General features: G+C 68.0%; 54 protein-coding genes, 1 tRNA gene and 1 pseudogene (1 of these 56 cut by a window edge). 20 read left to right on the top strand and 36 right to left on the bottom strand.

What is annotated here, in order from left to right; translation table 11 throughout:
• A protein-coding gene (locus ACK4IU_RS12265; RefSeq protein WP_409735523.1) for a formimidoylglutamate deiminase crosses the window boundary here: on the bottom strand, positions 1-1,345 show its 5' portion. The gene continues 8 nt to the left of window position 1, outside the view; 1,345 of the gene's 1,353 nt are visible here — the first part of the coding sequence; its start codon is at positions 1,343-1,345; its stop codon lies off the left edge, out of view.
• A gap of 66 nt (positions 1,346-1,411) precedes the next feature.
• Here ACK4IU_RS12265 and hutI point away from each other — a divergent pair, with 66 nt between their 5' ends.
• The 3 genes from hutI to hutU all read left to right on the top strand — a co-directional run bounded on the left by hutI (position 1,412) and on the right by hutU (position 5,889).
• Complete coding sequence (gene hutI, locus ACK4IU_RS12260) at positions 1,412-2,605, top strand: imidazolonepropionase (protein ID WP_409735520.1); 1,194 nt, start codon at positions 1,412-1,414, stop codon at positions 2,603-2,605.
• Positions 2,595-4,136: a histidine ammonia-lyase gene (gene hutH / locus ACK4IU_RS12255; RefSeq protein ID WP_409735517.1), complete on the top strand. Its 1,542-nt coding sequence runs from the start codon at positions 2,595-2,597 to the stop codon at positions 4,134-4,136. The genes hutI and hutH overlap by 11 nt, the downstream gene beginning before the upstream one ends.
• A 67-nt stretch (positions 4,137-4,203) precedes the next feature.
• Positions 4,204-5,889, top strand: a complete 1,686-nt coding sequence (hutU, locus tag ACK4IU_RS12250) for a urocanate hydratase (RefSeq protein ID WP_409735514.1) — start codon at positions 4,204-4,206, stop codon at positions 5,887-5,889.
• A gap of 15 nt (positions 5,890-5,904) precedes the next feature.
• On the opposite strand, the gene ACK4IU_RS12245 is transcribed toward hutU, so the two are convergent.
• Together ACK4IU_RS12245 and ACK4IU_RS12240 are read right to left on the bottom strand one after the other, a co-directional pair.
• The gene (locus ACK4IU_RS12245) at positions 5,905-6,525 is read right to left on the bottom strand and encodes a YdeI/OmpD-associated family protein (RefSeq protein WP_409735511.1); all 621 of its coding nucleotides are present in this window, start codon (positions 6,523-6,525) and stop codon (positions 5,905-5,907) included.
• A 55-nt stretch (positions 6,526-6,580) separates the two neighbouring features.
• A complete protein-coding gene (locus tag ACK4IU_RS12240; RefSeq protein ID WP_409735508.1) occupies positions 6,581-7,507 on the bottom strand; it encodes a PHP domain-containing protein in 927 nt (308 codons plus the stop codon).
• Between the two features lie 200 nt (positions 7,508-7,707).
• Here ACK4IU_RS12240 and ACK4IU_RS12235 point away from each other — a divergent pair, with 200 nt between their 5' ends.
• Positions 7,708-8,085, top strand: a complete 378-nt coding sequence (locus tag ACK4IU_RS12235) for an ArsR/SmtB family transcription factor (protein WP_409735505.1) — start codon at positions 7,708-7,710, stop codon at positions 8,083-8,085.
• Between the two features lie 12 nt (positions 8,086-8,097).
• Here ACK4IU_RS12235 and ACK4IU_RS12230 read toward each other — a convergent pair whose 3' ends face one another.
• From ACK4IU_RS12230 to ACK4IU_RS12190, 9 genes are all read right to left on the bottom strand, one after another.
• Positions 8,098-8,838, bottom strand: coding sequence for an SDR family oxidoreductase (locus ACK4IU_RS12230; protein ID WP_409735502.1), 741 nt, complete (start codon positions 8,836-8,838; stop codon positions 8,098-8,100).
• Positions 8,835-10,532 carry a glycosyltransferase family 4 protein gene (locus tag ACK4IU_RS12225; RefSeq protein WP_409735499.1) on the bottom strand — a complete coding sequence of 566 codons (1,698 nt, stop codon included), beginning with the start codon at positions 10,530-10,532 and terminating at the stop codon, positions 8,835-8,837. The genes ACK4IU_RS12230 and ACK4IU_RS12225 overlap by 4 nt, the downstream gene beginning before the upstream one ends.
• Complete coding sequence (locus ACK4IU_RS12220) at positions 10,532-11,332, bottom strand: hypothetical protein (RefSeq protein ID WP_409735496.1); 801 nt, start codon at positions 11,330-11,332, stop codon at positions 10,532-10,534. Before ACK4IU_RS12220 ends, ACK4IU_RS12225 begins: the two co-directional genes overlap by 1 nt.
• A 42-nt stretch (positions 11,333-11,374) precedes the next feature.
• Positions 11,375-12,196, bottom strand: a complete 822-nt coding sequence (locus tag ACK4IU_RS12215; RefSeq protein WP_409735493.1) for a metal ABC transporter permease — start codon at positions 12,194-12,196, stop codon at positions 11,375-11,377.
• A complete protein-coding gene (locus tag ACK4IU_RS12210) occupies positions 12,193-13,059 on the bottom strand; it encodes a metal ABC transporter permease (protein ID WP_409735490.1) in 867 nt (288 codons plus the stop codon). The genes ACK4IU_RS12215 and ACK4IU_RS12210 overlap by 4 nt, the downstream gene beginning before the upstream one ends.
• 108 nt (positions 13,060-13,167) lie before the next feature.
• Entirely contained in the window at positions 13,168-14,019 is an 852-nt protein-coding gene (locus ACK4IU_RS12205) for a manganese/iron ABC transporter ATP-binding protein (protein ID WP_409735487.1), read from the bottom strand.
• A 7-nt stretch (positions 14,020-14,026) separates the two neighbouring features.
• The gene (locus tag ACK4IU_RS12200; protein WP_409735484.1) at positions 14,027-14,917 is read right to left on the bottom strand and encodes a metal ABC transporter substrate-binding protein; all 891 of its coding nucleotides are present in this window, start codon (positions 14,915-14,917) and stop codon (positions 14,027-14,029) included.
• A 97-nt stretch (positions 14,918-15,014) separates the two neighbouring features.
• Positions 15,015-15,140, bottom strand: coding sequence for an AbrB family transcriptional regulator (locus tag ACK4IU_RS12195; RefSeq protein WP_409735481.1), 126 nt, complete (start codon positions 15,138-15,140; stop codon positions 15,015-15,017).
• 100 nt (positions 15,141-15,240) lie between these two features.
• On the bottom strand, positions 15,241-15,930 hold the full coding sequence (locus ACK4IU_RS12190) for an AbrB family transcriptional regulator (RefSeq protein WP_409735479.1): 690 nt from the start codon (positions 15,928-15,930) through the stop codon (positions 15,241-15,243).
• A 236-nt stretch (positions 15,931-16,166) separates the two neighbouring features.
• Between ACK4IU_RS12190 and ACK4IU_RS12185 the strand changes: the two genes are divergently transcribed.
• Positions 16,167-17,837 (top strand): hypothetical protein, encoded by a 1,671-nt coding sequence (locus tag ACK4IU_RS12185; RefSeq protein ID WP_409735476.1) that lies wholly within the window; start codon positions 16,167-16,169, stop codon positions 17,835-17,837.
• Positions 17,838-17,845: 8 nt separating this feature from the next.
• Here ACK4IU_RS12185 and ACK4IU_RS12180 read toward each other — a convergent pair.
• From ACK4IU_RS12180 to ACK4IU_RS12135, 10 genes are all read right to left on the bottom strand, one after another.
• A tRNA-Arg gene (locus ACK4IU_RS12180) sits at positions 17,846-17,922 on the bottom strand.
• A 50-nt stretch (positions 17,923-17,972) separates the two neighbouring features.
• Complete coding sequence (locus ACK4IU_RS12175) at positions 17,973-19,193, bottom strand: cysteine desulfurase (protein WP_409735473.1); 1,221 nt, start codon at positions 19,191-19,193, stop codon at positions 17,973-17,975.
• Positions 19,186-19,782, bottom strand: coding sequence for a YIP1 family protein (locus tag ACK4IU_RS12170; RefSeq protein ID WP_409735470.1), 597 nt, complete (start codon positions 19,780-19,782; stop codon positions 19,186-19,188). The genes ACK4IU_RS12175 and ACK4IU_RS12170 overlap by 8 nt, the downstream gene beginning before the upstream one ends.
• Positions 19,779-20,258 carry a YIP1 family protein gene (locus tag ACK4IU_RS12165; RefSeq protein WP_409735467.1) on the bottom strand — a complete coding sequence of 160 codons (480 nt, stop codon included), beginning with the start codon at positions 20,256-20,258 and terminating at the stop codon, positions 19,779-19,781. The genes ACK4IU_RS12170 and ACK4IU_RS12165 overlap by 4 nt, the downstream gene beginning before the upstream one ends.
• 8 nt (positions 20,259-20,266) lie before the next feature.
• Positions 20,267-21,562: a Fe-S cluster assembly protein SufD gene (gene sufD / locus ACK4IU_RS12160; protein WP_409735464.1), complete on the bottom strand. Its 1,296-nt coding sequence runs from the start codon at positions 21,560-21,562 to the stop codon at positions 20,267-20,269.
• Positions 21,562-22,317, bottom strand: coding sequence for a Fe-S cluster assembly ATPase SufC (gene sufC, locus ACK4IU_RS12155; protein WP_409735460.1), 756 nt, complete (start codon positions 22,315-22,317; stop codon positions 21,562-21,564). Before sufC ends, sufD begins: the two co-directional genes overlap by 1 nt.
• Before the next feature lie 17 nt (positions 22,318-22,334).
• Positions 22,335-22,934 carry a hypothetical protein gene (locus ACK4IU_RS12150; RefSeq protein ID WP_409735457.1) on the bottom strand — a complete coding sequence of 200 codons (600 nt, stop codon included), beginning with the start codon at positions 22,932-22,934 and terminating at the stop codon, positions 22,335-22,337.
• Between the two features lie 103 nt (positions 22,935-23,037).
• Positions 23,038-24,561, bottom strand: a complete 1,524-nt coding sequence (gene sufB, locus ACK4IU_RS12145) for a Fe-S cluster assembly protein SufB (protein WP_409735454.1) — start codon at positions 24,559-24,561, stop codon at positions 23,038-23,040.
• A 13-nt stretch (positions 24,562-24,574) separates the two neighbouring features.
• Positions 24,575-25,618, bottom strand: a complete 1,044-nt coding sequence (locus ACK4IU_RS12140; RefSeq protein WP_409735451.1) for a cysteine desulfurase family protein — start codon at positions 25,616-25,618, stop codon at positions 24,575-24,577.
• On the bottom strand, positions 25,615-26,076 hold the full coding sequence (locus ACK4IU_RS12135; protein ID WP_409735448.1) for an Rrf2 family transcriptional regulator: 462 nt from the start codon (positions 26,074-26,076) through the stop codon (positions 25,615-25,617). The genes ACK4IU_RS12140 and ACK4IU_RS12135 overlap by 4 nt, the downstream gene beginning before the upstream one ends.
• Before the next feature lie 163 nt (positions 26,077-26,239).
• Between ACK4IU_RS12135 and ACK4IU_RS12130 the strand changes: the two genes are divergently transcribed.
• The 4 genes from ACK4IU_RS12130 (at position 26,240) to ACK4IU_RS12115 (ending at position 29,131) form a co-directional block, all read left to right on the top strand.
• Complete coding sequence (locus ACK4IU_RS12130) at positions 26,240-26,899, top strand: alpha/beta hydrolase (RefSeq protein WP_409735445.1); 660 nt, start codon at positions 26,240-26,242, stop codon at positions 26,897-26,899.
• On the top strand, positions 26,899-27,168 hold the full coding sequence (locus tag ACK4IU_RS12125; protein WP_409735442.1) for a hypothetical protein: 270 nt from the start codon (positions 26,899-26,901) through the stop codon (positions 27,166-27,168). Before ACK4IU_RS12130 ends, ACK4IU_RS12125 begins: the two co-directional genes overlap by 1 nt.
• A complete protein-coding gene (locus ACK4IU_RS12120) occupies positions 27,165-27,749 on the top strand; it encodes an HD domain-containing protein (RefSeq protein ID WP_409735439.1) in 585 nt (194 codons plus the stop codon). Before ACK4IU_RS12125 ends, ACK4IU_RS12120 begins: the two co-directional genes overlap by 4 nt.
• Before the next feature lie 167 nt (positions 27,750-27,916).
• A complete protein-coding gene (locus tag ACK4IU_RS12115) occupies positions 27,917-29,131 on the top strand; it encodes an NADP-dependent isocitrate dehydrogenase (protein ID WP_409735436.1) in 1,215 nt (404 codons plus the stop codon).
• On the opposite strand, the gene ACK4IU_RS12110 is transcribed toward ACK4IU_RS12115, so the two are convergent.
• Positions 29,128-29,796 carry an NYN domain-containing protein gene (locus ACK4IU_RS12110; protein ID WP_409735433.1) on the bottom strand — a complete coding sequence of 223 codons (669 nt, stop codon included), beginning with the start codon at positions 29,794-29,796 and terminating at the stop codon, positions 29,128-29,130. The genes ACK4IU_RS12115 and ACK4IU_RS12110 overlap by 4 nt on opposite strands.
• A gap of 157 nt (positions 29,797-29,953) precedes the next feature.
• Here ACK4IU_RS12110 and ACK4IU_RS12105 point away from each other — a divergent pair, with 157 nt between their 5' ends.
• Positions 29,954-30,577 (top strand): YitT family protein, encoded by a 624-nt coding sequence (locus ACK4IU_RS12105; RefSeq protein WP_409735430.1) that lies wholly within the window; start codon positions 29,954-29,956, stop codon positions 30,575-30,577.
• 62 nt (positions 30,578-30,639) lie between these two features.
• Positions 30,640-32,457: a translational GTPase TypA gene (typA, locus tag ACK4IU_RS12100; protein ID WP_409735427.1), complete on the top strand. Its 1,818-nt coding sequence runs from the start codon at positions 30,640-30,642 to the stop codon at positions 32,455-32,457.
• 61 nt (positions 32,458-32,518) lie between these two features.
• On the opposite strand, the gene ACK4IU_RS12095 is transcribed toward typA, so the two are convergent.
• From ACK4IU_RS12095 to ACK4IU_RS12075, 5 genes are all read right to left on the bottom strand, one after another.
• Entirely contained in the window at positions 32,519-33,952 is a 1,434-nt protein-coding gene (locus ACK4IU_RS12095; RefSeq protein ID WP_409735425.1) for an NAD(P)(+) transhydrogenase (Re/Si-specific) subunit beta, read from the bottom strand.
• Between the two features lie 10 nt (positions 33,953-33,962).
• Entirely contained in the window at positions 33,963-35,534 is a 1,572-nt protein-coding gene (locus tag ACK4IU_RS12090) for a Re/Si-specific NAD(P)(+) transhydrogenase subunit alpha (protein WP_409735422.1), read from the bottom strand.
• Positions 35,535-35,603: 69 nt separating this feature from the next.
• Complete coding sequence (locus ACK4IU_RS12085) at positions 35,604-36,074, bottom strand: methyltransferase family protein (protein ID WP_409735419.1); 471 nt, start codon at positions 36,072-36,074, stop codon at positions 35,604-35,606.
• Positions 36,075-36,126: 52 nt separating this feature from the next.
• On the bottom strand, positions 36,127-36,660 hold the full coding sequence (locus tag ACK4IU_RS12080; protein ID WP_409735416.1) for a YbhB/YbcL family Raf kinase inhibitor-like protein: 534 nt from the start codon (positions 36,658-36,660) through the stop codon (positions 36,127-36,129).
• 13 nt (positions 36,661-36,673) lie between these two features.
• Positions 36,674-37,531: a helix-turn-helix transcriptional regulator gene (locus ACK4IU_RS12075; RefSeq protein ID WP_409735413.1), complete on the bottom strand. Its 858-nt coding sequence runs from the start codon at positions 37,529-37,531 to the stop codon at positions 36,674-36,676.
• 108 nt (positions 37,532-37,639) lie between these two features.
• On the opposite strand from ACK4IU_RS12075, the gene kynU reads away from it, so the two are divergent.
• The 4 genes from kynU to ACK4IU_RS12055 all read left to right on the top strand — a co-directional run bounded on the left by kynU (position 37,640) and on the right by ACK4IU_RS12055 (position 42,152).
• On the top strand, positions 37,640-38,836 hold the full coding sequence (gene kynU, locus ACK4IU_RS12070) for a kynureninase (RefSeq protein WP_409735410.1): 1,197 nt from the start codon (positions 37,640-37,642) through the stop codon (positions 38,834-38,836).
• 11 nt (positions 38,837-38,847) lie between these two features.
• Positions 38,848-40,059, top strand: a complete 1,212-nt coding sequence (locus ACK4IU_RS12065) for a cellulase family glycosylhydrolase (protein ID WP_409735407.1) — start codon at positions 38,848-38,850, stop codon at positions 40,057-40,059.
• A 124-nt stretch (positions 40,060-40,183) separates the two neighbouring features.
• Entirely contained in the window at positions 40,184-41,023 is an 840-nt protein-coding gene (kynA, locus tag ACK4IU_RS12060; RefSeq protein ID WP_409735404.1) for a tryptophan 2,3-dioxygenase, read from the top strand.
• Positions 41,024-41,225: 202 nt separating this feature from the next.
• Positions 41,226-42,152, top strand: a complete 927-nt coding sequence (locus ACK4IU_RS12055; protein ID WP_409735401.1) for a L,D-transpeptidase — start codon at positions 41,226-41,228, stop codon at positions 42,150-42,152.
• A gap of 50 nt (positions 42,153-42,202) precedes the next feature.
• Here the strand turns inward: ACK4IU_RS12055 and ACK4IU_RS12050 are convergent, their stop codons facing one another.
• Positions 42,203-42,886: a D-lyxose/D-mannose family sugar isomerase gene (locus tag ACK4IU_RS12050; protein WP_409735398.1), complete on the bottom strand. Its 684-nt coding sequence runs from the start codon at positions 42,884-42,886 to the stop codon at positions 42,203-42,205.
• Positions 42,887-42,948: 62 nt separating this feature from the next.
• The gene (locus ACK4IU_RS12045; protein WP_409735395.1) at positions 42,949-44,484 is read right to left on the bottom strand and encodes a helicase HerA-like domain-containing protein; all 1,536 of its coding nucleotides are present in this window, start codon (positions 44,482-44,484) and stop codon (positions 42,949-42,951) included.
• Positions 44,485-44,940: 456 nt separating this feature from the next.
• Between ACK4IU_RS12045 and ACK4IU_RS12040 the strand changes: the two genes are divergently transcribed.
• Positions 44,941-45,612, top strand: a complete 672-nt coding sequence (locus tag ACK4IU_RS12040) for an invasion associated locus B family protein (protein ID WP_409735392.1) — start codon at positions 44,941-44,943, stop codon at positions 45,610-45,612.
• 50 nt (positions 45,613-45,662) lie between these two features.
• Here the strand turns inward: ACK4IU_RS12040 and ACK4IU_RS12035 are convergent, their stop codons facing one another.
• From ACK4IU_RS12035 to ACK4IU_RS12020, 4 genes are read right to left on the bottom strand one after another with little or no spacing between them, the layout of a single operon-like run.
• Positions 45,663-46,862, bottom strand: coding sequence for a beta-ketoacyl-[acyl-carrier-protein] synthase family protein (locus ACK4IU_RS12035; protein ID WP_409735389.1), 1,200 nt, complete (start codon positions 46,860-46,862; stop codon positions 45,663-45,665).
• Positions 46,859-47,128 carry an acyl carrier protein gene (locus tag ACK4IU_RS12030; RefSeq protein WP_409735385.1) on the bottom strand — a complete coding sequence of 90 codons (270 nt, stop codon included), beginning with the start codon at positions 47,126-47,128 and terminating at the stop codon, positions 46,859-46,861. The genes ACK4IU_RS12035 and ACK4IU_RS12030 overlap by 4 nt, the downstream gene beginning before the upstream one ends.
• The gene (gene lpxD / locus ACK4IU_RS12025) at positions 47,125-48,222 is read right to left on the bottom strand and encodes a UDP-3-O-(3-hydroxymyristoyl)glucosamine N-acyltransferase (RefSeq protein WP_409735382.1); all 1,098 of its coding nucleotides are present in this window, start codon (positions 48,220-48,222) and stop codon (positions 47,125-47,127) included. Before lpxD ends, ACK4IU_RS12030 begins: the two co-directional genes overlap by 4 nt.
• A 27-nt stretch (positions 48,223-48,249) precedes the next feature.
• Positions 48,250-49,857 (bottom strand): murein L,D-transpeptidase, encoded by a 1,608-nt coding sequence (locus tag ACK4IU_RS12020; RefSeq protein WP_409735379.1) that lies wholly within the window; start codon positions 49,855-49,857, stop codon positions 48,250-48,252.
• Positions 49,858-50,192: 335 nt separating this feature from the next.
• Between ACK4IU_RS12020 and ACK4IU_RS12015 the strand changes: the two genes are divergently transcribed.
• The gene (locus ACK4IU_RS12015; protein WP_409735376.1) at positions 50,193-50,762 is read left to right on the top strand and encodes a YcbK family protein; all 570 of its coding nucleotides are present in this window, start codon (positions 50,193-50,195) and stop codon (positions 50,760-50,762) included.
• 144 nt (positions 50,763-50,906) lie between these two features.
• Here the strand turns inward: ACK4IU_RS12015 and ACK4IU_RS12010 are convergent, their stop codons facing one another.
• Positions 50,907-51,665, bottom strand: coding sequence for an RlmE family RNA methyltransferase (locus tag ACK4IU_RS12010; protein WP_409735374.1), 759 nt, complete (start codon positions 51,663-51,665; stop codon positions 50,907-50,909).
• Positions 51,662-52,804: a Ppx/GppA phosphatase family protein gene (locus tag ACK4IU_RS12005; RefSeq protein WP_409735371.1), complete on the bottom strand. Its 1,143-nt coding sequence runs from the start codon at positions 52,802-52,804 to the stop codon at positions 51,662-51,664. Before ACK4IU_RS12005 ends, ACK4IU_RS12010 begins: the two co-directional genes overlap by 4 nt.
• A 185-nt stretch (positions 52,805-52,989) precedes the next feature.
• Between ACK4IU_RS12005 and ACK4IU_RS12000 the strand changes: the two genes are divergently transcribed.
• The 3 genes and pseudogenes from ACK4IU_RS12000 to ACK4IU_RS11990 all read left to right on the top strand — a co-directional run.
• Positions 52,990-53,667, top strand: a complete 678-nt coding sequence (locus ACK4IU_RS12000; protein WP_409735368.1) for an outer membrane protein — start codon at positions 52,990-52,992, stop codon at positions 53,665-53,667.
• Between the two features lie 241 nt (positions 53,668-53,908).
• Positions 53,909-54,211, top strand: coding sequence for a virulence factor (locus tag ACK4IU_RS11995; RefSeq protein WP_409735364.1), 303 nt, complete (start codon positions 53,909-53,911; stop codon positions 54,209-54,211).
• Between the two features lie 7 nt (positions 54,212-54,218).
• Positions 54,219-54,583: pseudogene (locus ACK4IU_RS11990) on the top strand (methylenetetrahydrofolate reductase); the annotation flags it as partial.

Raw genomic sequence — 54,583 nt, 5'->3', positions numbered from 1 at the left:
CGTCCCGTAGGCGGCGCATGGTGGCGCGGAAGCGATGGGCGACGGCCTCGCGGGCGATGTGGTGCCCGCCCCGCACGATGTGGCGGCCCGCCGACCAGAGCTCGGAAACCAGCCCGTCACGCCCCGCGAAGATCAGCGCATCCAGCAGCCGGTCGCCCGTCAGCCCCTCGAGCCGCAGATCGTCGGTGTCGAGCGCCAGCAGATCGGCCCATTCGCCCACCGCGATCACGCCGCGCCCCCGCCCCGCCGCTTGGGCGCCGCCCCGCGCGGCCTGGTCCCACAGAAGCCGCCCGGTGGAGCGGTCATCCGCCATCACCGCCCGCGCCCTGTGGCCAAGCCTCTGGGAATATTCCAGAAGCCGCAATTCCTCGGCCAGCGAGATGCGGACGTTGCTGTCGGTGCCCACCCCGAAGGCCCCGCCCGCCGCAAGCCAGCCCGGCCCGTCGAAGATGCCGTCGCCCAGGTTCGCCTCGGTGATCGGGCAGAGGCCCGCGACCGCCCCGGTCCGGGCCAGCGCGGCGGTCTCGGCGGGCGTCATCTGGGTGGCATGGATCATGCACCAGCGCGCATCGAGCGCCAGGTTCGCGCAGGCCCATTCCACCGGCCGCGCGCCCCAGGCGGCCCGCACCTCCTCGACTTCGGCCACCTGTTCGGCGATGTGGATGTGGATGGGGCCGGTGGTCATCCCCGGCACGCGGGCCAGCGTGTTCCGACTGACCGCGCGCAGCGAATGGGGCGCGACGCCCAGGACCGCGTCGGGCAGGCCGGAGAGCGCCCGCCCCGCACCCTCCAGCACCGCCGCAAAGACCTCGGGCGAGGAGCCGAAGCGCAGCTGCCCTCCGGCCAGGGCCCGGCCATCCACCCCGCCCTGTTCGTAGATCACCGGCAGATGCGTCAGGCCCAGCCCGGTTTCCCGCGCCGCCTCGGCGATGCGGGCGGACATCTCGGCCGGGTCGGCATGCGTGCCGCCGCCGACCGGATGGTGCAGGTAGTGGAATTCGCAGACCGCCGAGAACCCGGCCTCGGCCATCTCGACCATCGCCTGTGCCGCGATGGCCTGCACGTCCTCTGGGGAGAGCCGTTCGAGGAATCGATACATCAGCGCGCGCCAGGTCCAGAAACTGTCCTGCCCGGCGGTGCGGCGTTCGGTCAGCCCGGCCATCGCGCGCTGGAAGGTGTGGGAATGGAGGTTGACCGGCGCGGGCAGGATCAGCCCATGCCCCTGCCCCGTCCCGTTGCCCGGCACGCCCGCCGTCACCTCGGCGATGCGGCCGCCTTCCACGCGGATGCGGACATCGCGCGCCCAACCGTCGGGCAACAGGGCAGAGGCGGCGTGCAGGATCATGGCGACTCACTTGACTTGCATTATGTCTAGACATATTAGCCAATCCATCCCGCACAAGGCAAGCCGATGCTTCTGACCCATGCCACCCTAGCGACGATGAATGACGGCTACGGCCTGATCCCCGACGCCGCCGTGGCGCTGGAGGGCGACCGCATCGCCTGGGCCGGACCGATGTCCATGCTGCCCGCCGCCTTTCGCGCCCTGCCCGCGCAGGAGTGCGGCGGACGTCTGGTCACGCCGGGCCTGATCGACTGCCACACCCATGCGGTTTTCGCCGGCCACCGCGCGGTGGAGTTCGAGCTGCGGCTGAAGGGTGCAAGCTACGAGGAAATCGCGCGCGCCGGCGGCGGGATCCTGTCCACCGTCACCGCCACCCGCGCGGCCTCGGAGGACGACCTTCTGGCACTGGCCCTGCCCCGGATCGACCAGCTGATCGCCAGCGGAGCCACGACGGTCGAGGTGAAATCGGGCTACGGGCTGACCGTCGAGGACGAGCTGAAGATGCTGCGCGTGGCCCGCCGCATCGGCCAGCATCGTCCGGTCGCGGTGCGGGTGACGCATCTGGCCGCCCATGCCGTTCCGCCGGAATTCAAAGGCAATGCAACGGGTTATATCGAAACCATCGCCCTGCCCTCGCTGCGCGCCGCCCATGCCGAAGGCCTGATCGACGCAGTGGACGCCTTCTGCGAGGGAATCGCCTTCTCGGTCGAGGACCTGCGCCCGCTGTTCACCGAAGCCCGCGCGCTGGGTCTTCCGGTCAAGCTTCACGCCGAGCAGCTTTCCGACCTCGGCGGCGCCGCCTTCGCCGCTGGGCACGGGGCGCTTTCGGCGGACCATCTGGAATACCTCTCGCCCGAAGGGATCGCGGCGATGGCGGCAGCGGGCACCGTCGCGGTCATCCTGCCGGGTGCCTTCTACACCCTGCGCGAAACGCAGCTTCCGCCCATTGGCGCCTTGCGCGCCGCCGGTGTTCCGATGGCGGTGGCGACCGACCTGAACCCCGGCTCCTCGCCCATGGCCTCGCTGACGCTGGCGATGAACATGGCCTGCACCCTGTTCCGCCTGACGCCGGAAGAGGCGCTTCTGGGCACCACGGCCCATGCCGCCCGCGCGCTGGGGCTGGGCGACCGGGGCCGGATCGCGCCGGGCCTGCGCGCCGATCTGGCGGTCTGGGAGGCCGACCATCCGGCGGAACTCGGCTACCGCATCGGCGCCACCGCGCTCCATCAACGTATATACGGAGGCCGTCTTGACGCCTGAAATCCTGATCCCCGGCCAGGTCAGCCTTGCCCAGCTTGAACGTATCTACAGGCAGCGTCTGCCCGCCCGCCTGCACGACAGCGCGCGTCCGGGGATCGCGCGCGCCGCAAGCCACATCGCCGCCGCCGCGACCGGAAGGGCCGCAGTCTATGGTGTAAATACAGGATTCGGCAAGCTCGCCAGCATCAAGATCGCGCCGGAAGATACCGCCACGCTTCAGAAAAACCTGATCCTCAGCCATTGCTGCGGCGTGGGCGCGCCCATGGCCGAAGACGTGGCGCGGCTGATGATGGTGCTGAAACTTCTCTCGCTCGGCCGCGGCGCCTCGGGCGTGCGGCCCGAAGTCGTGGCGCTGATCGAGGACATGCTGGCACAGGGCGTGACGCCGGTCATCCCCGACCAGGGTTCGGTCGGCGCCTCGGGCGACCTCGCGCCGCTGGCGCACATGACGGCGGTGATGATCGGCCACGGCGAGGCATCGGTGGACGGCGAGGTGAAGCCCGGCGCCGAAGCCCTTGCGCAGAAAGGACTATCGCCGATCACGCTGGGCGCCAAGGAAGGGCTTGCCCTCATCAACGGCACGCAGTTCTCCACCGCCCATGCGCTGGCCGGCCTGTTCCAGGCCTGGTCCGCCGCACGCGAAGCGCTGGTGATCTCGGCGCTCTCGACCGATGCGATCATGGGATCGACCGCGCCGCTGGAGCCCGAGATCCACGCCCTTCGCGGCCATCCCGGCCAGATCGAGGCGGCGGCGACCATGCGCGCGCTGCTTGCCGGCAGCGAGATCCGCGAAAGCCACCGCGAGGGCGATACCCGCGTCCAGGACCCCTACTGCATCCGCTGCCAGCCGCAGGTGACGGGCGCCGCGATGGACGTGTTGCGCATGGCGGCGCGGACGCTCGAGATCGAGGCCAATGCCGCCACCGACAACCCTCTGGTGCTGTCGGACGGCCAGATCGTCTCGGGCGGCAATTTCCACGCCGAACCCGTGGGCTTCGCCGCAGACATGATCGCCATGGCCATCGCCGAGATCGGCGCCATCGCGCAACGCCGCGTGGCGCTGATGGTGGACCCGACGCTCAGCTTCGACCTGCCCGCCTTCCTGACCCCGAAGCCCGGCCTCAACTCCGGCCTGATGATCGCCGAGGTCACCACCGCCGCGTTGATGAGCGAGAACAAGCACCTCGCCCATCCCACGGTGATCGATTCGACGCCGACTTCGGCCAACCAGGAGGATCATGTCTCGATGGCCGCCCACGGCGCGCGGCGTCTGGGGCGGATGGCCGCGAACCTTCACGTCATCCTCGGCGTCGAGGCCCTCTGCGCCGCGCAAGGGGTGGAGTTCCGCGCGCCTCTTCGCACCTCTGCCCCGCTGCAGGCCGCGCTGCGCGCCCTGCGCACCCATGTTCATGCCCTCGAGGACGACCGCTACCTTGCCCCCGACCTCAGCCGCGCGGCGACCCTCGTGGCCGATGGCGCGCTCTCGACGGCCACGGGTATCGCGATGCCCGATCTTCTTTCATCTGTCTGAAAATATCCTCTGGGGGTCCGGGGGGCGAAGCGCCCCCGGGGTCTCCACCCCGCACAGGAGCCAGCCCATGACGAACCCGCGCCACAATCTCCGCGATGTCTATCCCCCGACCGGCCCGGACAGGACCTGCAAGAGCTGGCAGACCGAGGCCGCGATGCGGATGCTGATGAACAACCTGCACCCGGATGTGGCCGAGAACCCGCATGAACTGGTGGTCTATGGCGGCATCGGCCGCGCCGCGCGGACCTGGGACGACTTCGACCGGATCGTGGCAGGCCTCAAGGACCTGGAGGCCGACGAGACCCTGGTCGTCCAGTCCGGCAAGCCCGTGGCCATCGTGCGCACCCACAGCGACGCCCCGCGCGTGCTGATCGCCAACTCGAACCTCGTGCCGCACTGGGCCACCTGGGCGCATTTCAACGAGCTCGACCGCAAGGGCCTGATGATGTACGGCCAGATGACCGCGGGGTCCTGGATCTACATCGGCACGCAAGGAATCGTGCAGGGCACCTACGAGACCTTCGCCGAGGCCGGACGGCAGCATTACGGCGGGAACCTCAAAGGCAAGTGGATTCTGACCGGCGGCCTTGGCGGCATGGGCGGCGCGCAGCCCCTGGCCGCCGTGATGGCGGGCGCCTGCTGCCTGGCCGTGGAGGTCGACGAGACCCGGATCGATTTCCGCATCCGCACCAGATACCTGGACGCGAAAGCTCATACTCTGGACGAGGCCCTGGCCATGATCGCCGGTTGGACGGCGAAAGGCGAGGCGAAGTCGGTGGGCCTTCTGGGCAATGCCGCCGAGGTCTTCCCCGAGCTCCTCGCCCGCATGAAGGCCGGCGGCCCGCGCCCCGACATCGTGACCGACCAGACCTCGGCCCATGATCCCCTGCACGGCTATTGCCCGGCGGGCTGGACCGTCGGCGAATGGCGCGCGAAGCAGGAGACCGACCCGGCGGCGGTGGAAAGTGCCGCCCGGCACTCGATGCGCGCCCATGTCGAGGCGATGGTGGGGTTCTGGAACGCGGGCGTGCCGACGCTCGACTACGGCAACAACATCCGCCAGGTGGCGAAGGAGGAGGGCTTCGAGAACGCCTTTGCCTTCCCCGGTTTCGTGCCGGCCTATATCCGCCCCCTCTTCTGCAAGGGGATCGGCCCGTTCCGCTGGTGCGCGCTGTCGGGTGACCCCGAGGACATCCGCAAGACCGACGCGGCGATGAAGCGGCTGTTCCCCGACAACGCGCATCTGCACCGCTGGCTCGACATGGCGGGGGAGCGCATCGCCTTCCAGGGCCTGCCGGCGCGGATCTGCTGGATCGGTCTTGGCGACCGGCACCGGGCGGGGCTGATGTTCAACGAGATGGTGGCCTCGGGCGAACTGAAGGCGCCCATCGTCATCGGGCGGGATCACCTCGATTCGGGCTCGGTCGCGAGCCCCAACCGCGAGACCGAAGGCATGAAGGACGGCTCGGATGCGGTGTCGGACTGGCCCCTTCTGAATGCGCTGGTGAACACCGCCTCGGGCGCGACCTGGGTCAGCCTGCATCACGGCGGCGGGGTCGGCATGGGGTTCAGCCAGCACGCGGGCGTGGTGATCGTCGCCGACGGCACGCCCGAGGCCGCACGTCGGCTGGAGCGCGTGTTGTGGAACGACCCGGCCTCGGGCGTCTGGCGGCACGCGGATGCGGGCTACGAGACCGCGATCCAGTGCGCGAAGGACCACGGGCTGCGCCTGCCGGGCATCCTGGGGAACTGATCCGGCCGGCTCGGATCAACGCTCCAGCGCCCCCTTGCCGGCAAGGATGCGCGCCCTGCCCTTCGCGATCCGGCCCTGCCGGGTTGCGGCGGTCTTGGCGCCGGCCACATGCAGCGCCCAGCTTTTCCGCCGGCCGGGGGTCAGCGCCGCGAAGGCCTCGGCAAGCTCCGGGTCGGCGTCCAGAGCCTCGACCAGTTCCTCGGGCAAGGCAATGTCCGACGCCTCCTTCGGCGGCAGGGTGCCGCGTTCGGCATGGGCCATCGCCTCGGCAAGAGAGGCGCGGATCGCCGGTTCCAGCCGCGCGGGTCCGTCATTGTCTGTGAACCGGAAACAGTCCGGGTGCCGGGTGTTCGGCCCCTGCCGCTGCAAGAGGCGCCCGGGATCGGACAGGAGCGCGGCGTTGAACAGCGTCAGGCGGAAATCGCCGCGGAAGGCGCCGAAGATGCAGATGTTGCGGCCCGCGTGCATGTAGCAGGGATGGCCCCATTTCGCCGTCTCGGTCAGGCCTGCATCGCGGCAGATCCGGCGCAGGGCCATGAGGCCGGGCAGCCAGGTCCGGGTGGAACAGTCGGGGGTGGCAAAGCGGTCGCAGCGGCCGCAGCCCCGGGTGAAGTAGTCCTCCACATCCGTGATCATGCCGCCCTCCGTTCCGGAGCCCGGGATCTTCGGCGAAATTTCCGGGCTTCTTCTTTCAGCGCAGCCAGATCGGGTTCGACCAGGCGCGCTTGCCCGCCGCATCGATCACCGCGACGCGCAGCCAGGGGCTGTCGTTCAGGCGGGCAAGCGGCACCGCGGCCCGGGTCATCGAATGGCCGTGAACCGCTTTCGCGCCGGTGCCATGCCCCATCGCCACCACCGACACGGCGGCCGAACATTCCACCACCACACGGTCCCCCTCGACCACCACGTCGCGCAACTCCGGCCCTTGCGAGGAATAGAAATCCCCCCGCTTCAATGCCGCAAGCAGGGCCTCGGGCTCGTTCTCCTCGGCCTTGACCATCACCCAGCCGCCGAAATGGTCGGGTTCCGAGAAATGCGCGTCGTCGGTGGCGATGAGGCTGAGCCGGCGCCCCTCGGTCAGCAGGAGGTCGGCAATCGCCGCGCCGTCGGGGCGGTCGCAGCCGGTGGCACAGCCGTGGTTGTAGATCTCGACCGCGTGGGCGGCCTCAATCGCGCGGGCATCGGCCAGCGTCAGCCCCGACCATTGCGGATGGGCGATGGCGACGAAGGCCCCGGCAGCGACCGCGCGCGCGGCGATCTCGGCGCCGGTTTCCTGCCCTGGCTTCGGCAGGAAGGTAGGGCTGTCCGAGGGCGCGAAATCCGGCGGCAGACCGACGGCCAGGATATGCCACAACTCGCCGTTGGCCATGGCGCCGGAATGCAGTTCGGCGCCGAGGATGGTGGTGAAGCGGTTGGTGCGGAAGGACGTCGTATCGACGATCGGATAGCCGTAGGAGCCGATGAAATGGTCGGTCAGGGCGAGGAAATCATAGCCCTCGTCGCGGTAGCGGCGGCAGACTTCTTCCGGCGGCAACACGCCATCCGAGCGGGTGGAGTGGGTATGCAGGTTGCCGCGCCAGAAGCGGCCGGGGGCGGTGAAGGCGGAGAGGCGGGTCATAGTCTGGTCCTTTGCGCAAGGTCTGCGCGTTCCTGGTAGGCCGGCATGGCGACAGGCGCTGTGCCGAAGCGGTATCCATCGGGAAGGCCTTCCCAACTTCGGCGAAACCTTGCCCGGCGGCTGCGGATCAGGCAAGTATCTGTCGAGCCCTTTTGCGCAATGTGATAATCTGGCGCTTTGTGGGTTGTCAGAGGTGAAGCATGTCGCTGGATCGTGGGCCGGCAGATGCCCGGAACGCAGGGGCGCTGGTCTCGGGCGCGCGGGGTGCGGCAGGCCGGTCGCTTGCCGATTCGATGGGCCGTCATGCCGAACCGGCGGCAGCGCTGATGAAGGCGCTGAGCCATCCGGGGCGGCTGATGATCCTGTGCCACCTCGCCGACGGCGAGAAGGCGGTGCAGGAGCTCGAGGTGCTGACCGGGCAGCGGCAGGCGGCGGTCAGCCAGCAGTTGGCACGTCTGCGCATGGAAGGCATGGTCACCGCCCGGCGCTCGGGCAAGGCGATCATCTACGCGCTGCGCGATGCCGAGGTCATGCGGCTTCTGTCCTGCCTGTCGCTGCTGTTCGACCGGCCGGACTGAGGCGCGCCCCCGCTAGCCGCGCCCGATATAGGGCATGTCCCGCGCCATGATGGTGACGAAGGGCGTGTTGACCTCCAGGGGCAGGCTGGCCATGTGGAGGACCATCCGCGCGACGTGATCCACGTCCATCACCGGCTCGACCCGGATGCTGCCGTCGGCCTGCGGGACGCCGCGGGTGAAGGCGGCGGCCATGTCGGTCAGGGCATTGCCGATGTCGATCTGGGCACAGGCGATGTCATGGGCGCGTCCGTCAAGGCAAAGCGTGCGGGTCAGGCCGGTCACGGCGTGCTTCGACATGGTATACGGCACCGACCCCGGGCGCGGCACATGGGCCGAGATGGATCCGTTGTTGATGATTCGCCCGCCGCGCGGGCTTTGCCGCCGCATCAGCCCGAAGGCAGCGCGGGCGCAGAGGAACATGCCGGTGATGTTGGTGCGGCTGACTTCCAGCCATGTCTCGACCGGGATCTCGTCTATCGGCGCGGCCGCGGCCGAGATGCCGGCGTTGTTGAACAGCACGTCCAGCCGGGGCAGATCGGCGAAGGCTGCCTCGACCTCGGCCTGGTCGCCGACATCGGCGACAAGGATCCGCGCCGGCGCGCCGTTCGCGGTTTCCTCGAGCGCGGCGCGGCGTCGGCCGAGGAGGCTGACCTCCCATCCCGCGGCCAGGAAGGCGCGCGCGGTGGCGCGACCGATGCCGGCGCCCGCGCCGGTGATGAGGATGGAACGGGGTGGCGTCGGATCGGCGGTCATGGAGCCTCCACCAGGTAGTCGTATTTCAGCAGCCAGAGCGCGGCGCGGCCGACCACGGCGGGCGACAGGCGCAGGGCAGCGGCGATCTCGGCCTCGGTCGCGCCCTGCGGGCCGGCCGCGGCATAGGCGGCACGGACCGCCTCGATCCGGGCCGGGTCGTCGATCAGGCGGCGGCGGAGCGCATAGTTGCGCAGGCCGAACATCTCGACCGGGGCCGGACGGTCGCCCAGCGGGCGAGCAGCCAGGCGGCGGTCCTCGGCGGCGAAGGCGGTGGGATAGGCGGCATACATCTCTTCCACCGCCGGCCCGACCGGCACCAGCGCAGGGTCGCGCGGCGCGATCCCCGGAGCGCCCTTCGCGCGGGCGTGGGACAGCATGGCCCGCTGTTCACCCCAGAGCGCCTGATACTGCGGGATCACGGCGCGCCAGTCATAGAGCGACCGGGCCCGTGCCCGCCCCGCGCTGCCCATGCGGGCGCGCAGGTCGGGATCCAGCGCCAGCGTCACCAGTGCCCGGGCAAGGGCGCCCACGTCCATGCGGGTCAGAGCGGAAACCTGGCTGAGGTATTGCACATAGGAATCGGTCCCGCCCAGGAAGCGCTGGCTGACATAGCCCGACAGCCCAGCCCGCGGCAGTTCGGTCGGCACGCGGATCCCGACCTCGGGCGTCACCGTGTCCTTCATCCCGTCCCAGTCGGTCACGATCACCGGCAGGCCCGCCCCCATCGCCTCGATCGGGGCGAGGCCGAAGGTTTCCTGCAGGTTGTCGATCGGAAAGACGAAGATATCGCCGCCCGAGAGCGTGGCCTTGCGGTCGTCGGGGTTGCCGCCGTCCAGAAGGTGATAGCCGCAGGAGGGCATCAGCCGGGCCGCGGCCCGGGCATAGATGTCCTGCCAGGTCTCTTCGTGGAACTGGCCGCAGAGAACGAGGTGCAGCCTGCCGCCGCCCCGGGCACGGACTTCGCCCGCGGCCTGTTCCATGGCCAGGAACAGGGGCAGCGGGTCGAACTTCTCGTCCGGGGTAAGGCGTGCGATGGAGACGGCGACCACGTCGCCGGGTGCGGCACCGATCCGAGCGCGCATCGCCTGCCCCAGCGCCGGGTCGGGCTGGAAATCGTCGCAGACGATGCCCAGCGGAATCACCGGCAACAGGGGCCGCGCCGGCAGGGTGGCGCCGGGGAAGCGTTCGGCAAGGTGGGCCTCAGCCAGTTCCATCAGGCGGCGGATCGAGGCCTGCACGGCCTGCGAGGTGCAGATGACAGCATCCCAAGGCATCTGCGGCGCCGAGCGCAAATCAAAGATCGTCTGCATGACATTCTTCGTGGCGGTGGTATGGGTTACACCGCACAGCGCCCAGGCCGCCGCCCCATGCACCGACCGGCGCCAGCATTCCGTCGCGCTGATCGGGGCGGGATAATGCAGCACCTCGACCGGCGCCATGGCAGCCGGCGCATCCAGCCTGACCGCGCGCAGGGGCCGCGTCACGCCCGCGGCGCGCGCCATCTCGGCGAAGGCGGCGTGGTCGCCCTGCGCATGGGCGATCGAGACGAACTCGTCCACCCTGCCATGCGCGAAAAAGCCGCGCAGGAAACTTTCGCCCGCGACGCGGCGGCCGTTGATGCCCCTGCGGACCGGATCATAGCCATCGGAGGTGAACCAGATCGCCGCATTGGCGGGCGGGGTCGGATCGGGCATCAGCGGCGTTCCATCCAGAGCCAGGGCGTGGGCGTGGCGCGCCACTCCCACAAGAGGAGCAGGCGGTCGAGGTCCGACAGCGTCTCGGCCCAGTCGGGCAGGAGATCGGGACGCAAGCTGCGGTCGATCCGGGTGATCCGGTGGGTGCCCGCGAAGCGATCGGTCAGAAGCGCAAGGAGGCCCGGGCGCATGCCCTCATGCACCTCGACCAGCAGGTCGGCTTCGGCCAGCGCCGGGGCGCGGGCTGGGTCGAGCAGTTCGGCCTCGGCGCCCTCGATATCGCAGAGGACAAAGGTCGAACCTTCGGCGCAGAGCGCGAGGTCGGCATGAGTCACTTCCCCGCCGATTTGGAGCCGGTTCTCGACCCCGTTCGCGCGGGCAAGCTGCCCGCAGAGGTCGCGCGCGGCGGGGTTCGTGTCGCGGGCATGGATCAGGGCGGCGGGCATGCGGAGGGCAAGGCCCACGGCGTAGTAGCCTTCGGCCGAACCGATGTCGATCACCCGGGCGTAGGCGCGGGCGATGACGGTTTCGATGACGGGATGCAGGCTCGCCTCGTAAAGCCCGAGCAGTCGCGGCGCGCGGCCCCCCTCGGCGGCGGCGACGGGATAGAGCATGCCGGCGAAGGGGCCATGGGCAACCCGACCGCCGCCTCGCTGGAGGAGGGTATTCGCCAGCACGATCGAGCGCCATTTCGCCAGCTGGCGCAGCTGCGCCTCCAGCCGCGCGGGCCCCTGCGGCAGGGCGGCAAGCCGTGCGAGCTGGGCGTCGATCGCCCGGGTCAGGGGGGTTGGTCCGGTCATCGCCCCATGGGTAAGGGCTGGCCGGGCCGGCGGCAAGCCGGATCAGGCGGCGCGGGCGCGGATCGTCCGGTTGAGGAAGGCCAGCAGGAACATCCCCGTCAGGATAAGGATCACCGTGGGCGCAGGTGCGGAGTCGAGATGAAAGCTGGTCCAGACGCCCAGGATCATCGCGGCAAGGCAGATCACGGTGGCCAGGATCAGCATTGCCCCGAAGCTGCGCGCCATCAGGAAGGCGATTGCCCCCGGCGCGATCAGAAGGCCGATGGCCAGGATCAGGCCGACCGAGGAGAGCGTGGCGACGATGGTCAGCGACAGCATCGCCAGCAGACCATAGTGCAAGAGCCGGGTCGGCAGTCCCGAGACCTGCGCCTGGGCAGGGTCGAAGGCGTGCAGCATCAGGTCGCGCCATTTCAGCGCCAGGATCAGCGTGACCGGGCCCGCGATGGCTGCCGAGGTCAGGAGATCCTGCCGCCCCACCCCCAGCATGTTGCCGAACAGGATGTGGTCGAGGTGCATCTCGGTCGGGATGGCGGTGAACAGCACGATCCCGGCCGCGAACATGCCGGAGAACACCACCCCCATTGCCGTGTCGCGCTTGATCCGGCTGTTGTCGGCCAGCCAGCCGGTCATCAGCGCCGCGCCGAGACCGGCGGCGAAGGCCCCGAGCAGGAGCGGCAGACCGGCAAGCCAGGCCAGCACGATTCCGGGCAGCACCGCATGGCTGACCGCGTCGCCCATCAGCGCCCAGCCCTTCAGGACGAGAAAGCAGGACAACAGCGCCGCCGGCGGCGCCACGATCAGCGCGATCCAGAAGGCGTTCTGCATGAACGGGAACTGGAAAGGTTGGACAAGCGCCTCGATCATGCCGCCCTCGCCCGCGCCCGCGCCGCCAGAAGCCCGTGTTTCGGAGCGAAGAGGAAGGCCAGCCCGAAGAGAAGGGTCTGGAGAAGCACGATGACGCCCCCGGTGGCTCCGTCGAGGAAGTAGGAAATGTAGGCGCCGGTAAACCCGGTCGCCGCGCCGATCCCGGCGGAAAGGGCCAGCAGGCGCGGGAAGCGGTCGGTCAGGAGATAGGCCGTGGCACCGGGGGTCACGACCATGGCGACGACGAGGAAGGCCCCCACCGTCTGCATCGCGGCCACGGTCGAGGCCGAAAGCAGGGTGAAGAACACCAGTCTCAGCAGATCGGGGCGCAGGCCGATGGTGCGGGCGTGGGCCTCGTCGAAGAAGGTGACCATCAGATCCTTCCAGAGCACGAGGAGGACCACGGCCGAGACGGCTCCGATCAGCACCAGTTGCAGCGTGTCGGCGGGCGAGATCGCCAGCACGTTGCCCATCACGATGGTCTGCACCGAAACCCCGGTCGGGAAGATCGAGATCAGGAACAGGCCGAGGCCGAAGAACGCGGTGAAGATCAACCCGATCACCGTGTCGGTCTTGAGCCCGGTGCGCCCTGAAAGGAACAGCATGGCCCCGGCGGCGAGGCCCCCGGACAGGAAGGCACCGAGCGCGAAGGGAAGCCCGAGGATATAGGCCCCGGCGACGCCGGGGACGACGGAGTGGGAAAGGGCGTCGCCGATCAGCGACCAGCCTTTCAGCATGAGATAGGCCGACAGGAAGCCGCAGACCCCGCCGACCAGAGCGGAGACCCACATCGCATTGGTCATGTAGCTGTAGGCGAAGGGCTCAAGCATGACCGGACGCTCGCGGGTCGGGACGGCTGTCATGTTGCGCGCCTTGCGGCGCAAGCCTTGTCTCTCGCCTCTGGGCCTGCGGCCCAACCGGCTCGGCGCGGCCTCCGGCGGGAGTATTTGGGCAAAGGGCAAGTGCAGGGATCATGGCGCGCCTTTCCGGCCATACTGGACGAAGGGGCGTTCGTCGTCGGTCAGGATCGAGACCTCGCGGCTGTCGTCGTCGTCGTGCAGGTCGCTGCCGCCAAGGGTGAAGTGGCGCAGCGTGCCGCCGAAGGCGCGTTCCAGGTTGGCGCGGGTGAAGGTGGTCGCGGTCGGGCCATGGGCGAGGACCGTGCCCTTCACCAGCACGGTGCGGTCGCAGAAATCGGGCACCGAGCCGAGGTTGTGGGTCGAGACCAGCATCACATGCCCCTCGTCTCGCAAGTCGCGCAGGAGAGCGATGATCTGTTCCTCGGTCGTGACATCGACGCCGGTGAAGGGTTCGTCGAGGAGGATGATCCGCCCCTCCTGCGCCAGGGCCCGGGCGAGAAAGACGCGCTTCTTCTGGCCGCCGGACAGTTCGCCGATCTGGCGGTGGCGGAGGTCGGAGAGGCCCACCCGGGCCAGCGCCTCATCGACCCGCGCCCGGTCCGTGGCCGAGGGGCGGCGCAGGATCCCCATGTGGCCGTAGCGGCCCATCATCACCACGTCCTCGACGAGGACCGGGAAGGACCAGTCCACCTCCTCGGCCTGCGGAACGTAGGCCACGAAGTTGCGCCGCAGCGCCTCGCGCACGGGCAGGCCCAGCAGGCGGATCGTCCCGCGCGCGAGCGGCACGAAGCCCATGATCGCCTTGAACAGCGTGGACTTGCCCGCCCCGTTCACCCCAACCAGCGCGGTGATGGTGCCGGTCGGGATGGCGAAGCTGGCGTCGGTCAGGGCGGTCAGGCCGTTGCGGTAGGTGACGGTGACGCCCTCGGCGAAGATGCCCTCGGTCGCGGAGATGTCGCGCATCATGCCCTCAGTTCCCGGCGGTCAGGCCCCGGACGATGGTTTCGGTCGTGACCCGCAGGAGATCGAGATAGGTCGGCACCGGCCCGTCGGGGGTCGAGAGACTGTCGACGTAGAGCACCCCGCCAAAGGCCGCCCCTGTTTCGCGGGCGACCTGTTCGGCCGGGTCGGAGGGCACGGTGCTTTCGCAGAACACGGCCGGAATGGCGTGCGCGCGCACGCCGTCGATCACCGCGCGGACCTGACGCGGCGTTCCCTGCTGGTCGGCGTTGATTGGCCAGAGGTAAAGTTCCTTCAGCCCCAGATCGCGAGCGAGATAGCTGAAGGCACCCTCGCAGGTGACGAGCCAGCGGCGGTCCTGCGGCAGGGCGGTGATCTGCGCCTTGAGCGGATCGAGCGCGGCGCGCAGCCGGTCCTTGTAAGCGGCCGCATTGGCGGCATAGGTCGCGGCATTCTCCGGATCGATGCCCGAAAGCGCCCTGGCGATGTTGTCAACGTAGATCAGGGCGTTGTCCACACTCATCCAGGCATGGGGGTTGGGACGGCCGTCATAGTCACCCCCGGTGATCGAGATCGGCTCGACCCCATCGCTGAGCGTGGCCGAGGGCACATCGCCGAGATTCGCCAGGAACTGCTCGAACCAGCGTTCGAGGCCGAGGCCGTTGCGCAGCACGAGGTCGGCGTCGGAGGCGCCCACGATGTCGCGGGGCGTGGGCTCATAGCCGTGGATCTCGGCCCCTGGCTTGGTGACCGAGACGACCTCCACCCCCTCGCCCGCGACGTTGCGGGCCATGTCGGCGATGACGGTGAAGGTGGTGACGACCTTGAGCGGAGACTCGGCAAGGGCCGGCAGAGGGGCCAGCGCCAGAACGGCCAGTAGCAGAGGGCGAAGCGAGGGCATGATGATCCCGTGGGTCAGGCTGCATTAGAATGTAAATGAGAAGCATTTGCAAGAAGGCAAGGGCCCGGCCCGACGATCTGCTCGGCAGGCCGTGGCTTCAGGGCCGGTCGGGCAGCAGGCGGGCTGCCATGGGCGCCAGCACGATCACGACGAGGATGCGCACCACATGGTACAGCGCGACGAATGCCACGTCCGCCTGGATGGCGAGCGCGATGAGCCCCATCTCGGTCAGCCCGCCGGGGCGAGCGCGAGCAGCGCCTGGTCGAGGCCGACCCCTGCCCCGGCCCGCATCGCCAGCCCGGCGACCAGAGCAAGCGCGAGCGTCAACACCGTGGCGCCCATGCTGAGGAGCCCGCCCGGGCAAGCATCGCCGGCGCGATTCCGACGAACCGGCACCCGAGGATGGTGCCGAGCAGCACCTGCGCGACGACGACCAGCGGGGGTGGCGGCGCGCTTTCGGTCAGCCCGGTCACATGGACGAGCGCCGAGAGGATCAGCGGGCCGAGGAAGGTCGGCGCGGGCAGGCGCAGGCGGATGCCCAGAGCCGCGCCAAGGAGCGCCGACCCGGCCAGAAGCGCGATGTCGGCGATCCCGAGCGGGCCGCCTGCGGTCGGGGCGGTCCGGCCGACATCATGGCCGAGGACCACGCGGAACAGGAAGGCCATCAGTGCGATGGTCACGACGATGCGCAGCGAATGGGCCAGCACGATCGCCGGCACATCCGCGCCGCGGGCCTCGCCGAACTCGATCATCTCGGACTGCCCGCCCGGCATGCCGGCGAAATAGGCCGTGGTCCAGTCCTGCCGGCCGACCAGCCGGTAGAAGGGCACGACCACGGCGGCAACGGCGGCCAGATAGACGAGGAGGATCACCAGCGTCAGCGCGGTCTGCCCGGCCTGGCCCAGGATGTCGGGCGTGAAGCGCGAGCCCAGCAGCACACCGATCACCGCGACGATGGCGGGGCGCAGGCCCGCCGGTCCCCGGATGGGCGCCCCGGCCACGGCTGCCGCCATGGTGGCGAAGAGCGCCCCAGCATCCAGGGCAGCGGCAGCGACAGCAGGTAGAACACCGCCCCGCCCAGGCTTCCCAGGGCAAGTCCGGCGAGCAGGGCCAGGGGGGCGCGGCATGTCAGTCCTCTTCGTCGCGGACCAGACTGCAACGTCCCGCGACTTTCAAGCCGGTGCCCGGGCACGGCCGTTGACAGGCAGCGCTTGCGCTGGAACGCTTGCCCAGGTTCCGAGGAAGCCCGATGCGACTGACGCCGTTCCTTGCCGCCGTCCTGCTGCCTGCCCTGCCGGCCCGGGCCGAGGTGGGGGACTGTTCGGCGCCGGGCTATCTTGCCGCCTTCGCCGATGCGCCGACGGCCCGCGATCTGACCTGTGTGGAACTGTTCCGCTTCGAGGTGCCGACACCGGATGGCCAGCGCCTGATCCGCGGCATCGCAGATGCGGCGGCGGGCTGGGCGGTGCCCCCGGCGCTGGCGGCCGAGGTCGAACGCGGCGCGCGGATGGCCGGGCAGGCCTTTGCCGGGCTGGGGCGGTTCCGGGTCGAGGACATCACGATCCTGGTGCTGGACGATGTGCACCCCGGCACCGACCTGTCCCACCACGGCAGCGGCGCGGCCGAGGTGCTGGGCGTGACCCTCGGCACGCCCGACCCGGCACGGGGGCCGGAATGTCTGATCACGCTCTACGGGCTGGCCGGGGCGGCGACGGACGGCTCGATGCCGGTGACGGTGGCGCACGAGATCTTCCACTGCGTGCAGGCCGCGACCTACGCCGGGCCGAAATACGACAGCTATGGCGCGGGTGGCGCCTGGTGGATCGAGGGCGCGGCCGAGGCCTTCGCCGCTGCGGCCATTTCCGAAAGTGCCCCCTACACCGACCGGGGCGGCGCCTTCGATGCGGCGGTCGAGGCGCGGGTGGCGCTGAACGACATGGCGCATGAGGCGGTGCACTTCTTCTACTGGCTGATGCAGGGCCGGGGCGGGCTGGCGGCGCTGATGCCCTTCCAGGACGCCATGGCCGATGCCGGCGGCGCTGCGGCCCAGCAGGCGGCGATGCGCGCGTCGTTGACGGCTCGCGACTGGCAGGACTTCGCCGAGGCCTACGCCGATGGCCGGATCCGCCATCCGCAGGGCGGCGCGCTGGCCTCGACCCCGCCCGAAGGGACGGTGCTGGACATCTCGGCGGCCGGACGGCACGCGCTGCCGATGGACGCCTTCACCCTGACGCTGGGCCGGGCGGACTATGCCTGCGGGGTCTGGGGCAACCAGCCCCGCCCTGCCCCGCCGGGCCTGACCTGGAAGGCCGGGGGCGATTGGGGCGCCCTGCCCGAGGAACTGGACACCCGCGAAGGCGGCGCGGCGGCCGCGTGGCGGCTGGCGGCGCTGCCGGTCGAGGCGGTCGAGGGCGTGCTGACGGTGGAACGTCGGCGCAGCTGCGCACCTTGCCTGGGGTCGGACGCGCTGGACGCCTGCCTGGTCGGCACCTGGGAGATGACGGGCGGCGGCCCGGCGGAATGGATGCGCGCGCAAGGCCTTGCCGCGCGGGCGGAGCATGCGGGCGATCGGCACGTCAGCTTTCGCGGCGACGGGGTGTTCGGCACCTCGTCCTTCCGGGTCTCGTTGACAGAGGACCGCCGCGACATCCTGTGGGAGGGCGAGGGCACGCTGACCGGCGCCATGGGCGGCTGGTCGGCCGAGGGGGGACAGCTGAACCTCTGCACCGAGGCGGGGGGCGGCATGGCGGGCCGGGTCAGGGGCAGCACGCCCGATGCCAGCGGCGAGTTGCCCGCCGGCGCCCCGCCCGGGGGGTCGATGTCGCTGCGCTCTGCCTGCACCGGCGACAGCCTGCGGACGGTGCTGCCGATGCGCGGCCTGCCCGACATGGTGACGGACTACCGCAGGATTTCCGACTGAATAGGGATTGGCGCACCCGACAGGATTCGAACCTGTGACCTCTGCCTTCGGAGGGCAGCACTCTATCCAGCTGAGCTACGGGTGCCTGCGCCGTCCTTAGCGGATGGCGCGGAGGGTTTCAATGGCGGACCGCGCTCAGGCGAAAAGTTCGTGCGCAAGCTCGAGCGCCGAGACCAGCGCGTCCACCTCCTCGACCGTGTTGTAAAGCCCGAAGGAGGCCCGGCACGAGGCAGTGATGCCCAGATGCTCCATCAGCGGCATGGCGCAATGGGTGCCCGCGCGCACGGCGATGCCGCGTTTGTCGAGGATGGTCGAGATGTCGTGGGCATGGGCGGCACCTTGCAGGGTAAAGCTGAAGATCGCCCCCTTCGTCGCCGAATTCCCCTGCACGTTCAGCCAGTTGAGACCCGCCAGCCGCGCGCGGGCATAGTCGCGCAAGGTCCGTTCATGCGCGGCGATGTTGGCCATGCCGAGGCCCATCAGATACTCCAGCGCCACGCCGAGACCGATCTGCTGCACGATGCCGGGGGTGCCGGCCTCGAACTTCATCGGGGGATCGTTCCAGGTGACGCTGTCGCGCGTGACCTCGCGGATCATGTCGCCACCGCCGAGGAAGGGGCGCATCTCGGCCTGGCGTTCGCGGTGGATGAAGATCGCCCCGGAACCGCTTGGCCCGTATAGCTTGTGCCCGGTCACGGCATAGAAATCGCAGCCGATGGCCTGGACATCGACCGGCATGTGGACGGCGGCCTGCGACCCGTCCACCAGGACCGGCACGCCCTTTTCCCGCGCGCCGCGGCAGATAGCGGCCACATCGACCACGGTGCCGAGGACGTTCGACATGTGGGTGACGGCGACAAGCTTCGTCTTCGGCCCGATGGCCGCCAGCACCGCCTGCGGATCGAGGTCGCCGTTGGCATCGACCTCGACCCATTTCAGCACCACCCCCTGCCGTTCGCGCAGGAAATGCCAGGGGACGATGTTGGCGTGATGCTCCATCACCGACAGCACGATCTCGTCGCCGGGGCCAAGGTGCGGGGCGGCCCAGGCATATGAGACGAGGTTGATCCCTTCCGTCGTGCCGGTGGTGAAGACGATCTCTTCCTCCGACCGGGCGTTCAGGAAGCGGGCGATGATGCCGCGGGTCGCCTCGTATTTCTCGGTGGCGAGGTTCGACAGGTAGTGCAACCCGCGATGGACATTGGCGTATTCGTGGGAATAGGCCCGCGTCACCGCGTCGATCACCACCTGCGGCTTCTGCGCCGAGGCGCCGTTGTCCAGGTAGACCAGGGGCTTGCCGTTCACCTCCCGCGACAGGATCGGGAAATCGGCGCGGATCTTTTCGACGTCATACATCGGGGATGAAGGCCTCCGGCCCGACAAGCAGCATGACCGCCAGTCCCAGGACCATCCCGGCGGCGAAGGCGGTGACGACCATGCCCAGGAACACCTTCCCGCGCGAGGCGAAGCCGTGCAGCTCGGCGACGAAACAGGTCATCAGCCACAGGAAGAGGACAAAGCCGGCCAGCCCGATCAGCCCGCCCAGTGGCGGGATCAGGATGCCTGCAACCAGTTGCAGCGCCTGCACGACCAGCATCAGCACCTGAAGCCAGACCACGACCAGGAGCGAATCCGCGAACGATCCCCGCCCGCCAAAGGCACGGCCGACCCGGTGGATCAAGAGGACCGACAGCGCAAGGAAGATCCATTGCACCACCGCCGCGCGGAAGGGGCTGGCCAGCATGAAGGCACTGACCGGGTCCATCGGCTGCGGGTTAAGCCCCAGTTGCAGGCTGGCCAGAAGCGCCGAGACCACGGCGACCAGGAGAAGGCCCGCGGTCCGCGCCGGCATCGGCACGCCCTCGGACAAAAGCGCCCGGGTGGCGGCGCGGGGATCCTCCAGCGTCAGCCGCGCAAGCTGGATCAGGCGGTCGGTCAGGGTCATCCGCGTTCGGCCTCGTGCAGAAGCGTGGCCCAGAGCCACAGGAAGGCCAGGCCGACGATCAGCCTGACCGCGTTAAGGGCCGGACCGGGGCCGATCATCCCCGCGACCAGCCCCTGCAACAGGATCAGCGGCCCGACGCAGGCCAGCGCCCAGAACAGCGCGACCCGCGCGCCGTACCAGCTCCCCTGCCCGCCCATCGCGCGCGCGGCCAGATGGCCGAGTGCCGCGAGCCCGTAGAGGAACGGGATCGCCGCCAGAAGGCCATAGGCCGTGGGCAGGATGCGCGGCCAGGCCGAGGGCTCGCCGGCCAGAAAGGCCGCGCGCGCCGCGCCGGGCCACTGGCCGATGAAGGCGAGGATCAGGAACACGAGGAGGAGCGACAACGCGAAGGGCTCGGACCGGCCCCGCGCCAGAAGCTGGCGCAGGACCTGGCGCGGGCGGGCCCAGGTGGCCACCAGATCGGTCGTGACCGCCATCCGCCGCCCTACCCCCTGGACCCGTGCCGCGCGAGCCAGCGTTCCAGCCGGGCGCGGATGTCCTCGGCGATGGTCTCGTCGGCCACCTCGTCGATCGCCTCGGCGAGGAAGGCCAGCACCAGAAGCGCCTGCGCCGTCCGCCGCGGGACGCCGCGCGATTGCAGGTAGAAGAGTGCCGTCTCGTCGATCGCGCCGCTGGTCGAGCCGTGGCTGCACTTCACGTCGTCGGCGTAGATTTCCAGCTCGGGCTTGGCGAGGAACTGGCTGTCCTCGTCCAGAAGGAGGCTCTGGCTGATCTGGTAGCCATCGGTCTTCTGCGCGCCGGGCTTGACCAGGATCTTGCCCTGGAAGACGCCGGTTGCCCCGTTCATAAGCACCTTCTTGAACACCTGCCGGCTTTCGCAAGCCTCGGCGGCATGGGTGATGAACACGGTGTCGTCATGGTGGAAATCGCCATCCCCCACCGCCGCCCCGGCGACATGGGCGCGCGCCTCGGCGCCGGCAAGTTCCACAACGGCCTCGTTGCGCGTCAGCCGGCCGTTCGCCGTCAGCGTGAAGGACCGGAACTCCGCCCCCGCGCCCAGCCGGGCGAAGATGTGGGTCACCGCGCGGCGTTCGTGGTCGCGGCCCTGAAGGCGGATGTGGTGGAACCGGGCGCCCTCGGCGACCTCGACCTCCAGCACCTTGGAGAAGCGCGCCGCAGCCGGGCCGTTTTCCAGCAGCGTCAGCTCCGCCCCGGCCTCGAGCTTCACGCAATGATGCAGCATTGCATCGGAAGCTTCTGATTCATGGACATAAATCAGCGAGATAGGCTTCGCGGCTCTCCCGGTGACGTGGATCAGGACTCCATCCGTCGCATGGGCAGAGTTCAGCGCGGCAAAGGGCCGGGCGACAGGAGCCTGGCCACGAGCCTCCAGCACACCGTAGATGCCTTGCGCCCAGTGGATGTGCTTGTCGCCCGCCTCGGCCAGCCGTTCGATCATGACGCCCGCAAGAACCGGATCGTCCGAGGCCGACGGATCGAACACTCCATCGACGAACACCAGCCGGAGCCGGTCCATCCCGTCGAAGGGTGCGGTCTCGTCGCCAGCGTCGAACCGCGCGGCCGGCGCCGGGTCAGGGCTGTTCAGACTGGTGGGGTCAGTATAGCGCCAGTATTCGTCGCGCCGCCCGGGCAGACCCATGGCCGTCAACCGCGCCAGCGCCTCGGCCCGCGCGGTGGCGAGCCAGCCCTTGCCCTCGACCGCCGGCAGGGCCGCCAGCCGCGCGGCAAGGGCGTCTTCCTTCGCCTTCGGCAACGCCATCAGCCCACCTCGTTCAGGATGTCGGCATAGCCGTTCTGTTCGACCTCGAGCGCCAGGTCCGGCCCGCCGGTCCTGACGATGCGGCCGCCCGCCATGATGTGGACGACATCGGGTTTGATATGGTCCAGAAGCCGTTGATAATGCGTGATGACCAGGAAGGACCGCTTGCCGTCGCGCAGCGCGTTCACCCCGTCCGAGACCAGCTTCATCGCATCCACGTCAAGGCCCGAGTCGGTTTCGTCCAGGATGCACATGCGGGGTTCCAGCATGGCCATCTGCAGGATCTCGTTGCGCTTCTTCTCGCCGCCCGAAAAGCCCACGTTGACCGGGCGCTTCAGCATCTCGGCGTCGATCTTCAGGGTCTTGGCCTTCTCGCGCACGATCTTCAGGAAATCGCCCGCGCTCAGTTCCTCTTCGCCGCGCGCCTTGCGCTGAGCGTTCACCGCCGTCCGCAGGAAGGTCATGTTGCCGACGCCGGGAATTTCCACCGGATACTGGAAGGCGAGGAACAGGCCCGCCGCGGCGCGTTCCTCGGGCTCCATCTCCAGCAGCTCCTGCCCGTCGAGCGTGGCCGACCCCTCGGTCACCTCATAGCCGTCGCGGCCCGAGAGCACATAGGACAGGGTGGACTTGCCCGACCCGTTCGGCCCCATGATGGCATGGACCTCGCCCGGGCCGATCTTCAGATCGACCCCGCGCAGGATCACCTTGTCCTCTTCCTCAAGTCTGACGTGCAGGTTATTGATTTCAAGCATCTTTCTATCCTTCTGCCTCAGCGCGGATCGGTGAACCAGCCGATGGCCTCAGTGACCATCTCGGGCGGGATCGCGCCGGGGGTGACGGTGAAGCGGGCCATCCGGCCCACCAGTTCTTCCAGCCGCGCCAGCCGTTCCACGCCGTGGTAGTAGCGGCGGCGCGCATAGTCGTCGAAAAGCACGGTGACGGGCCGGGTCGTGCGCAGCATCACCGCCACGAGGCAGGCGCAGCGGAAACGGCCGTCGATCAGCACGAGGTCGGGCTGCACGAAATCCGGCCGGTCCCAGACCGACAGCGCATAGCCATGAAACTTGCGGTGCTCGCGCGATTTCAGCGGCGCGCCCCAGTCCCCGGTCGGGCCGATGTCGACCCAATGCACCTGCACCCGGTCCGAGATCGGCGCGACATGCCCGGCCAGCCGCGCCGCCCAGTCGCGGTCGCTTTCCACCGAAAAGACCCGGGCGCCAAGCTCGGCCGCAAGAACGGTGGACCCGCCGCTGCCGTATTCCAGGATCGTCCCGGCACCGGCATAGGCGCGGGCGAGGAATTTGGCCTCGGCATCGTCGAAGGTCAGCGCGAAACCCGGTGCGCCCTCGTCCCCATCGGCATCCTGCATGCGCGCGTCCCCCGCAAGGATCGTCCCGTCCCCGGCCCGGCAGACCTGCGGCGGGCGGCCCTCGCTCCGGCCGATATGTGGTGCAGCCCGTTCCATGCGCCGGTCAGCCGACCGAGCCTTCCAGGCTGATCGCGACCAGGCTTTGCGCCTCCATCGCGAATTCCATCGGCAGGGCTTGCAGGACCTCCTTGCAGAAGCCGTTCACCACCAGGGCCACGGCCTCTTCCTCGTCCATCCCGCGCGAACGGCAGTAGAACAGCTGGTCGTCGTCCACCTTCGAGGTGGTCGCCTCATGCTCGACCCGCGAGGAATTGTTGCGCACTTCGATGTAAGGCACGGTGTGCGCCCCGCATTTGTCGCCGATCAGAAGACTGTCGCACTGGGTATAGTTGCGGCTGTCCTTGGCCTTGGGGTGCATGCTGACCAGCCCCCGATAGGTGTTCTGCGCCCGACCCGCCGAGATGCCCTTGGACACGATCCGCGACTTCGTCCGCTTGCCGAGATGGACCATCTTGGTCCCGGTATCGGCCTGCTGGGCGTTGTTGGCGATGGCGATGGAGTAGAATTCGCCCTGGCTGTCATCCCCGCGCAGGATGCAGGAGGGGTATTTCCAGGTGATCGCCGATCCGGTCTCGACCTGAGTCCACATCACCTTGGCCCGGTCGCCCCGGCAATCGGCGCGCTTGGTGACGAAGTTGTAGATGCCCCCCACCCCGTTCTCGTCGCCCGGATACCAGTTCTGGACGGTGGAATATTTCACCTCGGCATCCTTCAGGATGACGATTTCCACCACGGCGGCATGCAGCTGGTTGGTGTCGCGCTTGGGCGCGGTGCAGCCTTCGAGGTAGCTGACGTAGGAGCCCTCGTCCGCCACGATCAGGGTACGCTCGAACTGGCCGGTGTTTTCCGCGTTGATGCGGAAATAGGTGGACAGTTCCATCGGGCAGCGGACGCCCTTCGGGATATAGACGAAGGAGCCATCGGAGAAGACAGCGCTGTTCAGCGTGGCGAAGAAGTTGTCGGTGGGCGGGACCACGCTGCCGAGATACTGCTTCACCAGCTCCGGGTGTTCGCGCACGGCTTCCGAGATCGAGCAGAAGATCACCCCGGCCTTGGCCAGTTCCGCCTTGAAGGTGGTGCCGACCGACACCGAGTCGAACACCGCGTCCACGGCCACCTTGCGGGGTTCCGCTTCGCCTTCGACTCCGGCCAGAAGCATCTGTTCCTTCAGCGGAATCCCGAGTTTCGCATAGGTCGCCAAGAGCTTCGGATCGACCTCGTCCAGCGACTTCGGCTTCTGCGCCATGCTCTTCGGCTTGGCGTAGTAGTACTGGTCCTGATAGTCGATTTCCGGGTAGTTCAGCATCGCCCAGCGGGGCTCTTCCATCCTGACCCAGCGCCGGTAGGCCGCCAGCCGCCAGTCCAGCAGCCAGTCCGGCTCGCCGTTCTTTTCGCTGATGAGCCGCACGATGTCCTCGTTCAGACCCTTCGGCGCATATTCCGTCTCGATCTCGGTTTCCCAGCCGTACTTGTACTTGCCGGCCATCGCCTGCACGGTCTCGATCGTCTCGCGGTCCACGCCTTCGCGGATCTCGACGGCTTCGGAAGTGTCCAGTGCGGCGGTCATCGGCATCATCCCCTCAGGCGGCCCGCGCGCGGGCCTTGGCATAGGCCTTGGTCCAGGCATCGCCGAACCGCAGCACCTCGTCTTGTGTCACCCCCGGGCCGATCGAGACCCGGATCGCCTGGCCCGCAAGGGCCGCATCAAAGCCCATCGCGGTCAGGACGCGGCTGGCGCGCACCTTGCCGCTGGAACAGGCCGAGCCCGCGGAAACCGCGAATCCGGCCAGGTCCATCGCCATCACCTGCGTCTCGCCCTTCCAGCCCGGAGCGATCAGGCAGAGCGTGTTCGGCAGGCGGGGCACACCATTCCCGACAGAAATAGTCTCATTTGCCGCGGCCGACAACTGCGATTCTAGAATATTTCTAAGTTCGGCGACCTCGTCCCAGAGCCCGGCGGCAAGGTCCCGCGCAGCGGCTTCGGCGGCGGCGGCGAAACCGGCGATGCCGATCAGGTTCTCGGTCCCGGCGCGGCGGCCCATCTCCTGCCCGCCGCCTTTCAGCTGGGCGGGCACCTCGATACCCTGCCGGACGACCAGCGCGCCGATGCCCTTCGGCCCGCCGAGCTTGTGCGCCGAGACCAGTCCCATGTCGCAGCCCAGCCAGTTGAAGGCGAAGGGCACCTTGCCGAAGGCTTGCGTCAGGTCGCTGACCGCAAGGCCCGGGGGCAGGTCCTGCAGGATCCCGGTCTCGGAATTCGCCAGTTGCAGCGCTGTCCGGGCGGGATCGCGGACCGTCACCCTGCCCTGCCCGTCCACCGGCAGCGCGGGATTGCACCAGGCGGCCACAGCGTCATGCTCCACGCCGGCGCAGTCCAGTCCCCGGCCCGCACAGGCCAGTGCCGCCGCCTCGGTGGCTCCGCTCGTGAAGACGATGTCCGCCCCGTCCGCCCCCAGCGCCGCCGCGATCCTTGCGCGGCTCTGCTCCAACAGCGCCTTGGCCGCCCGGCCTTCGGCATGGACCGACGAGGGGTTCCCCACCACCTCCATCGCCGCGATCATCGCAGCCCTCGCCTCGGGCCGCAGGGGGGCAGTGGCGTTCCAGTCGAGATAGACCCGCGTCATTCCTCGTCCACCACGCGGAACAGCGAGGGGACGGCGGGACAGGGCGTCAGATCGTTCTGCACCACATCCGAAAGCCGGACCTGGTGCAGGAAGACATAGACATTGGCCGACAGGCTTTCCCAGAGTCGGTTGGTCAGCGACTGGGCCCGGGTCCCGGACAGGGCCCCGCTGGCCCCGGCGCCGGTGTGCATGGCATCGACGGTTTCCTCCACCGCCTGCATCACCTCGGAAATGCGGATCTCGTTGGGGCTGCGCGCCAGCTTGTAGCCGCCGCCCGGGCCGCGCACCGCCTCGACCAGGCCCGCGCGGCGCAGCTTGACGAAGAGCTGCTCGAGATAGGGCAGCGAGATGTCCTGACGCTTGGAAATCGCGGCCAGCGAGACCAGATCATCGCCCTTGGCCAGAGCGAGGTCTGCCAGAGCAACCATCGCATAGCGTCCCTTGGTAGACAGCTTCATCCCGCCTCCTGCCCCCCGAAAGGAGAATCGCAATCACATTGACGCCAAGCCTGACGCACATTACCTCAATCAGGCCCCGAAAAGCTGGTCTGCCCGCTTTAGAACGGTTCTAGTTTGTCCGAGCGAAAGCGTCAAGAAATCGCTCCCGCATGAGAAGAGTGCAATGCCCGAAGTGATCTTTGCCGGCCCCGACGGACGCCTGGAAGGCCGCTACCATCCCCAGAAGGACCGCGACGCGCCCATCGCCATCGTGCTGCATCCGCATCCCGCCTATGGCGGGACGATGAACAACAAGGTCGTCTACAACCTTCACTACGCCTTCTACAACCTGGGCTTCACCGTCCTGCGCTTCAACTTCCGCGGCGTGGGCCGCAGCCAGGGCGAATACGACCAGGGCATCGGAGAACTGTCCGACGCGGCCTCGGCGCTCGACTACCTTCAGGCCATGAACCAGAACTCCAAGCAGTGCTGGGTGGCCGGGTTTTCCTTCGGCGCCTGGATCGGCATGCAGCTTCTGATGCGTCGCCCCGAAATCACCGGCTTCGTCTCGGTCGCGCCGCCCGCGAACCTCTACGACTTCTCCTTCCTCGCCCCCTGCCCGTCTTCGGGGCTCATCATCAACGGCACCGCCGACAAGGTCGCGCCGCCCAAGGACACCAAGACACTGGTGTCCAAGCTGCACGAGCAGAAGGGCATCACCATCACCCATGCCGAGATCGAGGGCGCGGATCACTTCTTCAACGACGAAGAGGCGCACATGAAGCCGATGATCCAGACGGTCTCCGACTATGTCCGCCGGAGGATGACGGAGGCGACCCGCTGATGGCCAGCTTGCAGGATATGGCCGACCAGCTGGCCGACGACGTTCTGGCCGCCGAGGAAGAGCTTGGCGACGACCGCTTCTACGAGAAGGTGGCCAAGGTGCTGATGGCGGCCTCGCCCACCTTCCAGGAGGCCTACATGACCGCGGTCCGCGTGCGGCTTGCCGAACGCCGGGGCCGCGAGTTCCTGGAAAAGGCGCTGGCCGCCAAGCGCGGCGAGATCGAGGAGGCCCCCGAGGCTCCGGTCGATTTCGGCGGCATGGGCCATTGAGCGACCGGCTGGAGCGCCAGTTCGCCTTTCTCAATGAGGCCGACAGGCTGAAATCGGTCCTGCGCGCGACCACGCTGGTCGATGGCTCGCGGCCGGAGAATTCGGGCGAACATTCCTGGCACCTGGCGCTTTACGCGCTGGTGCTGGCCGACCAGGCCGGGCCGGGCGTGAACATCGAACGGGTGATCCGGATGCTCCTGATCCACGACCTGGTGGAGATCGACGTGGGCGACGTGCCGATCCATTCGCAGAACGGCCAGGCCCATGCCAGCGTCGAGACCCAGGCCGCCGAGGCCAGGGCCGCCAACCGGATCTTCGGCTTGCTTCCCGACGACCTGGGGCACGACCTGCGCGCGCTCTGGGAAGAGTTCGAGGCCGCCGAGACCCCCGACGCCCGCTTTGCCAAGAGCCTCGACCGGGTGCAGCCGGTGATGGCGAACCTGATGTCGGGTGGCGGCACCTGGACGAGCTACAATGTCACCTTCGACCAGCTGGAAGCCCGTGTGGGCGCGAAGATCGCCCGGGGCGCACCGGCGGTCTGGGACTGGGTGAGAGAGAAGGCCCGGCCCTGGTTCGGCTGACCTCCTCGTGCGCCTTCGGCTTCTCGTCGGGGGGCACCCGCAGCGAGGAGTGACGAAGTCATCGACGAGCGGCCCGCCCGCGTTTCGGTATACAATCGCATACCGCCCTTCCCAAGCCCGCGCTTTTCCGCTATGACCCCGGCAACCGAATCCACAGGAGGCCGCGCATGTCGAAGATCAAGGTAGCCAACCCCGTCGTCGAGCTCGACGGCGACGAGATGACCCGGATCATCTGGGACTTCATCAAGAAGAAGCTGATCCTGCCCTATCTCGACATCGACCTGAAATACTACGACCTCGGGATCGAGGAGCGCGACCGGACCGACGACCAGGTCACCATCGACGCGGCCAATGCGATCAAGCAGTACGGCGTCGGCGTGAAATGCGCGACCATTACCCCGGACGAGGCACGGGTCGAGGAATTCGGCCTGAAGCAGATGTGGAAGTCGCCCAACGGCACGATCCGCAACATCCTGGGCGGCGTGATCTTCCGCGAGCCGATCATCTGCAAGAACGTCCCCCGCCTGGTGCCGCACTGGACCCAGCCCATCGTCGTCGGCCGCCACGCCTTTGGCGACCAGTACCGCGCGACGGACTTCAAGTTCCCCGGCAAGGGGAAGCTGACGATGAAATTCGTCGGCGAGGATGGCACGGTGATCGAGAAGGACGTCTACTCTGCCCCCTCCGCCGGCGTCTACATGGGCATGTACAACCTGGATGACAGCATCACCGACTTCGCCCGCGCCTCGCTGAACTATGGCCTCCAGCGCGGGGTGCCGGTGTATCTGTCGACGAAGAACACCATCCTCAAGGCCTATGACGGCCGCTTCAAGGACATCTTCCAGAAGGTCTTCGACGAGGAATTCGCCGAGGAGTTCAAGAAGCGCGGCCTGACCTACGAACACCGGCTGATCGACGACATGGTGGCCTCGGCGCTGAAATGGTCGGGCGGCTATGTCTGGGCCTGCAAGAACTATGACGGCGACGTGCAATCCGACATCGTGGCGCAGGGCTTCGGCTCGCTCGGCCTGATGACCTCGGTCCTGATGACGCCCGACGGCAAGATCGTCGAGGCCGAAGCCGCCCACGGCACCGTGACCCGCCACTACCGCGAGCACCAGAAGGGCAAGCAGACCTCCACCAACTCCATCGCCTCGATCTACGCCTGGACCGGCGGCCTGAAGCACCGCGCGAAGCTCGACAACAACGAGGCGCTGATGCGCTTTGCCACGACGCTGGAGAAGGTGACGGTCCAGACCGTCGAGGACGGCTTCATGACCAAGGACCTGGCGCTTCTCGTGGGGCCGGACCAGAAGTGGCTGACCACCATGGGCTATCTGGAGAAGGTGGACGAATACCTGAACAAGGCGCTGAAGGGTTAAGCCTTCTTCGCAGGCTTGAGACGGGCGCGGGACTGGGTTCCGCGCTCTTCTATTTCACAGACCTCTGGCCGCTTCTTGAACCAGTCGCTCCAGGACGCCGACTTGCCGATCCCCGCAGCGGCTTTCGAAATCCCCATCGTCTTGGCACGTTGCTGACCCAGCGCTGAGAAGGAGAGCCAGCCGTCAGAATCCCCTTCGGACTTCAGGAACTGGCACATCCGATCATCGAAAGGCGGGGCCTTCGCGACTTCGGCAGGATTGACCTTCACCGGGATCTTCACGAACTCTCGGCACGCCTTGCGGAATTCTTCCGGCGCCTTCTCCTCGCCAATCCCGGTGACGGCGAACCCCAACTCGGCAAGACGCAGCGCAACCAGCGTCATGTCCCTGTCCGAGGTCGCAAGGACGATCTTGTCCACTTGTCGGGTCAGGGCCAGTTCCAGTGCGTCCAGCGACAGGGCGATGCCGGCCGCATCCTTTCGCGCCGGGACATGCACTACCCGGAATCCCGGGGCCGAGGTCCAGCCATCCAGCCGCGTGACTGCGCCGTAGACCCGTTTGATACCCAGCACACCGGACTTTATCGCCGTCGTGATCAGGAACCCCGCATGCTCGACAGAGAGGTTCTCGCCATCCACAAGAAGCGCAACGCGCCGTTCGTCCATAATACCCTCGAACCAAAGCAATAATCGTCAGGGTGCCACAGCGGCGACGCCGAGCGAAGCAGAAAAGGTGATATTCTGCATCTGCCACAGAAAGGTCAGCATTATTGACTTTCTAAAGGTCATGATATATGACCTATGTGACCCGCAGGAGCCGCCGATGCCCGACCGTCCCGACCAGATCGCCGACCGCCCCCGCCACAGCGCGGTGGATAACGCGCAAGGGATCGCCTTCGGCGTCACCATGGCCGCCCTCGGGATGCACATCCTGACCCACATGGGCTTTGTCACCGGGCAGACCACCGGCCTTGCGGTGCTGATCGCCCACTGGACCGGCCTGTCCTTCCCCGCCGTATATTTTGGCGTCACCCTGCCCTTCCTCGGCCTTGCCTGGAAACGCATGGGCGCGGCATTTGCGCTGAAGACGCTGGTCACGACCGCCGCCCTTTCGGCCCTGGTCGCGGTCCTCCCGAACTGGGTCGAGCTGGGGCGGATCGAGCCCGCCGTGGCAGCCGTTCTCTTCGGCCTCCTGTTCGGCATCGCGGCGCTGGCCGCGATCCGGCACGGCGGCAGTTTCGGCGGGCTTTCCGTCCTGTGGATCGAGCTTCAGGACCGCACCGGCTTTCCCGCCGGCCATGCGCAGCTTCTGTCCGACATCGTGATCTTCGGGCTGGCCGCGCTTGTGATGCCGTTCGACACGCTCGCCTACAGCTTTCTCGGCGCCGCGGTCTTTTCGCTGTTCCTCGCCGTGAACCACCGCCGCGACCGCTATATCGCCGCCTGACGGGCTCTGGCCAGCCGGCGCAAAACCCTGTAAGGCCGCCGCAACCCTACAGGACGGACCAAATGGAACTGCGCAACATCGCGATCATCGCCCACGTCGACCACGGCAAGACCACGCTGGTGGACGAGCTTCTGAAACAGTCCGGCGCCTTCCGCGTCAACGAGGCGGTTTCCGAACGCGCCATGGATTCCAACGACATCGAGCGCGAGCGCGGGATCACCATCCTGGCCAAGGCGACCTCGGTCGAATGGCAGGGCACGCGGATCAACATCGTCGATACCCCCGGCCACGCCGATTTCGGCGGCGAGGTGGAGCGGATCCTCAGCATGGTGGACGGCGTGTGCCTGCTGGTCGATGCCGCCGAAGGGCCCATGCCGCAGACCAAGTTCGTGCTGACCAAGGCCCTCGCCCTGGGTCTGCGCCCGATCGTGGTGCTGAACAAGGTGGACAAGCCCGATGCCGAACCCGACCGCGCGCTGAACGAGGTCTTCGACCTTTTCGCCAACCTCGGCGCGACGGACGAGCAACTGGATTTCCCGCATGTCTATGCCTCGGGCCGCTCGGGCTGGGCCGACATGGAGCTGGACGGCCCGCGCAAGGACCTGTCGGCGCTCTTCGACCTGATCGTGCGCCATGTGCCCGCGCCGAAGCAGCTGGCCCGGCAGGACGAACCCTTCTCGATGCTGGCGACCACGCTGTCCGCCGACCCCTATCTCGGCCGCATCCTGACCGGCCGGGTGGAATCTGGCCGGATCACCACCGGCACCACGCTCAAGGCCCTGTCGCGCACCGGCGAGCGGCTGGAGCAGTTCCGCGTGACCAAGATCCTCGCCTTCCGCGGCCTCTCGCAGCAGCCCATCGACGAGGCCGTCGCGGGCGACATCGTGACGCTTGCCGGGATGACCAAGGCCACCGTCGCCGACACGCTCTGCGCGCTGGAGGTGGACACCGCGCTCCCCGCCCAGCCCATCGACCCGCCGACGATCACCGTGACCTTCGGCATCAACGACTCGCCGCTCGCCGGCCGCGACGGCACCAAGGTGCAGTCCCGCGTCATCCGCGACCGGCTGATGAAGGAAGCCGAGGTCAACGTCGCGATCAAGGTCGCCGACACCCCCGGCGGCGAGGCCTTCGAGGTCTCGGGCCGCGGCGAATTGCAGATGGGCGTGCTGATCGAGAACATGCGGCGCGAGGGGTTCGAGCTGTCGATCTCGCGCCCGCGCGTGATCATGCGCGACATCGACGGCGTCCGGCACGAGCCGATCGAGGAAGTCATCATCGACGTGGACGACGAATACACCGGCGCCGTGATCGACAAGCTGACGGGCGAGCGCAAGGGCGACCTGGTCGAGATGAAGCCCGCAGGAACCGGCAAGACGCGGATCGTGGCGCATGTGCCCTCGCGCGGGTTGATCGGCTATCAGGGCCAGTTCCTGACCGACACGCGCGGCACGGGCGTCTTGAACCGCATCTTCCACGGCTGGGCACCGCACAAGGGCCCGATCCAGGGCCGCCGCCAGGGAGTGCTGATCTCGACCGAAAGCGGCGTCTCGGTCGCCTATGCGCTGTGGAACCTGGAAGAGCGCGGCCGCATGTTCATCGGGCCGCAGGAACAGGTCTATGTCGGCATGATCATCGGCGAGCACAGCCGCGACAACGACCTGGAAGTGAACCCGCTGAAGGGCAAGAAGCTGACCAACATCCGCGCTTCCGGCTCGGACGAGGCGGTGCGGCTGACCCCGCATGTGAAGATGAGCCTGGAAGAGGCCATCGCCTATATCGACGACGACGAACTGGTCGAGGTCACGCCCAAGATCATCCGCCTGCGCAAGCGCGAGCTTGACCCGAACGAACGCAAGCGCGCCTCGCGGAAAGAGTGACGGTCGGGTCGCAAGCCCAAGAATTTTCGACGAAAATTCTTGGGCCGGCGGGCCCGGGTTCTCAGTCGATCATCGGCAGGAGGGCATCGAGCGACTTCTTCGCGTCGCCGTAGAACATCCGCGTGTTCTCCTTGTAGAACAGCGGGTTCTCGATGCCGGAATAGCCGGTGCCCTGCCCGCGCTTGGACACGAAGACCTGCTTGGCCTTCCAGACCTCCAGCACCGGCATGCCGGCGATGGGGCTGTTCGGATCCTCCTGTGCGGCGGGGTTCACGATGTCGTTCGACCCGATGACGATGGCCACGTCGGTTTCGGGGAAGTCCTCGTTGATCTCGTCCATCTCCAGCACGATGTCGTAGGGCACCTTCGCCTCGGCCAGGAGCACGTTCATGTGGCCGGGCAGACGCCCCGCGACCGGGTGGATGGCGAAGCGGACGTTCTTGCCCTTGGCGCGCAGCTTGCGGGTCAGTTCCGAGACCGACTGCTGCGCCTGCGCCACCGCCATGCCGTAGCCCGGCACGATGATGATCGAGTCGGCATCGTTCAGCGCCGCGGCCACGCCTTCGGCGTCGATGGCGATCTGTTCGCCCGTGACCTCCATCGCCGGGCCGGTGGTGTTGCCGAAGCCGCCGAGGATCACGCTGATGAACGACCGGTTCATCGCCTTGCACATGATGTAGGACAGGATCGCGCCCGAGGAGCCGACCAGCGCGCCGACGACGATCAGCAGGTCGTTCGACAGCGAAAAGCCGATCGCCGCCGCCGCCCAGCCCGAATAGCTGTTCAGCATCGAGACGACGACCGGCATGTCCGCCCCGCCGATTCCCATGATCAGGTGGTAGCCGATGAAGAAGGCCGCCAGCGTCATCACGATCAGCGCCAGCGTCGAGCCGGATTGCAGGTAGACCACCAGAAGGACCAGCGACAAGAGCGCCGCGCCCGCGTTCAGGAGATGCCCGCCCGGCAGCTTCACCGCCTTGCTATCCACCTTGCCCGCCAGCTTGCCGAAGGCAATGACCGATCCGGTGAAGGTGACGGCGCCGATGAAGACGCCGAGGAAGGTCTCGATCCTCAGGATCGTCACCTCGGCCCCGGTCTTGTGCGCGATCGTCCCTGCAAAGCCGGTCAGCGCGGCGCGGGCGGCCTCGTCCATGGCCCCGATGCGGATCAGCTCGATATGGGTGTTGAAGCCGATGAACACCGCCGCAAGGCCCACGAGACTGTGCATCGCGGCGACGAGCTGCGGCATCTCGGTCATCTGCACGCGCTGCGCCACGACCCAGCCGATCGCGCCACCGCCCAGGATCAGGACGACCGACAACCACCACAGGCCCGCGCCGGGGCCGTAGAGCGTGGCCGCGACCGCCAGCGCCATGCCGAAGATGCCATACCAGACCGCGCGCTTGGCGCTTTCCTGGCCCGAAAGCCCGCCCAGCGAGAGGATGAAGAGGACAGCGGCGACGACATAGGCCGCAGTGGTGAATCCGTAAGCCATGTCTGCCCCCTTACGATTTCTGGAACATGGCGAGCATGCGCCGGGTGACCATGAAGCCACCGAAGATGTTGATCCCGGCCATGAAGACCGACAACGCGGCAAGAAGGATCACGAGGAAGGACCCCGACCCGATCTGCATCAGCGCGCCCAGGATGATGATCGACGAGATCGCGTTCGTCACCGCCATCAGCGGCGTGTGCAAGGAATGCGAGACGTTCCAGATCACCTGGAAGCCGACGAAGACCGCCAGCACGAAGACGATGAAATGGCTCATGAAACTGGCCGGAGCATAGAGCCCCGCCAGCAGCATCAGCCCGCCGCCGAGGACAAGCATCCCCACCTGGCTGCGGGTCTGGGCCCTGAAGGCCGCGACCTCCTGCGCGCGGCGTTCCTCGGGCGTGAGTTCCTTCGGCTTTTCCTTGGGCTTGGCGGCCGCGATGGCCGCGATCTTCGGCGGCGGCGGCGGATAGGTCACCTCCCCCATGTGCGCCGCGGTGGCGCCGCGGATCACGTCATCCTCCATGTTGTGCAGGATGACCCCGTCCTTCTTGGGCGTCAGGTCCGCCAGCATGTGGCGGATGTTGGTGGAATAGAGCGTCGAGGCCTGGGCCGCCATCCGGCTGGGGAAGTCGGTGTAGCCGATGATGATGACGCCGTTGTCGGTGACGATCCGCTGATCCGGCACCGTCAGGTCGCAGTTGCCGCCGCGTTCGGCCGCGAGGTCCACGATCACGGACCCGGGCTTCATCATCTTCACCATGTCCTCGGTCCACAGCTTCGGCGCGGGCCGGCCGGGGATAAGGGCGGTGGTGATGACGATGTCCATCTCGGGCGCAAGTTCGCGGAACTTGGCCAGCTGCTTTTCGCGGAACTCGGGGCTCGACGGGGCGGCGTAACCGCCCGTGGCCGCCCCGTCCTGGGTCGGTTCGAACTCCAGGAACACGAAGTTCGCGCCCATCGATTCGATCTGCTCGGCCACTTCGGGGCGCACGTCAAAGGCGTGGACGATGGCGCCGAGGCTGACCGAGGTCCCGATGGCCGCCAGACCCGCCACGCCCGCGCCGACGACCAGCACCTTGGCCGGGGGCACCTTGCCCGCCGCCGTCACCTGCCCGGTGAAGAAGCGGCCAAAGTTGTTCCCGGCCTCGATCACCGCCCGATACCCGGCGATATTCGCCATCGACGACAGCGCGTCCATCTTCTGCGCGCGGGAAATCCGCGGCACCATGTCCATCGCGACGATGGTCAGGTTCTTCTTCGCCGCCGCCTCCAGCAGCTCGGGGTTCTGCGCGGGCCAGAAGAACGAGATCAGCGTCTGCCCGTCCTGCAGCGAGGCCAGTTCCTTCGCCTCGGGCCCCCGCACCTTCACGATCACGTCGGCCGCCTTGATCACCGAGGCCGCATCCGGCAGCACCTCGACGCCGGCCGCCGCATAGGCTGCGTCCGAGAAACCGGCCCTGGCGCCCGCGCCCGCCTGGATGCAGGCGGTGTGACCCAGCTTGGCAAGCTGCGTGGCCGACTCCGGCGTCATCGCCACCCGGTTCTCGCCCGGGAACACCTCTGTCAAAGCGCCTATCTTCACCCTTGTCCCCCGTTCTGGCTTGTGCGGTCAGAATCTGACCCGACGCACATAGCATTGCGCAACATTATTTCAAACCCCACTTTTCCGCCCGAACCAGCGACCTGTTCGCGCAGCCCAGCGGTCGAACTCCGGCCCGAAGCCGGCGGCCAGCCGGGGCTCCTCGTCGCGGATGAAGCGGGTCTGGATCAGCCAGACGAACACCGCGACCAGCGGCAGCGCCAGCACCGCGTCCAGCCACAGGATCGCGCCCAGAAGGATCAGCGCGTCGGCCAGGTAGATCGGATTGCGCGAGACGGAAAAGACCCCTCCGGTCACCAGGGCCGAGGGGTTGCGGCGCGGGATCACCGTGGTCCGGGCCAGCGCCATCTGCACGACCGCCGCCGCCATGAGAAGCAGCCCGAGGCCGACCAGCGCCGGCCCCAGCACGCGGCCCAGGCCGCCGAAGGACAGGGGCAAGAGGCGCGCAATCGCCCAGGCCGCCGCGATGTGCAGCGCGAGCCAGCTGGGCGGAATGTCGATGGCCTGCAGGATCGGACGCAAGGAGACCTCCCTTGCGCCCGAGATAGACCAGAGCCGCGCGCGGGGTGCAAGCCTAGCGGCCGTAGGTCACGGTCAGCTCTGCCCGCTCCAGCGCCATGGCATTGGCGAGGAAACCCACCATCGCGCCCGAGGTCTGACCATCCACCGCGACCGCCGTCTCGGGCATGGCGTAAAGCGTGAAGACATAGCGGTGTGCCCCCGTGCCTTCCGGCGGGCAGGCTCCGCCATAGCCCGGCTTGCCGAAGTCGGTGCGGCCTTCGACCGCGCCCGCTGGCAGGCCGTCGGGGCTCGCGCCGGCGGCAAGGCCGGTCGCCTCGGCCGGGATGTTGGCCACCGTCCAGTGCCACCAGCCCGATCCGGTCGGCGCGTCCGGGTCGAACAGCGTCAGGACATAGCTCTTCGTGCCCTCCGGCGCGCCCGACCAGGCCAGCGCGGGCGAAAGGTTGGCGCCCGAACAGCCGAAGCCGTTCAGCACCTGCGCTTCGGGCAAGGTGCCGCCCTCGGCGAAGTCGGGCGAGGTGAGCACCAGTTCGGCATGGGCGGGGGCGGCCATCAGGGCCAGGATCAGGGTCAGGCGGGATGTCATGTCGGATCTCCTTTCAGGTTCCGACAGCCTGCCCCGCCTGCACCCCCGCGTCCGTGCCGGGCCGATCAGAGACGGTGCCGATCCGCTCATCCCCCCGGATCGCGCGCGGCGCCAGACCGAAGCGCGCGCGGAACCGCACCGCGAAGCGCGAGGCCGAGGCATAGCCGACCTCGGCGGCGATCACGCCCACCGGCAGGTCGGTCGCCTGCAACAGCCCCAGCGCCCGGTTCATCCGCAAGCCGGTCAGGATCGCGGCCAGACCCGTCCCCTCCTCGGCCAGCCGGCGGCGAAGGGTCGCCGGGCTCATCCCCAGCGACCGGGCAACCTCGACCGCCGTCCAGTCCCGCGCCAGCGCCCCGGCGACCAGACGGCCCACCCGCGCGGCAACCGTGTCGGCGGCCACGGGTGGCAAGCGCAGCCCCAGCGTGTCCAGCCACAACAGCACCTCGGCAACCGCGTGGTCGCGGATCGCCTCGGGCACCGCCGGACGCCGCGCCAGGTCGAGCGCGCGCTCGAAGGCCGCCAGGGCGCGCGGATCGCGGGTCTGCCAGCGCACGCCCTCGCCGCGCGGGGCCGCTACGCCCGGCCCGACCAGAAGCCCCGTCGCCCGGTAGGGCCCGTCCGGCGCGGGGTGGTTCTCCACATCCAGCGCCAGCCCCGCCGGGATCAGCACCAGCGCGCCCGCCTCGGCCTCGACCGCGATCCCGCCGCGGATCACCTTGCGGCCCCGGTCCACGCGCAGGATCATCGCCTCTTCGCCCACCACCGCGCGGAACAGCGCCCGCACCGCCTGGCGCAGGCGCACGATCCCCGGCGCGCGCGGGTCGGGGCGTGGTCCTGCATCCTCCTCCATGATCGGCGCGATGTTCATGGCCGAACTCTCCTGCCGGGCGGTCCCGAGTGCAACCCCGATCATTTCAAGCTTGAAATTTTGCCGCCTCCGCGCCAATACGGGGCATATCTCCCGAAGGAACCCGCCATGCCCATCGACTTCGCCGCGACCAAGGCCCGTTTCCACCTGCCCGAGGGCGTCGTCTATCTGGACGGCAACTCGCTGGGCCCGATGGTCCGCGATGTGCCCGGGCGGATGGAGCGGGTGCTGCGCGAGGAATGGGCCGAGATGCTGATCCGCGGCTGGAACAAGGCAGGCTGGATGGCGCAGCCCTCGCGCGTCGGTGACCGGATCGCCCGGCTGATCGGCGCGGCGCCGGGGACGGTGGTCATGGGCGATACGCTGTCGATCAAGGTGTATCAGGCGCTCGCCTCGGCGCTGGAGATGAACCCCAGGCGCCGGGTGATCCTGTCCGACACCGGCAACTTCCCCTCCGACCTCTACATGGCCGAGGGGCTGTGCCGCACGCTCGGCGGACAATACCGGCTGAAGACCGTCGCGCCCGAAGAGGTGCTGGCCGCCATCGACGAGACCGTCGCCGTCACGATGATCACCGAGGTCGATTACCGCACCGGCCGGCGGCACGACATGGCCGAGATCACCCGTCGCGCGCACGAGATGGGGGCGCTGACCGTCTGGGACCTGGCCCACAGCGCAGGCGCCCTGCCGGTGGACCTGACCGGGGCAAAGGCCGATTTCGCGGTCGGCTGCACCTACAAGTATCTGAACTCCGGCCCCGGCGGCCCGGCCTTCATCTACGTCGCGCCCCGCCACGCGGATACCGCCCGCCCGGCGCTGTCCGGCTGGCTCGGACATGAGGCGCCCTTCGCCTTCGACCTGTCCTACCGCCCCGGCGCGGGGATCGAGCGGATGCGCGTCGGCACCCCGCCCGTCCTGCAACTCGCCGCGCTCGAGGCCGCGCTGGATGTCTGGGAGGGCATCGACCTGCGCGAGGTCCATGCGCAATCGCTGCGGCTGCAGGACCAGTTCATCAAGGGGGTGGAGACGCGCGCGCCAATGCTGCAACTGGCCACGCCCCGATCACATCTGATGCGGGGGTCACAAGTCAGCTTCCGTCATCCCGAAGGCTATGCCATCATGCAGGCGCTGATTGCCGAGGGCGTGATCGGCGACTTCCGCGCCCCCGACATCCTGCGCTTCGGCTTCACGCCGCTCTACATCGACGAGGACGACGTGGCCCGCGCGGTCTCGGTGCTGGCGCGGATCATGGACTACGGCACCTGGGACAAACCCGAATTCAAGACCCGCGCCCGGGTCACCTGAAGGATCCGAAGATGCGCCTTCCCCTCGCCCTTGCCGTGACGCTGGCCGCTGGGCTGGCCGAGGCCGAGCCGATCTCCTTGAAGCGGGGGGTGAACGGCGATCTGTGGCTGAACTGGGCTTCGATCGCCGAGCTTCAGGCCGACCCCGAGGCGCTGGCGGTCTTCCCGGACTGGCGGCGCGAGGTCACGCCGGCGATGTTCGCGGCGCTTTCCGAACAGGGGTTCGATTTCATCCGCATGCCCACCGACCCCGGCCCCGCCCTGGCCGCAGGTCCGGGGGCGGAACAGGACCGCCTGATCGACGGGATGATCGACGCGGTGCGGATGGGGCTTGATGCCGACCTCAAGGTGATCCTCGACCTTCACCCCCTGCCCCGTGGCGACGAGGCCGGCGGGATGGACAGCCTTCTTGGCAGTCATTTCCCGGACTATGTGGCGCTGGTGGCCCGCATCGCCGGCCGGCTGGCCGACTTGCCGCAGGACCGCGTGGCACTGGAGCTGCTGAACGAGCCCAGCTTCGACTGCGAGGGCGTCTATGCCGGGGCGCCACCGAAATGGCCGGCGATGCAGGCGGACCTGCACGCCGCCGCCCGCGCCGCGGCTCCCGAGATCACGATCATCCTGACCGGCGCCTGCTGGGGCCAGGCCAATGCGCTGGCCAGTCTCGACCCGGGTCTCATCCCGGACGACAATGTGCTCTGGACCTTCCACAGCTATGTCCCCTTCGCCTACAGCCACCAGGGCGCGGTCTGGACCGGGCCGCCGGTGCGCTATCTCCGCGACCTGCCCTATCCGCCCTCGCTGATGACGCCCGAGATCGCCCGACGGGTGATCGAGGAGTCCGCCGCCCGCATGGCCGAGGCCGAGGGCCAGGCCGACCTTCAGGCCATCACGCAGGAGGTCGAGGCTTATGCCCGGACCGCCGACAGCGACGCGATCCATGAAATCTCGGTTGCCGCCGACTGGGCCGATCGCCATGGCATCCCGCGCGACCGCATTTTCATGGGCGAGTTCGGCGCGCTGCACACCGCGGGCGGCGTGACCCAGCCGATGGACTGGTATCACGCCTTCCTCGCCGACAAGCGCCGCGCCGCAGAGGCCGCGGGCATGAGCTGGGCCGTGCTCAGCTGGGCCGGCGACATGGGCGTGGCCGACCCCGCCGATCCCGAGCGTCGGATGTCCCCCGCCACCTGCCGCGCCCTGGGCCTGCCATGCGGCAACTGATCCTTCCCCCCGTCTGCCGCCCCGCCGGCTGGATCGCGCTCTGGCGCCGGATGGGAACGCTGTCGATCCTGAACAGAAAGCCTGCTCTCCAGCCCTGAAAATTCTTTTCACAGCGGAGACCGAGATGACCACCTGCCCCTTCAACCCCGCCGAGGACGGCGCCCAGATGGCCTTCGACGGCCGCATGTCCTATGGCGACTACCTGCAGATCGACCGCATCCTTTCTGCGCAGCATCCGCTGTCGGACGCGCATGACGAGATGCTGTTCATCATCCAGCATCAGACCTCCGAACTCTGGATGCGCCTCGCCCTGCACGAGCTGGACGCCGCGCGGGCCATGATCGCGGCGGACCGCGTTCAGGAAGCCTTCAAGATGCTCGCCCGCGTCGCGCGGATCTTCGAGCAGCTGAACTCGGCCTGGGACGTGCTGCGCACCATGACGCCCTCGGATTACACCACCTTCCGCGCAAGCCTCGGCCAGTCCTCGGGCTTCCAGTCCTGGCAGTACCGGCTGATCGAATACGCGGTGGGCAACCGAAACCTCGCCATGCTGCGCCCCCATGCCCACCGCCCCGACCTGACCGCCCGGCTCGAGGCCGAGCTTGCCCGCCCGCCGCTTTACGACGAGGCGCTGCGCTTCCTTTCCCGTGCCGGCCATGCCGTGCCCGCCGAAGTGCTGACCCGCGACCTGCGCCAGCCCTGGACCCCGCACGCGGGCGTCGAGGCGGTGTGGGAGGCAGTCTACCGCGATCCGGGCCGGCACTGGCAGGCCTACGAACTGGCGGAAAAGCTGGTGGACTTCGAGGACTATTTCCGCCGCTGGCGCTTCAACCACCTGACCACGGTAGAGCGCGTGATCGGCATCAAGCGCGGCACCGGCGGCACGTCGGGCGTGGCCTACCTGCGCCGGATGCTGGAGGTCGAGCTTTTCCCCGAGCTTTGGTCGCTCCGCACCACCCTCTGAGCCATTTCGCGGTCAGGACGAAACGGGACTACGACCGAATCTGCGGCGACTCGGCAACTATGCGGAAAAAATCCTCAATTTTCACGGCGCCGTGATCGGGTTCCTGCACGGGCACCGTTTGACCTGTGGAAAACGCTCGTCTAGCGTAAATCAATACCGCCGGCGACATCTGGTCGGCGGGAAATTGCCTATGGATCGGTTCATGCCCATGACTTCGCGCCTTCCCCTTCGCCGTGCTGCCCTGGCCCCCGCAATCCTGTCTCTTCTGGTCATGGCCGCCTGCGTCGACCCTGCCGCGGGTCCGACCGCCAGCACCGCCCCCCTGCCGAAGGTGGACGAGAACGTCTATGTCGCCACCATGGACTCGGGCATCGCAATTCCGGCCCTGCCAGTCGAGAAGATCCCCGAGACGCACCGCCGCCAGGTTGTCGCCTACAAGACCGACCAGCCGGCGGGCACGATCATCATCAACCCGGCGACCAAGCTCCTGTACTACGTCCTCGGCAACGGCAAGGCGATCCGCTACGGAATCGCGGTGGGCAAGGCTGGCTTCGAATGGTCGGGCGAGGCGATCGTCGCCGACAAGAAGCCCTGGCCACGCTGGATCCCGCCCAAGGAGATGATCGCCCGCAAGCCTGAACTGGCCAAGTTCGACGAGGTCGGCCAGCCCGGCGGTCCGACCAACCCGCTAGGCGCGCGCGCGATCTACCTCACCTCGGGCGGGCGCGACTATGGCTACCGCATCCACGGCACGCCGGAGTGGCAGTCGATCGGGCGCAATGCCTCGTCGGGCTGCATCCGCATGATCAACCAGGATGTGCTTGACCTTTACGGCCGCGTGAAGGGCGGCGAGAAGGTGATCGTGCTGACGGCGAACGGAGAGATGCCGAAGGGTCTCTACATTCCCAAGCCGCCAGCCCCGAAGGTTGCAGCGAAACCCGCGGCGGCGAAGAAGCCCGCTGCACCCGCCATCCCTGCCGGCGCGATCCCGGCGCTGACGGTCCTGCCGCCGCCCAGCATTGCCGGCGGAACCGCCGCCACCCCGGCGGCGACCCCCGCCACCCCGGCGGCGGCCTGCCCGCGCCCGCTGGTGAATGGCGTCTGCCCGCCGGCGGCGGACGGCAACTGACGATCAGGTCAGGTCGAGATGGCAAAGGGGGCGCCTTGCGCCCCCTTTTCTCATTTCAACCACCGGTCGTAGTCGCTGACCAGAAGATGCCAGGGCGCCTCGTCCTCCTCGATCTCGGCAAAGCGTCCGATCGGCTCGCGGAAGATGTTGTCGGTCAGGTCGTCGTTCACGGTCGAGACCTCGCCGATCAGCACGTCGCCCCCCTCGCCCCAGAAGGCGTGCCAGTCGCCCGGCATCAGCGTGACGCTTTCGCCGGGGGCCAGCTTCAGCTTGGTACCGGGTCCGTAGGGCGTCTCGATCCCGTCGCAGCGCACCATCCCGCCCCGGTCCCAGGCAAAGTTGCCCTGGTCGTCGCTGCCGTAGAGTTCGACCACCAACGTCGCCCCGCCGCGGTTGATGATGTCCTCGGCCTTGATGACATGGGTGTGCATCGGCGACAGCTGGTCCTGCCGGCTGATCAGCAGTTTCTCGGCATAGCACATGCCCCCGCCGCGCCGCAGGTCGGCCAGTCGCCCGTTGCGCAGCGTGAACAGGAACAGGCCCATCTCGTCGAACCGGCCCTGACCGTAATCGGTGATGTCCCAGCCACAGCGGGCCTCGATGATCGCCCCCGCGTCCTTGCGCGCCTTGAACTCCTCGGGAGACCAGTTGGCGAAGGGTGGCAGCACAAAGCCATGGCGGCGGATCAGATCGTCCGCCGCGCGCATGATGCCGTTGATGCGAGACCGTTTCATCGTTCGTCCTCCCGATTTCGGGCGACTATAACGATTGCGGACCCCGGCTCAACGCCTGTTCGTCACTTGCGCCCGAAGAGCGACCCCAGGATTCCCCGCACAAGGGCCTGACCGGACTTGGTGCCAAGCTGACGCGCGAAACTCTTGGCAAAGGCCTCGCCCACCGAATCCGACCGGCTGGAGGTTTTCGTCGTCCGCGGCTTGGGGTCGGCATAGCCCTGCCCGTCATAGCGCCGGGCGCGCTCGAACTCGCGCTTTTCCTCGGCCTGACGCGCCTCCAGTTCCGCCGCCTCGCGTGCCGCGGACTCGGCCCGGGCGCGCAGCTTCTCGAAGGCGCTTTCCCGGTCGAGCGGCTGGTCATACTTGCCCCGGACCGGCGACGCCGCCATCACCGCCGCGCGGGCCGCATCGTCGATGGGGCCAAGCTGGCTCGACGGCGGGCGGATCAGCGTGCGCTCGGCCATGCCGGGGATGCCCTTGGCTTCCAGCAGGGAGGTCACCGCCTCGCCGGTGCCGACATCGCGGATCGCCTCGTCGATCTTGAAGCGCGGGTTCGGCCGGTAGGTCTCGGCCGCCTTGGCCAGGTCCTTCTGGTCCTTGGCGGTGAAGGCGCGCAGCGCGTGCTGCACCCGGTTGCCCAGCTGGCCGAGGATGTTGTCCGGCACGTCGGCCGGGTTCTGGGTGATGAAATAGACCCCCACCCCCTTCGACCGGATCAGGCGGGCCACCTGTTCCACCTTGGAAATCAGCGCCTTGGGCGCGTCGGTGAACAGAAGATGCGCCTCGTCGAAGAAGAACACCAGCTTCGGCTTCTCAGGGTCGCCCACTTCGGGCAGGGCCTCGAACAGTTCGGACAGAAGCCACAACAGGAAGGTCGCGTAGAGCCTGGGCGAATGCATCAGCCGGTCGGCCGCCAGGATGCTGATCCGCCCCGCCCCCGAGGCGTCCACCGTCATCAGGTCGGCGAGGTCCAGCGCCGGCTCGCCGAACAGCCCCGCGCCGCCCTCGTTCTCCAGCACCAGAAGCCGCCGCTGGATCGCCCCGACCGATTCCTTCGAGACCAGCCCATAGCGCGCCGAGATCGCCTGCGCGTTCTCGGCCACGAAGGTCAGCAGCGCCTGCAGGTCCTTCAGATCCAGAAGCGGCAGTTCCTCTTCGTCCGATAGCCGGAAGGCAACGTTCAACACGCCTTCCTGCGGTTCGGTCAGCTCCAGCAGGCGCGACAACAGGAGCGGCCCCATCTCGGCCACGGTTGCGCGCACCGGATGACCCTTTTCGCCGAACAGGTCCCAGAAGATCACCGGGAAGCTGCGGTAGTGCAGGTCCAGACCGATCTGCGCCGCGCGCTTCATGAAGGGCTCATGCAGCTTGCCCTCGGCAGAACCCGAAGCCGCGAGTCCGGCCAGATCGCCCTTCACATCCGCCATGAAGACCGGAACACCCGCCGCCGAAAAGCCCTCGGCCAGGACCTGGAGCGTGACGGTCTTGCCGGTCCCGGTGGCGCCCGCGATCAGCCCGTGACGGTTGCCGTATTTCAGCAGCAGGCGCTGCGGCAGGCTGTAGTTCTCGCCGCCGCCGCCCAGGAAGATGCTGTCCATTCCGCTCGCCTGATCCGTCACCATTGCCTCTTGCAACCCCTGGTTGAACCGCCCACCTGACCGGGCCCACCTCGCCCGTCGGGCCAAACATACATTGTTAACTTCATTCTGCCAGACTCAACTCGCCGGACCCGGGGCACTGTCCCGGTCCGGCGGTGACTTCCTCCCTGTCGACTGGCCGCGCCCTTGAAAAGGCGCGGTTTTTTTCTGTCACGTTCCGGAAAAGAACCGGTTGACGGGCAGAGTTTTCCGCCGTAGCGTCCCTTCCCATGAAGTCGGCCAGTCCGACAGGGAGCAAAAAGCAGACACGAAAAGGGCCGGTCTTTCCGGCCCTTTTCCATTTTCACCCGGGGTCCGCGCAGAACCCCGCCGGGGCACGCTTTTCGCACCTGACTCGGCTTGGCCGCCGTGCTAGAGACCCCGCAGAAAATCGACCGACCAAAGGAAATGTCGAAGATGGCAAAGACCACGAGCATCGCCCTCGCCCTCATGCTTGCCCTGACCGCAGGCACGCTCTCCGCGCAGACGACCGAAGCGCCGGCCGAGGGAACCTCCCCGCCTCCGGCTGATGCGGCCACGACCGACAACCTGTCGATGGGCAAGGAAGTCGGTGCCGCCGACGGACCAGGGAGCACTTATACTGCGGCCAGTTTCGAAGCCTGGGAACAACGCTGTGTCCGCAGCGAAACGGGCAAGGATCCTTGCCAGCTCTATCTCCTGCTCAAGGACGAGAAGGGCAATTCGGTGGCCGAGTTCACCATGTTCAATCTGCCGAAGGGCACCGAGGGGCCGGCCGTCGCCGGGGCGACCTTCATCGCGCCACTCGAGACGCTGCTGACCGCCGGCATGATGCTGCAGATCGACGCGGGCAAACCCAAGGCTTATCCCTTCACTTTCTGCAACCAGATCGGCTGCATCTCCCGGATCGGCTTCACCGCCGAGGAAATCGCGCAGCTGAAGAAAGGTGCGAATGCCAAGATCACCATCGTCCCCTTCGTCGCCCCGGACGAAAAGGTGGAACTGACCATCTCGCTCAAGGGCTTCACCGCCGGTTATGACGCTGTATCCTCCGCGAACGATGCCGCGGACGAGGCCGCGAAGGCGGCGGCTCCGGCACCCAGCCCCTGAGACCCGGACGGAAACCAGTCAGGAACGGCCGGCCTTCGGGTCGGCCGTAGTCATTCTGCCCGCCGGAATGCCAGAACCGCGTTCAAACCGCCGAAGGCAAAGGCATTGGACAGGATCGCCTGCACCCTCACATCGCGCCCCTTGCCGGATATGATGTCCAGCGGGCACTCCGGGTCGGGCTCGAGAAATCCCAGAGTCGGCGGCAGTCGGTCCTCGATCAGGGCCTGCACGCAGGCGATCGCCTCCAGGGCTCCGGTCGCCCCGATCGCGTGGCCATGCATCGCCTTGGTCGACGAGACCGGCGGCGCCTGCCGTCCGAACACCTCGAGGATCGCCGCACTCTCCGCGCGGTCATTGGCCAGCGTGCCGGTGCCATGCGCGTTGATGTAGCCGATCTCCTGCGGCTCAAGCCCCGCATCCGCCAGCGCCGCCCGCATCGCCCGCACTGCCCCGTCGCCGCCGGGCGCCACGATGTCGGCCGCGTCCGCCGTCATCCCGAACCCCGCCAGTTCCGCAAGGACCCGCGCCCCGCGTGCGCGCGCGTGGTCCTCGGCCTCCAGCACCAGCACTCCCGCCCCGTCGCCGATGACCAGCCCCTTGCGCCCCCTGCTGAACGGGCGGCAGGCGTCCGGCGCCAGAACCCGCAGGCCTTCCCAGGCCTTGACCCCGCCAAAGCACAGCATTGCCTCGCTTCCGCCGGCCAGCATCACGTCCGCCGCCCCGGCGCGGATCAGCTGCAGGGCCAGCCCCAGCGCGTGATTGGCACTGGCGCAGGCCGAGGACACCGCCAGCACCGGCCCGGTCAGCCCGTGGCGGACCGACAGGTGCGAGGCGGGCGCATTGTGCATCAGCCGCGGCACCACCAGCGGCGAGACGCGGGTCTTCCCCTCGGCATAGACCGCGCGATAGCTGTCCTCCCAGGTCCGGATGCCCCCGGCCGCCGTGCCGAGGATCACGCCCCCCCGCGGCCCGAGGTCACCCGACAGCCCGGCCATCGCCACCGCTTCGGCCCCCGCCACCAGCGCGTATTGCGTGACCCGGTCCAAGAGCGGCAGGTCCTTCGCCGGGAACCGGTCCTCGGCCCGCCAGTCGCGGACCTCGGCTCCGATGCGGATGGTCAGGCCCTCGGCCTCGGGGAAAGCCAGCGGCCCGATGCCAGAGCGCCCCTCGCGGAAGGCGGCAAGGGTGCCGGGGGCGTCGTGGGCCAGCGCGTTCACCGTGCCGAGGCCGGTGACGACGACGCGCCTCATCCCGCCTTCCGGGCGATCAGCTCCTCGACGCCCTGAACGATGCTGCCCACGGTCGAGAAGTCGAAATCCGGCTGGTCGGGTTCATTGGCGTTGAACGGCACGCTGATGTCGAAGCGTTCCTCCAGCGCGAAGATCGCTTCGGCCTTGCCCAGACTGTCCAGCCCGAGCGTCTCGATTGCGGCATCCGGCGCGATCTCGGACACGGGCAGCAAGAGTTGCCGCGCCAGGATCTCGATCACCGCCGCCTCGATCTCCGCCCGTGTCATGGCTGCTCCGCCCCCGTGTCGCCGGGGCCGCCCCGCTCCAGCGCCGCCACGCGCGCGGCAAGGCGCGGCAGCCGGCGCAGGGCCTTCTGGATCTCGACATGCGTTTCCATCTTCACCGCCGGATAGCCCAGCAGCACCCGGCCTGCCGGCGCATTGGTGAAGATCTTGGTGGCGCCGCCGCAGATCACGTCGTCGCCGACGAAGATGTTGTCGTTGACGCCGCACTGCCCGCCCATCACCACCCGGTCGCCGATCCGGGCCGACCCTGCGATGCCGACTTGCCCGCACAGAAGGCAGTCGCGGCCCACCTGCACATTGTGGCCGATGTGGACGAGGTTATCCAGCTTGGTACCCGACCCGACCTGCGTATCGCGGATCGTGCCACGGTCGATGCAGGCATTTGCGCCGATCTCGACATCGTCGCCGATGCTGACCGCGCCAAGGGAATGGATCCGTGTCCAGCTCTGGTCGCGGATCTCGGCGCGGCTGCCCAGCGTTTCGCGGATCTCCTCGACGCCGGATTTCTCGGGCGTGACGAAGCTGAACCCGTCGGCACCGATCACCGCGCCGGGTTGGCAGATGAAGCGGTCGCCGATGCTGACGCGCGCGCCGATCCGCGCGCCTTGCAGGATCAGTGCGTCCCGCCCGATCCGCGCACCCTCGGCAATGGAGACGTGGCTGGCGATCCTTGCGCCCGGCCCGATCACCACGCCCGCGCCGATCACCACGAAGGGGCCGATCGCGGCACCGGGGCCGATCTCGGCGGTCGGATCGACGATCGCCATGGGATGCACCCCCGGCACGATGGCAGGCCCGGGGTCCATCAGCCGGGTCAGCCCTGCCATGGCCAGCCGCCCGCGCGGGGCGAAGATCGCGGCCTTCAGGCCCATGGCCCGCCAGTCCGCCCCCGGCCAGACCACCGCCGCCTGCGCCCTGCCCCTGGCGATGCCCTCGCCGTAGCGCGGATCCATCGCCAGCGCGAGCTCGTCCGGCCCCGCCGCCGCGGGCTCGGCCGCGCCGCGCACGGTCAGGTCAAGCGCGCCCTCCGCCTCGGCGCCAAGCGCGGCTGCGATGTCACGGATCGTGTGGCCCATTGGTCCCCCGGCTTTTCAGCGCAAGGTCTATCCCTGAACGCCGGCCAGTTCCACCCCGGCCGCCCGCAGCGCCTCCCACAGCGCCGCATCCCGCCCATAGACATCCCGGCGATAGCTGATCCGGCCCCGGGTGTCGGGATAGGCGGTGAAATAGACCAGATGTACGGGCAGATGCTGCTTAAGCTTGACTGTCGTCTCGTTGCCGGTCTTCAGCGCCGCCTCGAACTCTGCCTCGGCGTTGTCGGTCTGCCAGGACAGAAGCTCGTGTGCCAGATCGAAGGGATCGGCCACCCGGATGCAGCCGTGGCTGTAGGCGCGCACCTCGTGGTCGAACAGCGACTTCGACGGCGTGTCGTGCAGGTAGATGTTGTAGGGGTTCGGGAACATGAACTTCACCTTCCCCAGCGCGTTGCCGTCCGACGGCGGCTGACGCAGGCCGAAGGGGAAGGTGCGGGCCGAATAGGCGGCAAAGTTGACCGACCCCCGCGGCACCACCCTGCCCCGGCCGTCGATGACCTGCAGGTGGCTGACGGCGTTCGGATTGCGCTGGAGAAGCGGCAGGTATTCCTTCACGATGATCGACCGTGGCACCCCCCAGGAGGGGTTGATGACCATGTGCTCCATCTCATCCGAAAACTCGGGGCTGCGCTGGTCGGGGACGTTCTTGCCGATCACGACGCGGGTCTCGAAGATGGTCTTGCCGCCGTCGATGATCTTGGCGCGGAAGTCGGGCAGGTTCACCCAGACGTACTTGGTGTCGCGATCGATATGCATCCACCGCTCGCGCTCCATCGCGACGATCACCGATTTCAGTCGCGCCTCGGGCGGCAGGTTGATCTCCTCCAGCGTGGCGGCATTGGCCACCCCGTCCGGCGTCAGGCCATGGGCCATCTGGAAGGCGCTGACTGCCGCCTGCAGGCTGCGGTCGTAACTTGCGACCGAAGTCGGGGCGAGAAAGCCCATCCGCACCAGCCGGTCGCGCAGCGCGACGACGCCCGGTCCGCTGTCACCCGGTCCCAGAAGCTTGCCCGGCACCGCCTCGCCCCAACCGCCGGCGGCGATCTGCGCCTCCAGACCCAGCTTCGCCTTCATCAGTTGCAGATAGACGGTGGATTTCGGCTCCAGCCATTTCAGCACGGCTTCGGGGTTGCCGTTGGCGATCCGCGTCAACAGGATCTTGGGATCGATCCGGTCGATCTGGCGCAGGATGCCGGCGTCGACCTGCTTCGGGTCCAGCGCCCCCGAGGTCAGGTCGCGCGCCCAGGCCAGGTAGGCCTGCGTCATCTCGACCTCGATCCGGCCGCGGTCGCCTTCGGTCTCGGCGGCGCGCAAGCGGGCCATCAGTGCGGCCGCATCGTAGCGGGCTACCGGCAGGCCATGATCCCGTGCCGCCCCTATCGCCGTCAGGAAGGCCGCGCGCCGGGCGGCGTCGGCCGGGCCGGTCCAAAGCGTCCGGTATCCGGTCTCACGGTACCATTCGGCCACCACATCGTCGGCCGAGGCGGTGGCTGCGAGCGACTGCGTGAAGGCGGCGGTCTGGGCATCGACGGCCGGCGAAAGGCCTTGGGAAAGGACAAGGGCAAGGGGCACAAGCCAGAAGCGGCGGATGGGCCTGCGCAGCGAAAGGAAGGGCATTCTATCCTCGTTCTCAACAACTTGAGCCTTGCGGAACATGTTTCCCGGAACCGCAAGCCTTGTCCATTCACAAAGCGCCCGACAGCCCGTCCGGCCGCAAGATTGTGTCGCGGGCGGCACCAGTGCGGCGCGAGAGCGATGCAGTTCCATCACACCGGCCATATTTTGCACACGTTAAGCAGAAATTTGCCGATTGAGGTTGTGCTTCTGCCCAACCGGACAATCGGCGCTTGGGCTTCGATTCGACTTGTGCAATAACGTGGCTGCACTTGGGGAAGAAGTAGCACGAGAGCTGCGCATCGGCAGTCGAAGACAGCACGGGGACAGACGTTAGAATGACGGACATCAAGCTCAACAGCGTCTCGCGGCGCGGCATTCTTGGTGCGTTTGCGGCAACGGCTCTGGTGGCGGCACCGACCTACACGAACGCTTTCGGACTTCTCAAGGGCGCGGGCGACATCCGCAGGATCCGCATGTATTCCGGCCGCACCGGCGAAAGCATGGACACGATCTACTGGATCGAAGGCGAGTACATCCCCGAAGTGATCAAGGAGATAAATCACTTCATGCGCGACTGGCGGACCGACGAGGTCGTCAGGATGGACATGCGCACGATCGACATCATGGCCGCCTCGCACCGGCTGATGGATGTGTCGGAACCCTATATGCTGCTGTCGGGCTACCGCTCGCCCAAGACCAACGCAATGCTCCGTTCGCGGTCGCGCGGGGTGGCGAAGAACTCGCTGCACATGGTGGGCAAGGCCGCCGACCTCCGGCTTCAGTCGCGCTCCGTCTCGCAGATGGCAAAGGCCGCCGCCGCCTGCGCCTCGGGTGGTGTCGGAAAGTATTCGCGGTCGAACTTCGTCCATATGGATTGCGGCCCGGTCCGCAGCTGGGGCGGCTGACAGCCGCCGGACTGACGAAACACGGCGCCTTCGGGCGCCTTTTTCGTTTGCATTTTCATGAACTGCCCGTCTGTGGTCTGCGATCCCTCCTCGCCGCCCCCCGCAACGCGCGGCCGAATGCGCAAGAGACGCAACAGCGGGAAGCTAGGTCTGCTCCGCCGTGCCTGCCCCGCCCTCGATCTCGCGCCCGCGGTAGCCCATCGCCACCACGAACTTCTCGGAACTGTCGGACCGGCTTGCCGGGGGCTTGACGTTCGCCACCTTGCGGAAATTGCGCTTCAGCATCGCCTGCATCTCGTTCTCGGCCCCGCCCGCCAGCACCTTCGCAACGAAGGTCCCGCCGTCCTCCAGCACGTCGAAGGCGAAGGCCAGCGCCGCCTCGACCAGCGCCACGATCCGCAGATGGTCGGTTGCCTTGTGGCCGCTGGCCGCCGCGGCCATGTCCGACATGACCACGTCGGCGCGCCCACCAAGCCAGCCCTTCACCTTCTCGTCCGCGTCGTCGGCCAGGAAGTCCAGCTGGTGGATCTCGGCGCCCGAGATCGGTTCGACCTCCTGCAAGTCCACCCCGAGCACGGTTCCCTGCGGCTTCTTCGGGTTCTGGCCAAGGGCATTCACTCGCGCCACAGCCACCTGACACCAGCCGCCGGGCGCACAGCCCAGGTCCACCACCCGCGCGCCGGGCTTCAGGAAGCCATACTTGTCGTCCAGCTCGATGATCTTGTAGGCGGCCCGGCCCCGGTAGCCCTCGCGCTTCGCGCGCTGGACGTAGGGGTCGTTCAGCTGCCGCTCCAGCCACAGGGTCGAGGACAGCTTGCGTCCCTTGGCGGTCTTGACCCGCACCCGCAGTTCACGCTGGCCGCGCCCCGAGGTCGGCTTTCCCGAGGTCGTCTTGTCGCTCATGTGTAGGGCCCGTCCTCCAAGACTCCGTCTGCGCTCATCTGCGCATAGAGAAGCCCTTCCCTAAGCCCCCGGTCTGCCACCGACAAGCGGTCGGTGGGCCAGATCCGCATCAGCGCCTGCAGGATCGCCGCGCCCGACATGATAAGCGCGTGCCGGTCGCGCCCGATGCGGGGATCCGTCCGCCGCCCCTCGGGGCCAAGCGCAAGGTATTCGCGGATGACGAGGTCGATCTGGTCCGAGGTCATCTGCAACCCGTCGACCTTGGTCCGATCATAGCGCTTGAGGTTCAGGAAGGAGGCCGCCACGGTCGTCACCGTGCCTGACGTGCCGATGATCTGGAACCCTTCCCGCGGGTTGTCGGCATTGTAAGGGCTGAAGCTGGCAAGGTTCTCCTCGAAGAACCAGCTCATCAGCGCGAAGCGGGCGGAATCGTCATCGACATCGCCGAACTGGTCCTTCAGCGTCGCCACCCCCAGGGGCACGCTGATCCAGTCCACCACCCGCGCCACTGCCCCTTCTCCTTGCGCGTTGAAGCCCATGTGCAGCCGCATGATCGCCCGCGGGCGGTCGGCGGGCGGCACAGAACTCAGGTCGATCCAAACCAGTTCCGTGGACCCCCCGCCGATGTCCACGACCAGCAACTGTTCGGTCGAAGGGTTGACCAGCGGTGCGCAGGAGATCACCGCCAGCCGCGCCTCTTCCTCCGGCGCGATGATTTCCAGCGCGAGGCCAGTTTCGCGCCGCACCTGGCGGATGAAGTCGCGGGCGTTGCGGGCCCGGCGGCAGGCCTCGGTCGCCACCAGACGCATGCGGCGGACACCATGCTTCTCGATCTTCTTCTCGCAGATCCGCAAGGCCTGGATCGTCCGCCCCATCGAGGCACGCGACAGCCGGCCCGAAGCCTCCAGCCCGACGCCAAGCTGGACCGATTTCGAGAAGCTATCCACGACGGCAAACTGACTGCCCTGCGGCTGGGCAATCAGCATCCGGCAACTGTTTGTCCCAAGGTCCAACGCCGCATAGAGCGGCGCGGACCCGGGCCGGTATAGGGCTGACGGCTCATCAGCGCGGGAAACGACCGTCGGTGTCTCGACCTGCGCTTCAGTCGCGTCCGCCCTACGGGGACGCTCGGGCGTCATGACCGCCCTCCATCTGTGGTTATCCTGAAGGTAGTCGCCTTGCCCCCCCCTTGCAAGCACGCATCGCACCTGCGTCATTGTGACAATTCTGCCCAGCCCCTGCAGCACGTCGGGCCGATGACGACGCCTGTATTGACGCAAACGGCACCTGCGCCCTAGCGTCAAAGAAAAAACACGAGGCAGAGATGTCCTATCGATCCGGCCGCTTCCTTGCCGTTCTGCTTGCCTGCTGCCTTGGTGCCGGCGCGCAGGCCGAAGTTACTGCCGCGCAGCAGCCAGACGCATCGGCGATCCCGACGGACTGGAGCGGCATGAGGTTCGAATTTGCCCTTGCCACACCTCGCGGCGGAAATTTTTGGCGGGAAGGGTCCAGCGATCTGGAATTGGTGCCAGGAGACTGGCGGAACGTGGCACCTGTCTTCAGCATCGGCCGGGACTGGCAGACCGGAATGCTGACCTTTGGGGCGCATCTGTCCTTCGCCCCGAGACCGCACCTTGCCTTTCCTCAGGATGCAGAGTTCATCAATTGCGCGGACTGCGCCACGCAAGTCAGCGATGTTCTTACCCTGACCGCGCGCCTTGGCCTTGCCGCCGGCAAGACCCTCCTTTTTGCTGACGCGGGCAAGGCCCGCGGCTCGGTGGTCGCCACAAACCTCTTCGGCCTTCTCACCTATGCGGATACAAGCCTGTCCGGCTGGACCATCGGCGTCGGGGCTGAACGCCAGATCGGCGACGGGGTCAGCCTGTCCGTCAGGTATGATCATATCGACCTCGGTACGCTGCCGTTGCCGGACTATCTTCCAACTGGCAGCACCAAGATAGAGCTTGACCGGATGCAGGTCGGCATGACCCTCCGCTGGTGACGGACCAGCCCGACACGGCCTTCGCACAGCCGGGCAGGTCGGCGTCGCGTCGCCCAGATCGACGCGCCGAATATCCTTGACCAGAGTTTCCGCGGCGCTGCCGATTGGACAAGTCCGGGTCCGAAGAATACCTTCGCTGTGCCGGGTCGCATCCCGCCTCCGCAATGTCGAAAACCGACACCGGCTGTCGGGGAACGGCAAGTATCAACAGGGTCAACACGGGCAGGGGAATCACCGCAACATGGCCGAAGTCACCATCGTCTACTGGCGCGACATCCCGGCCCAGGTCATCGTCGGCAAGGGCCGGCGCGGATCCAAGGTGCAGTTGTCGGAACGCTTTGAACAGGCCATCGACCGCTGCGCCATGAAGGTTGGCGCGCGCGACACCGACAGCTACCTCGCCGAATGGCGCAAGGCCGTCGTCGCCGACCTCGAAGGCGAGCCTGACACCATCGCCGCCGACTATGCCGCCAAGCTTGAAGCCGAATTCGACACCGCCCGCATCAAGACCCTGATCGACGCCGAAGGCTGGGCCAAGGCCTGAAGCCCCAATGACCCTGCCCCCGACCATCAAGGAGACCGTCATGGCCCTGTTCAATTTCCGCCGCAAGGAAGAGCCCGCCCCCACCACCGGCGCGCTGGAGGCCTTCCTCAAGGGCTATTCCATCGAGGTCATGCCCCGCACCGCCGAAAAGGTGGAAAACTTCCGCGACATCCTGCCCGCGGGCACTCGCGTCTACATCGCGCATATCGAGACGCCGATCGAGGACATGGTCGCCACCGCCGCACGCCTCGAGCGTGAAGGCTACGAGCCGATGCCGCATTTCCCCGCGCGCATCATCAAGGACAAGGCCACCCTCTTCGACTGGGTCGCGCGCTACAAGGACGTGGGCGTCAAGCAGGGCCTGATCCTTGC

Source organism: Tabrizicola flagellatus (assembly GCF_046295235.1).
Classification (GTDB): Bacteria; Pseudomonadota; Alphaproteobacteria; order Rhodobacterales; family Rhodobacteraceae; genus Tabrizicola; species Tabrizicola flagellata_A.
Note: the sequence above shows the minus strand (reverse complement) of the source record. Positions and strands in the feature narration are given on the sequence as shown.

Excerpts from the sequence above, each read along its gene's own strand:
- ACK4IU_RS12115 (WP_409735436.1), top strand. The coding sequence starts at position 27,917 with ATGTCGAAGATCAAGGTAGCCAACCCCGTCGTCGAGCTCGACGGCGAC.
- sufC (WP_409735460.1), bottom strand. The coding sequence starts at position 22,317 with ATGCTTGAAATCAATAACCTGCACGTCAGACTTGAGGAAGAGGACAAG.
- ACK4IU_RS12195 (WP_409735481.1), bottom strand. The coding sequence starts at position 15,140 with ATGGGGCTCATCGCGCTCGCCATCCAGGCGGACGTGGCATTCGTCGCG.
- ACK4IU_RS12055 (WP_409735401.1), top strand. The coding sequence starts at position 41,226 with ATGCCCATGACTTCGCGCCTTCCCCTTCGCCGTGCTGCCCTGGCCCCC.
- ACK4IU_RS12200 (WP_409735484.1), bottom strand. The coding sequence starts at position 14,917 with ATGCCCTCGCTTCGCCCTCTGCTACTGGCCGTTCTGGCGCTGGCCCCT.
- ACK4IU_RS12190 (WP_409735479.1), bottom strand. The coding sequence starts at position 15,930 with ATGGCGGCAGCCGTGGCCGGGGCGCCCATCCGGGGACCGGCGGGCCTG.
- ACK4IU_RS12210 (WP_409735490.1), bottom strand. The coding sequence starts at position 13,059 with ATGACAGCCGTCCCGACCCGCGAGCGTCCGGTCATGCTTGAGCCCTTC.
- ACK4IU_RS12125 (WP_409735442.1), top strand. The coding sequence starts at position 26,899 with ATGGCCAGCTTGCAGGATATGGCCGACCAGCTGGCCGACGACGTTCTG.
- ACK4IU_RS12225 (WP_409735499.1), bottom strand. The coding sequence starts at position 10,532 with ATGCCCGATCCGACCCCGCCCGCCAATGCGGCGATCTGGTTCACCTCC.
- ACK4IU_RS12050 (WP_409735398.1), bottom strand. The coding sequence starts at position 42,886 with ATGAAACGGTCTCGCATCAACGGCATCATGCGCGCGGCGGACGATCTG.
- ACK4IU_RS12215 (WP_409735493.1), bottom strand. The coding sequence starts at position 12,196 with ATGATCGAGGCGCTTGTCCAACCTTTCCAGTTCCCGTTCATGCAGAAC.
- ACK4IU_RS12235 (WP_409735505.1), top strand. The coding sequence starts at position 7,708 with ATGTCGCTGGATCGTGGGCCGGCAGATGCCCGGAACGCAGGGGCGCTG.
- ACK4IU_RS12240 (WP_409735508.1), bottom strand. The coding sequence starts at position 7,507 with ATGACCCGCCTCTCCGCCTTCACCGCCCCCGGCCGCTTCTGGCGCGGC.
- ACK4IU_RS12185 (WP_409735476.1), top strand. The coding sequence starts at position 16,167 with ATGCGACTGACGCCGTTCCTTGCCGCCGTCCTGCTGCCTGCCCTGCCG.
- sufB (WP_409735454.1), bottom strand. The coding sequence starts at position 24,561 with ATGACCGCCGCACTGGACACTTCCGAAGCCGTCGAGATCCGCGAAGGC.
- ACK4IU_RS12110 (WP_409735433.1), bottom strand. The coding sequence starts at position 29,796 with ATGGACGAACGGCGCGTTGCGCTTCTTGTGGATGGCGAGAACCTCTCT.
- ACK4IU_RS12175 (WP_409735473.1), bottom strand. The coding sequence starts at position 19,193 with ATGTATGACGTCGAAAAGATCCGCGCCGATTTCCCGATCCTGTCGCGG.
- sufD (WP_409735464.1), bottom strand. The coding sequence starts at position 21,562 with ATGGCGTTGCCGAAGGCGAAGGAAGACGCCCTTGCCGCGCGGCTGGCG.
- kynA (WP_409735404.1), top strand. The coding sequence starts at position 40,184 with ATGACCACCTGCCCCTTCAACCCCGCCGAGGACGGCGCCCAGATGGCC.
- ACK4IU_RS12000 (WP_409735368.1), top strand. The coding sequence starts at position 52,990 with ATGTCCTATCGATCCGGCCGCTTCCTTGCCGTTCTGCTTGCCTGCTGC.
- ACK4IU_RS12135 (WP_409735448.1), bottom strand. The coding sequence starts at position 26,076 with ATGAAGCTGTCTACCAAGGGACGCTATGCGATGGTTGCTCTGGCAGAC.
- ACK4IU_RS12095 (WP_409735425.1), bottom strand. The coding sequence starts at position 33,952 with ATGGCTTACGGATTCACCACTGCGGCCTATGTCGTCGCCGCTGTCCTC.
- ACK4IU_RS12230 (WP_409735502.1), bottom strand. The coding sequence starts at position 8,838 with ATGACCGCCGATCCGACGCCACCCCGTTCCATCCTCATCACCGGCGCG.
- ACK4IU_RS11995 (WP_409735364.1), top strand. The coding sequence starts at position 53,909 with ATGGCCGAAGTCACCATCGTCTACTGGCGCGACATCCCGGCCCAGGTC.
- ACK4IU_RS12040 (WP_409735392.1), top strand. The coding sequence starts at position 44,941 with ATGGCAAAGACCACGAGCATCGCCCTCGCCCTCATGCTTGCCCTGACC.
- typA (WP_409735427.1), top strand. The coding sequence starts at position 30,640 with ATGGAACTGCGCAACATCGCGATCATCGCCCACGTCGACCACGGCAAG.
- ACK4IU_RS12150 (WP_409735457.1), bottom strand. The coding sequence starts at position 22,934 with ATGCAGGATGCCGATGGGGACGAGGGCGCACCGGGTTTCGCGCTGACC.
- ACK4IU_RS12165 (WP_409735467.1), bottom strand. The coding sequence starts at position 20,258 with ATGGCGGTCACGACCGATCTGGTGGCCACCTGGGCCCGCCCGCGCCAG.
- ACK4IU_RS12020 (WP_409735379.1), bottom strand. The coding sequence starts at position 49,857 with ATGCCCTTCCTTTCGCTGCGCAGGCCCATCCGCCGCTTCTGGCTTGTG.
- ACK4IU_RS12245 (WP_409735511.1), bottom strand. The coding sequence starts at position 6,525 with ATGATCACGGATGTGGAGGACTACTTCACCCGGGGCTGCGGCCGCTGC.
- ACK4IU_RS12015 (WP_409735376.1), top strand. The coding sequence starts at position 50,193 with ATGACGGACATCAAGCTCAACAGCGTCTCGCGGCGCGGCATTCTTGGT.
- ACK4IU_RS12205 (WP_409735487.1), bottom strand. The coding sequence starts at position 14,019 with ATGCGCGACATCTCCGCGACCGAGGGCATCTTCGCCGAGGGCGTCACC.
- ACK4IU_RS12220 (WP_409735496.1), bottom strand. The coding sequence starts at position 11,332 with ATGACCGGACCAACCCCCCTGACCCGGGCGATCGACGCCCAGCTCGCA.
- ACK4IU_RS12045 (WP_409735395.1), bottom strand. The coding sequence starts at position 44,484 with ATGGACAGCATCTTCCTGGGCGGCGGCGGCGAGAACTACAGCCTGCCG.
- ACK4IU_RS12030 (WP_409735385.1), bottom strand. The coding sequence starts at position 47,128 with ATGACACGGGCGGAGATCGAGGCGGCGGTGATCGAGATCCTGGCGCGG.
- lpxD (WP_409735382.1), bottom strand. The coding sequence starts at position 48,222 with ATGGGCCACACGATCCGTGACATCGCAGCCGCGCTTGGCGCCGAGGCG.
- kynU (WP_409735410.1), top strand. The coding sequence starts at position 37,640 with ATGCCCATCGACTTCGCCGCGACCAAGGCCCGTTTCCACCTGCCCGAG.
- ACK4IU_RS12035 (WP_409735389.1), bottom strand. The coding sequence starts at position 46,862 with ATGAGGCGCGTCGTCGTCACCGGCCTCGGCACGGTGAACGCGCTGGCC.
- ACK4IU_RS12065 (WP_409735407.1), top strand. The coding sequence starts at position 38,848 with ATGCGCCTTCCCCTCGCCCTTGCCGTGACGCTGGCCGCTGGGCTGGCC.
- ACK4IU_RS12105 (WP_409735430.1), top strand. The coding sequence starts at position 29,954 with ATGCCCGACCGTCCCGACCAGATCGCCGACCGCCCCCGCCACAGCGCG.
- ACK4IU_RS12005 (WP_409735371.1), bottom strand. The coding sequence starts at position 52,804 with ATGACGCCCGAGCGTCCCCGTAGGGCGGACGCGACTGAAGCGCAGGTC.
- hutU (WP_409735514.1), top strand. The coding sequence starts at position 4,204 with ATGACGAACCCGCGCCACAATCTCCGCGATGTCTATCCCCCGACCGGC.
- ACK4IU_RS12130 (WP_409735445.1), top strand. The coding sequence starts at position 26,240 with ATGCCCGAAGTGATCTTTGCCGGCCCCGACGGACGCCTGGAAGGCCGC.
- ACK4IU_RS12170 (WP_409735470.1), bottom strand. The coding sequence starts at position 19,782 with ATGACCCTGACCGACCGCCTGATCCAGCTTGCGCGGCTGACGCTGGAG.
- hutI (WP_409735520.1), top strand. The coding sequence starts at position 1,412 with ATGCTTCTGACCCATGCCACCCTAGCGACGATGAATGACGGCTACGGC.
- ACK4IU_RS12010 (WP_409735374.1), bottom strand. The coding sequence starts at position 51,665 with ATGAGCGACAAGACGACCTCGGGAAAGCCGACCTCGGGGCGCGGCCAG.
- ACK4IU_RS12080 (WP_409735416.1), bottom strand. The coding sequence starts at position 36,660 with ATGACATCCCGCCTGACCCTGATCCTGGCCCTGATGGCCGCCCCCGCC.
- ACK4IU_RS12075 (WP_409735413.1), bottom strand. The coding sequence starts at position 37,531 with ATGAACATCGCGCCGATCATGGAGGAGGATGCAGGACCACGCCCCGAC.
- ACK4IU_RS12140 (WP_409735451.1), bottom strand. The coding sequence starts at position 25,618 with ATGACGCGGGTCTATCTCGACTGGAACGCCACTGCCCCCCTGCGGCCC.